The following is a 54,458-nucleotide window of genomic DNA, read 5'->3' as shown; positions in this document are numbered from 1 at the left end:
GGGCCCCAGAAGATCATCGAGCCGAGCGAGCCCGCCTCGATCATGCGCGAGAGCACGCCGTCGGGACCCGTCAGGTGCTCCTGGCCGGACACCTCGCCCAGCGTGCGGGGGCGCAGGCGATCGGCCAGGGGCCGCTTTGCCGCCATCTCCTCCGGTTCACGCGGGGCGAAGAGGTCGCTCATCGGAAGAACTGGCGGATGCGCTGGCCGTCGCGCTCGATCTCGACGCGCCAGATGGACGGGTCCTCGTTTACGAGCGAGGCGAGGCTTTCGGTCGAGGCGACCTCCGTGCCGTTGAGCGCGATGATGATGTCGCGCGGCCGCAGGCCGATGCGCGCGGCCGGCGAGCCGCGATTGACCTCGGTGACGACGACGCCGGCCGTGGTCCGGCTGGCCGGCATGCGCAGTTCCTCCGCCACGCGCGGCGAGAGATTGGCGACGACCGCGCCGGAGAAGGGGTTGCGGCCGTCGATCAGCCGCTCGTCGCGCGGCGTCGTCTCGGGCGCACGGTCGAGGGAGAGCGTCAGGTCCTCCTCCTTGCCGTTGGCGACGACCGTGACACGTGCCGTGCCGCCGATGCCGACCGTCGTGAGGCGATAGCCGAGCGCGTCGGGATGCTCGACCGGAACGCCGTTGACGGCGGTGACCACCTGCCCGGGCTTCATGCCGGCCTTTTCCGCCGGACTGCCGGCCTGCACCTGCGAGATCAGCGCGCCGCGGGCACGGTTCAGGCCGAGCGCCTCGGCGACCTCCGAGGTCACCGCATCGAAGGTGGCGCCGATGAACGGGCGGTCGAAGGTGGCGCTGCCGTTTTCGGCGCTGGCGACGAAGGTCTTCACGAGATTGGCCGGAATGGCGAAGCCGACGCCGTTCGAGCCGCCGCCGCGTGAGAAGATCGCCGTGTTGATGCCGATCAGTTCGCCGTTCATGTTGATGAGGCCGCCGCCGGAATTGCCGGGATTGATCGACGCGTCCGTCTGGATGAAGAAGCCGAAATCGCCGGACCGGACCTGGTTGCGCGCCAGCGCCGAGACGATGCCGCTCGTCACCGTCTGGCCGACGCCGAACGGATTGCCGATGGCAAGGACGAGATCGCCGACCTGCACGGCATCGCTGTCGCCGAGCGGCAATGCAGTGAAATCCGCATCCGCCTTGATCTTCAGGACGGCAAGGTCGACGCGCTCGTCCTTCAGCACCACGGTGCTTTCATATTCGCGGCCATCCGCCAGCGCGACCTTGATGTCGCTCGCACCCTCGATGACGTGGTTGTTCGTCACTACGATGCCTTTTGCGCCGACGATGACGCCCGATCCGAGCGAGGACTGCTTCTCGCTGCGGTTCGGCATGCGCTGGCCGAAGAATTCCTCGAAGAAGGGATCGCCGTCGAAGATCGAGCGGCGCTCGACGACGCGCTCGGCATAGACGTTGACCACGGCGCTCTCGACCTGCTTGACCAGCGGCGCGAAGGAGAGCTGCATGTCCGTGCGCGATTGCGGCACGGTGCGCTCCTCGGCCATTGCGGGCGCCGCAAGGGCGAGAGCAACGGCAAGCGGGGCGGCAAGCAGGATGCGGACGTTCGGCATGGACGAGTCTCCTTCGTTTCTGCGTCACGATCAGATAGGATCTCGCAGGAAAAAAGGCAAACCGCAGAGATCGCGGCGATCTCACGCGGCGCGCACGAAAATGTGGTCGCCACAAATCTTCCGCTGCCGTTGAAACGACAAGGGCCGCGTTTACGTAGGTGTCAGGCAAAGCAACCGAACAGATCGAGCCCGCCATGTCTCTCTACCGCCCGCCCCGCATCCCCGCTTCGCAGATCACGCCGGAACACTGTTTCCTTGGGCGCCGCTCGTTTCTGGCGGCAGCGGCGGGCGGTGCGCTCCTGGCATCGGGGACGCCCGCTTTCGCGGAAGCCCTGAAGGCGGCGAAATCGACCTACGCGGTGGACGAGGCGCTGACGCCTGAAAAGGACGTGACCAGCTACAACAATTTCTATGAATTCGGCATGGGCAAGGGCGACCCGATCGCCAATTCGGAAAAGTTCCGGCCGACACCCTGGACGGTGAAGGTCGACGGGCTCGTCGGCAAGCCGAAGGAATTCGGGCTGGAAGAGCTGATGGCCCTGCCGCTGGAGGAGCGGGTCTACCGCATGCGCTGCGTGGAGGCCTGGTCGATGGTCATCCCCTGGGTCGGCTTTCCGCTCGCCAGCCTGCTCGACAAGGTGGAGCCGTTGGGCGACGCGAAATATGTCGCCTTCGAAACCATCGTCAGGCCGGAGGAAATGCCCGGCCAGTCCGGCTATTTCCAGTCGTTGTCCTGGCCCTATGTCGAGGGCCTCAGGCTCGACGAGGCGCGCCATCCGCTGACGATCCTGTCCGTCGGCGTCTACGGCAAGACGCTGCCGAACCAGAACGGCGCGCCGATCCGCCTCGTCGTGCCATGGAAATACGGCTTCAAGGGCATCAAGTCGATCGTCAGGATCACGCTCACCGACAGGCAGCCGCCCTCCACCTGGAACCTCACCGCGCCCGGCGAATACGGCTTCTACGCCAATGTGAATCCGGAGGTCGACCATCCGCGCTGGAGCCAGGCGAGCGAGAACCGCATCGGCGAAGGCGGCTTCTTCGGCGCCAACCGCCGACCGACTTTGCCCTTCAACGGCTATGCGGAAGACGTCGCCGGCCTCTATAGCGGCATGGACCTCAGGGCGAACTACTGATGCTCACCCTGCCCCGCAAATACCATGCCGCCTCGATCTGGCTGCTCTACGCCGTCGGCCTCGTGCCGGCGGCCTGGGGTTTCTGGCTCGGCGCGACGGGCCGCCTGCCCGGCAATCCGGTCAAGGAATTCGAGCACCTGCTCGGCCTCTGGGCGCTGCGCTTCCTCGTCGCCACGCTCGCCATCACGCCGATCCGCGATCTTTTGGGCATCAACTGGATCCGCTACCGCCGGGCGCTCGGGCTTCTCGCCTTCTGGTACGTGCTGATGCATTTCCTGACCTACATGCTGCTCGACCAGTACCTGAATTTTCCGGCAATCCTCGCCGACATCGCCAAACGGCCCTTCATCACCATCGGCATGGCCGCCTTCGTGTTGCTCATCCCGCTGGCGCTGACCTCCAATGCCTGGTCGATCCGCCGGCTCGGGCCGCGCTGGGTGAAGCTGCACCGGCTCGTCTATGTCATCGCCGCCGCCGGCGCGCTGCATTTCGCGATGTCGGTGAAGGTCGTCGGGCCGGAGCCGTGGACCTATATCGGCCTCGTCATCCTCCTGCTGCTGTGGCGTCCGATACGCCCGCGCTTCAATCGCTGGAAACGCCGCGACGACGGCAGGCCGCAGTTCAATCGGGCATAGCCCCTCACCTGCCTGCCGGCATCCTCTCCCCGTAAACGGGGGCGAGGAACGATGGGCGCGCCGCTCTGCCCCTTCTCCCCGTTTACGGGGAGAAGGTCCCGGCAGGGGGATGAGGGGCACCCGAATGCCCACAACGAAAAGGCCGGGAGATCGCTCTCCCGGCCTTTCTCATTCCGTATCCCGAAAAAGGATCAGGCGGCTTCGGCGGCGTCTGCTTCAGCAGCAACGCGGGCCTTGTCGGCTGCGCCCTTGGCATCGACGTCGCGGTCGACGAACTCGATGACGGCGAGCGGGGCGTTGTCGCCGTGGCGGTAGCCGGCCTTCATGATGCGCAGGTAGCCACCGTTGCGGCTGGCGTAGCGCGTGGCGATCGCGTCGAACAGCTTCGAAACGACGGCAACGTCGCGGATCTGCGAGATCGCCTGGCGGCGAGCGTGCAGGTCGCCGCGCTTGCCGAGGGTGACGAGCTTTTCGACGATCGGGCGAATTTCCTTCGCCTTCGGCAGGGTGGTGACGATCTGCTCATGCTGGATGAGCGAAGCAGCCATGTTGGCGAACATCGCCTTGCGGTGGCTGGCGGTACGGTTGAGTTTGCGACCGGAATTCTGGTGGCGCATCTCGGTTCTCCTTCACATGCAGGCTATTGCCTGCCGTTTGATGGTTAATATTGGTCTTCGTAGCGCTTGGCGAGATCTTCGATGTTCTCGGGCGGCCAGGCCGGCACTTCCATGCCGAGGTGCAGGCCCATGGAAGCGAGAACTTCCTTGATTTCGTTCAGCGACTTGCGACCAAAATTCGGAGTGCGAAGCATTTCGGCTTCGGTCTTCTGAATGAGATCGCCGATATAGACGATGTTGTCGTTCTTCAGGCAGTTCGCCGAACGGACGGAAAGTTCCAGTTCGTCGACCTTCTTGAGGAGCGCCGGGTTGAACGCCAGTTCGGTAACCGAATCTTCCTCGGCTTCCTTCTGCGGCTCGTCGAAATTGACGAAGACCGAGAGCTGGTCCTGGAGGATACGGGCCGCGAACGCGATCGCATCTTCGCCGGTGACGGAACCGTCGGTCTCGATGGTCATCGTCAGCTTGTCGTAGTCGAGAACCTGGCCTTCACGGGTGTTTTCCACCTTGTAGGACACTTTCTTGACCGGCGAGTAGAGGCTGTCGACCGGGATGAGGCCAATCGGCGCGTCTTCGGAACGGTTACGGTCGGCGGGCACATAGCCCTTGCCGTTGTTGACCGTGAACTCCATGCGGATTTCGGCGCCCTCGTCGAGGGTGCAGATCACATGGTTGGGGTTCAGGATCTCGATGTCGCCGACCGTCTGGATGTCACCAGCCGTCACGACGCCCGGCCCCTGCTTGCGCACGACCATACGCTTGGAATCGTCGCCATCCATCTTGATGGCGATTTCCTTGATGTTGAGCACGATGTCGGTCACGTCTTCCCGGACGCCCGGGATGGACGAGAACTCATGCAGCACGCCGTCGATCTGCACGGCGGTCACAGCCGCACCGCGCAGCGACGACAGGAGAACGCGACGCAGCGCGTTGCCGAGGGTCAGGCCGAAGCCACGCTCCAGCGGCTCGGCAACAAGGCTTGCCTTGGTGCGGCCGGAGGAGGTGAACTCGACCTTGTTCGGCTTGATCAGTTCCTGCCAGTTTTTCTGGATCATATGTTTTGCCTTCCGTTCGCCGCCACCATCCAATCGTGACGGCCGAGCCCTGAAGATCCGCGGAAGCCGTCACCCGGCTTCCACGGCAATTCGAATGCGATGATCAGACGCGGCGCTTCTTGCGCGGACGGCAACCGTTGTGCGGGATCGGGGTCACGTCGCGGATGGACGTGATCATGAAGCCGGCAGCCTGGAGGGCGCGCAGAGCCGATTCACGGCCGGAACCCGGACCGCAGACTTCGACTTCCAGCGACTTCATGCCGTGTTCCTGGGCCTTCTTGGCGCAGTCTTCGGCAGCGATCTGGGCAGCGAACGGGGTCGACTTGCGCGAACCCTTGAAGCCCTTCGCACCGGCCGACGACCAGGCAATGGCGTTGCCCTGTGCGTCGGTGATGGTGATCATCGTGTTGTTGAACGAAGAGTTGACGTGAGCAACACCCGAGGTGATGTTCTTGCGTTCGCGACGGCGGACGCGTGCGGCTTCCTTGGCCATGGATAGTCCTTTCGTTGATCTCGACACCGCCGTAATGCCAGCGGCTCCACCGGACCGGGGCGAACCCCTGTCCTGAACAGTAATGTGCACGCATGCCCAGAAAGGCGATGCGTGCGGCGATATCGTCACTGCCGTAGTGCCAGCAGCTCCACCGACCGGGACCCTGGCCAGATGAAAGGCAAGGCCCCGCTCGAAACTCAAAAGAGGCCGGCGCGGCGCGCCAGCCTCCCGTTCCCCGTTTCCGGGAAATTACTTCTTCTTGCCTGCGATGGCCTTTGCCGGGCCCTTGCGGGTGCGGGCATTGGTGTGCGTGCGCTGGCCGCGGACCGGAAGGCCACGGCGGTGACGCAGGCCACGGTAGCAACCGAGGTCCATGAGACGCTTGATGTTCATCGAGGTTTCGCGACGCAGGTCGCCTTCGACCTGGTAGTCGCGGTCGATGGCTTCGCGGATCTGCAGGATTTCTGCGTCCGTGAGCTGGTGAACGCGACGATCGGCCGGGATACCGACCTTCTCGATGATTTCCTGTGCAAACTTCGGGCCGATCCCGTGAATGTAACGCAGCGCGATGACGACGCGTTTTGCAGTCGGGATGTTGACGCCAGCGATACGTGCCACGCCTGTTCTCCTTGCTTCCAGTTGCCATCCGGCAAGTGGTCTTCTTCATTCGATACGACCGAGAAGGCCGCTGTTCAATTGAGGTTCGGGACATGTCGAAAACGACCGCACCCGGACTTCGTTCTTCTGAAATCCGCGCCGATCGCAATGGTGTGTCGCGAGTTGGCGCTGTCATAAGGGGAATCGGCCGAAAAAGTCAACTCCCGGCCGGTCCTTTTTCGCCTGATCTCAGGCGTTCTCCAGGATTCCGGCGATCTCCGCGGTCACCTTGTCGACATTGGCCATGCCGTCGACCGTCTGGAGCTTGCCGGTCGAAGCGTAGTAGTTCGACAGCGGCGCGGTCTTTTCGCGGTATTCCGTCAAGCGACGCTTGAAGGCTTCCGGATTGTCGTCGGAGCGGACGGTGCCGCCCGCGGCGATCGTCTCGGCCACGCGGGTCTCCATGCGCTTGACCAGCGCATCCTCGTCGACCTTCAGTTCGATCACGGCATCGAGCGAGAGGCCCTTGCCGGCGAGGATCCGGTCGAGGGCTTCGGCCTGCGGAACCGTGCGCGGGTAACCGTCGAGGATGAAGCCCCTGGCACAGTCGGCCTCGCCGATTCGGTCGGACACGATCTCGTTCACGATGGCGTCGGAGACGAGCTGGCCGGCATCCATGACGGCCTTGGCGCGCTTGCCGACATCGGTGCCGGCGGCGACGGCCGCCCGCAGCATGTCACCCGTGGAGAGCTGCGGAATACCGTGCTTCTCCGTCAGGAGCTTGGCCTGTGTCCCCTTGCCAGCACCCGGCGGTCCCAGAAAAATCAGTCTCATCGTCCCCTCTTACCTCCACGCAGCTTCGACTTCTTGATCAGCCCCTCATACTGCTGAGCAATCAGGTGGCCCTGTATCTGTGCTACAGTATCCAAGGTCACGCTGACAACAATCAAAAGCGACGTACCACCAAGGTAGAATGGCACCCCGGTCTGCGCGATGAGAATTTCGGGAAGGATACAGACGAAGACAAGATAGAGCGCGCCGATGACCGTGATGCGGGTCAGCACGTAATCGATATATTCGGCGGTGCGCTCGCCCGGACGGATGCCCGGAATGAAACCGCCATGCTTCTTCAGATTGTCGGCCGTGTCCTTCGGATTGAAGACGATGGCCGTGTAGAAGAAGGCGAAGAAGGCGATCATGCCCGCATAGAGCAGCATGTAGAGCGGCTGGCCGTGGCCGAGGGCGGCGATGATCATCGTTGCCCAGGAGGGCAGCTCGGCCGTGTTCGAGAAGCCTGCCAGCGTTGCCGGCAGCAGCAGCAGCGAGGAGGCGAAGATCGCCGGGATGACGCCCGCGGTGTTGAGCTTCAGCGGCAGGTGCGAGGTGTCGCCCTGGAACATGCGGTTGCCGACCTGTCGCTTCGGATACTGGATCAGAAGCCGGCGCTGGGCCCGCTCGACGAAGACGATGAGCGCGATGACGCCAATGGCCATGACCACGACGGCGATGACCACGCCGATCGAAAGGGCGCCCGTGCGGCTGAGTTCCAGCGTGCCGGCGAGTGCGCTCGGCAGGGCGGCGACGATGCCGGCGAAGATGATCAGCGAGATGCCGTTGCCGATGCCGCGCGAGGTGATCTGCTCACCCAGCCACATCAGGAACATGGTGCCGCCGAGCAGCGAGATGACGGTGGAGATGCGGAAGAACCAGCCCGGATCGTTGACCAGCCCTGCCCCGCTCTCAAGGCCGACCGCGATGCCGTAGGCCTGCAGCGTGCCGAGCAGCACCGTGCCGTAGCGGGTGTACTGGTTGATGATCTTGCGGCCCTGCTCGCCTTCCTTCTTCAACTGTTCCAGCGAGGGAACGACCGAGGTCATGAGCTGCACGATGATCGAGGCGGAGATATACGGCATGATGCCGAGCGCGAAGATCGCCATGCGCTCGACGGCGCCGCCGGAGAACATGTTGAAGAGGCCGAGAATGCCGCCCGACTGGCCGCGGAAGGCCTGCGCGAAGGCTTCGGGGTTGAGGCCCGGCAAGGGGATATAGGTGCCGAGGCGATAGACGAGCAGCGCGCCCAGCGTGAACCAGAGACGCTTCTTCAGATCTTCCGCCTTGGCGAAAGTCGAGAAGTTGAGATTAGAGGCAAGTTGTTCCGCTGCCGAAGCCATGCATTTCTCCGCGAAGCCGATCCGGCGGCGGGGAGCCCGGCCAGGTCCGGATTGGCTGATCCGTTGGCACGCCCCCTCGCCCCTCCTCGGACCGATGGACCATGCTGAAATTGGTCTTGCCCCTCTGCCGGTGCAGCAAAGCGGGCGGATGGAGCCTAAACCGGTTGAAACGCGGATTGTCAAGCAATCCCGGCCTCACCCTGGCTTATAATTCCGGACAACAGCGGGAAGAAGAATCCCGGCCGTCGTTGTGAGGCTCACATATGGGAGCAAAATCGCCCGGTGTGAAGCACACCGGGCGATAATTTCGTCGAATTATTCGGCGGCTTCCGCAGCGGCCGAGAGCAGCTTGACCGAGCCGCCAGCCTTTTCGATCTTCTCGATCGCCGGCTTGGAGGCGCCGGCGACTTCGAAGGCCACCTTGGCCTTGAGTTCGCCGTCGGCGAGGATGCGGACACCGTCCTTCTCGCGGCGGATAACGCCAGCGGCCTTGAGGGCGGCTGCATCAACGGTCGCCTTGGCATCGAGCTTGCCGGCATCGATCGCCTTCTGGACGCGGTCCAGGGACACGATGACGAAGTCGGATGCGAAGATGTTGTTGAAGCCGCGCTTCGGCAGGCGACGGTAGATGGGCATCTGACCGCCTTCGAAGCCGTTGATGGCGACGCCGGAACGGGCCTTCTGACCCTTGACACCGCGACCACCGGTCTTGCCCTTGCCAGAACCGATACCGCGGCCGACGCGCTTGCGGTTCTTCGAGGAGCCTTCGTTGTCCTTGATTTCGTTGAGTTTCATGATCTATCCCCTCACTTCTCTTCGACGACGCGAACGAGGTGCTGGACGGCACGGATCATGCCGCGGACAGACGGGGTGTCTTCCAGCGTGCGAACCCGATGCATCTTGTTGAGGCCCAGGCCGACCAGCGTTGCGCGCTGGATGGCCGGACGGCGGATGGGGCTGCCGATCTGCTCGACAGTCACCATCTTGGTTGCGGTTTCTTTCTTAGCCATGGCTCACAGCTCCTTATTCTTCGGAAGCGACGCCGGCGGACGCACGACGGGCCTGCAGCGTGGCGTACTTCATGCCGCGCTGTGCCGCGATGTCCTTCGGGTGCATCTGGCTCTTGAGAGCGTCGAACGTCGCACGGATCATGTTGTACGGGTTCGAGGAGCCGGTCGACTTGGCGACGACGTCATGAACGCCGAGCGTTTCGAAGACGGCGCGCATCGGGCCACCCGCGATGATACCGGTACCGGCCTTGGCCGAGCGAAGCAGAACCTTGCCGGCGCCGTGGCGGCCGTGCACGTCGTGGTGCAGCGTGCGGCCGGAGCGCAGCGGAACGAAGATCAGGTCGCGCTTGGCGGCTTCCGTGGCCTTCCGGATCGCTTCCGGAACTTCACGTGCCTTGCCGTGGCCGAAGCCGACGCGGCCCTTCTGGTCGCCGACGACGACGAGCGCTGCAAAACCGAAACGACGGCCGCCCTTGACGACCTTCGCGACGCGGTTGATCGCGACGAGCTTGTCGACAAACTCGCTGTCGCGCTCTTCGCGGTTCTGGCGGTCATCGCGACCGCGCTTTTCCTGTGCCATTGTCCTTTTCCTTTTTCTTTTCCGGGTGCAATCGGCAGATTGACGAAAGTCGCCCCCATTTCAGCAATGGAAGCGACCGATACCCTGCTGAGGATCGGCGGGGCGCACCAGGCGCCCGGCCGAATGATCAGAAGTTCAGACCACCTTCACGGGCAGCTTCGGCGAGAGCCTTGATGCGGCCGTGATAGATGAAGGCGCCACGGTCGAAAACGACCTCCTTGACGCCTGCCTTGACGGCACGCTCGGCGATGAGCTTGCCGACGGCAGCGGCTGCTGCCGTGTCGGCGCCCGTCTTCAAAGACGAGCGCAGATCGGTGTCGAGCGTGGAGGCGGACGCAAGCGTCTTACCGGCCACGTCATCGATGACCTGTACGTAGATGTTCTTCGACGAGCGATGAACCGACAGGCGCGGACGGCCATTGGCGACCGCCTTGATGGAACGGCGCACGCGGTTGGCGCGGCGCTGGAGAGCTTCTTTCCTGCTAGCCATTTCGCGTGATCCTTACTTCTTCTTGCCTTCTTTGCGGACAATCCGCTCTTCGGCATACTTGACGCCCTTGCCCTTGTAGGGCTCGGGGCCACGGTATTCGCGGATTTCCGCTGCGACCTGGCCGACCTGCTGCTTGTTGATGCCGGAAACGATGATTTCCGTCGGCTTCGGAACAGCGATCGAGATGCCTTCCGGCGTCTGGTAGACCACGTCGTGGCTGAAGCCGAGTGCCAGCTGCAGGTTCTTGCCCTGGAGCGACGCGCGGTAACCGACGCCGTTGATTTCGAGCTTGCGCTCGTAGCCGTCCTTGACGCCCTTGAAGATGTTCTCGACCATCGTGCGGGACATGCCCCACTTGGAACGAGCGTCCTTCGAGTCGTTGACCGGCTGAACGACAACAGAGTTGTCTTCGAGCTTCACCGAAACTTCGTCGTTCGCGACGAAGAACAGTTCGCCCTTCGGGCCCTTCGCGGTGACCTTCTGACCATCGACGGTCGCGGTGACACCAGCGGGAACCGGAACGGGCTTCTTACCGATACGAGACATTGTTTTATCCTGTCTGTTCGTTATGGAAATTCCTGCTCAGCCTTAGAAGACCGAGCAAAGAATCTCGCCACCAACGTTCTGTTCGCGTGCCTGGTGATCGGCCATCACGCCCTTCGGGGTCGAAAGGATGGTGATGCCGAGGCCGTTCGCGACCTGCGGAATGGACTTGACCGAGACATAGACCCGGCGGCCCGGCTTGGAGACGCGGTCGATCTTGCGGATCACCGACGCGCCTTCGTAGTACTTGAGTTCGATGCTCAGCTCGGCCTTGCCGTTGCCGAATTCGACTTCCGAATATCCACGGATGTAGCCTTCAGCCTGAAGGACGTCCAGAACGCGGGCGCGCAGCTTGGAAGCCGGCGTCGAGACGCTGGACTTGCGGCGTGCGGCGCCGTTGCGGATACGGGTGAGCATATCGCCCAAAGGATCAGTCATTGCCATGTGCCCGTCTCCTTACCAGCTCGACTTGACGATGCCCGGCACCTTGCCGAGATTGCCCAGTTCGCGAAGCGCAATACGCGACATCTTGAGTTTGCGATAGAATGCGCGCGGGCGGCCCGTGACTTCGCACCGGTTGCGGATGCGGGTCTTGGAACCATTGCGCGGCAGTTCGGCAAGCTTCAGGGTCGCCTTGAAGCGCTCTTCGATCGGAAGAGCCTGGTTCTGGATGATCGCCTTGAGGGCGGCACGCTTAGCGGCCTGGCTGGCGACCAGTTTGCGGCGGCGCTTGTTCTTTTCAACTGCGCTCGTTTTCGCCATAACAGTTATCCTTCTTTACGCTTGTCGTTACGGATCAGGCGCGGAACGGGAAGTTGAACTCTTTCAGAAGAGCCCGTGCTTCGTCGTCCGTCTTTGCCGTCGTGCAAACGATGATGTCCATGCCCCACATCTGATCAACCTTGTCGTAGTTGATCTCCGGGAACACAATGTGCTCCTTGATACCCATGGCGAAGTTGCCACGGCCATCGAAGGACTTCGGGTTCAGACCACGGAAGTCGCGTACGCGGGGCAGCGCGATGTTCACGAGGCGATCCAGAAATTCATACATGCGGGCGCCGCGCAGGGTGACCTTCGCGCCGATCGGCATGCCTTCACGGACCTTGAAGCCCGCGATGGAGTTGCGAGCGCGCGTGATGACCGGCTTCTGGCCGGCGATCGCTGCGAGGTCGGCTGCGGCAACGGTAGGCTTCTTCGAGTCCGCCGTGGCTTCGCCTACGCCCATGTTGATGACGATCTTTTCGAGACGCGGGATCTGCATCTCGTTGGCGAAGGAGAACTGCTCCTGAAGCGCCTTGCGGATACGCTCGACGTATTCCTTCTTGAGGCGCGGCTCATACTTGGTGTCAGCCATCGATCGACACTCCCGAACGCTTTGCTACACGAACCTTCTTGTCGCCTTCGATCTTGAAACCGACGCGGGTCGGCTTGCCGTCCTTGGGGTCGGCGATCGCGATGTTCGACAGGTGGATCGAAGCTTCCTTGGTGATGATGCCGGCTTCCTGGGTCTGGGTCTGGCGCTGGTGACGCTTCACCAGGTTGATCCCCTTGACGACCGCGCGGTCTTCCTTCGGCATGACCTGAACAACTTCACCGGTACGGCCCTTGTCCTTGCCGGTGAGCACGACGACCTTGTCGCCCTTACGAATCTTTTGCATAGCCATCGCTCCTTACAGTACTTCCGGAGCCAGCGAGATGATCTTCATGTGGTTCTTGGCGCGGAGTTCGCGCGGAACCGGTCCGAAGATACGGGTGCCGATCGGCTCTTTCTTGTTGTCGATCAGGACGGCTGCGTTGTTGTCAAAACGGATGACGCTGCCATCGGGGCGGCGGATGTCCTTGGCGGTGCGCACGACGACCGCCTTCATCACGTCACCCTTCTTCACGCGGCCGCGCGGGATCGCTTCCTTGATCGAGACGACGATAATGTCGCCGACCGAAGCGTACTTGCGCTTGGAGCCGCCCAGCACCTTGATGCACATGACACGACGTGCGCCGGAATTATCCGCGACGTCGAGGTTAGTCTGCATCTGAATCATGTCAGGTCGCCTTCTTGTTTTACCGGACTGGTTGGGCAAAAGCCCCCTGGTCCAGCTTATGGAAATTCATGTTTTCGCGCGGGATGGTCTCTTGCCAGGGTGGTTTCCTCAGATCGGCGAGCCGATGGGACCTTCCGTGCGCTCAAAGCAAAAGACGCTCGTGATTCCGAGCGTCCTTGCGCTGCTTCATACAGATTTCTGCGCCGAACACAAGGGCCCGGCGCAAATTCCGCTGTTATTAAGCGTGGGCCGACACGACGGTCCAGCGCTTGTCCTTGGAAATGGGCGCGCATTCCTGGATGGAAACGACGTCGCCGACCTTGTACTGGTTGGTTTCGTCATGCGCCTTGTACTTCTTGGACCGGCGAACGGTCTTCTGAAGCAGGGGATGGGCAAAGCGGCGTTCGACGCGCACGACAACGGTCTTGTCGTTCTTGTCGCTGACAACAGTGCCCTGCAGAATGCGTTTCGGCATATTATTTGGTCCTTAGGCCTTGGCTTCTGCCGCCTTCTGGCGGGCAATGGTCTTGACGCGCGCGATATCCTTGCGGACTTCGTTGATGCGCGAGGTCTTCTCGAGCTGGCCGGTGGCCTTCTGGAAGCGCAGGTTGAACTGCTCCTTCTTCAGCTTGGCAAGCTCTTCGTTGAGCTGGTCGGCGCTCAGCGCCTTGACGTCTGCGGCTTTCATGGCGCTCGCTCCTTACTCTGCAATGCGCTGTACGAAGCGCGTCTTGACCGAGAGCTTGGCCGAGCCGAGACGAAGCGCCTCACGGGCGATCTCCTCGGAAACACCGTCGATCTCGAACATCATACGGCCGGGCTTGACCTTGGCCGCCCAGTATTCGACCGAACCCTTACCCTTACCCATGCGGACTTCCGTCGGCTTGGCGGTGACCGGAACGTCGGGGAACACGCGGATCCACACACGGCCGGCACGCTTCATGTAACGGGTGATCGCACGGCGGGCCGCTTCGATCTCGCGAGCGTTCACGCGGTTCGGTTCCTGAGCCTTCAGGCCGAACTCGCCGAAGGCGAGCTCGGAGCCGCCCTTGGCGACGCCCTTGATGCGGCCCTTGAACTGCTTGCGGTACTTGGTACGCTTTGGCTGCAACATTTTTTTACTTCTCCGATATTGGCTGCCAAACGCGACTGTTACGCGTTTTCACGACGACGGTCGCCGCGGTCGCCGCGTTCACGGCTTGCGGGACCCTGGCTGTCACTTTCGCTTGCGCGACGCTCCGAGGCCATCGGGTCGTGCTCAAGGATTTCGCCCTTGAAGATCCAGACCTTGATGCCGCAGATGCCGAATGCGGTTTCGGCTTCCGCCGTACCGTAGTCGATGTCCGCACGCAGCGTGTGAAGCGGAACGCGACCTTCGCGGTACCATTCCGTACGGGCGATTTCCGCACCGCCGAGACGGCCGGCGCAGGTGATCTTGATGCCTTCGGCGCCAAGACGCATCGCGGACTGGACAGCGCGCTTCATCGCACGGCGGAAAGCCACGCGGCGTTCGAGCTGCTGGGCGATCGACTGGGCAACGAGGGTCGCGTCGACTTCCGGCTTGCGCACTTCAACGATGTTGAGGTGCGTTTCGGAGTTCGTCATCTCGGAAAGCTTCTTGCGGAGCTTCTCGATGTCCGCACCCTTCTTGCCGATGATCAGACCCGGGCGAGCCGAGTGGATCGTGACGCGGCACTTCTTGTGCGGGCGCTCGATGACGACCTTGGCGATACCGCCCTGCTTCAGCTCGTCCTGAACGAACTTGCGGATCTTCAGGTCTTCGTGGAGCAGCTGGCCGTATTCGGCGTTGTCGGCGAACCAACGGCTGTCCCAGGTACGGTTGATGCCGAGGCGGAAACCGATCGGATTAATCTTCTGGCCCATTATGCGGCCTCCCCTTTGGCTTCGACTTCACGGACGACGATCGTCAGATGCGAGAAAGGCTTCTCGATCCGCGATGCACGGCCGCGGCCACGAGCGGCGAAACGCTTCATGACGATCGACTTGCCGACATACGCCTCAGCGACGATGAGCGAGTCAACGTCGAGGTCGTGGTTGTTTTCTGCGTTGGCGATCGCAGACTCGAGCGTCTTCTTGACGGTCTCGGCGCTACGCTTGCGCGAGAACTCGAGCTCGGCGAGAGCCCGGTCGACCTTCTTGCCGCGGATGAGCGCAGCAAGCAGGTTGAGCTTCTGGGGGCTGACGCGGATCGTGCGCGCGATGGCCTGCGCCTCGTTATCCTTCAGCCGACGTTCGGCTTTAGCCTTACCCATCGTTACTTCCTCTTCGCCTTCTTGTCCGCACCATGACCATAGTAGGTCCGGGTGGGAGCGAATTCACCAAACTTGTGGCCGACCATGTCTTCGTTGACGGCCACCGGGATGTGCTTCGAGCCATTGTAGACGCCGAAGGTGAGACCGACGAACTGCGGCAGGATCGTGGAGCGACGGCTCCAGATCTTGATCACTTCGCTGCGACCGCCTTCACGAACCTTCTCAGCCTTCTTGAGAAGATAGCCGTCAACAAACGGGCCTTTCCATACTGAACGAGCCATTCCTGACTACCTCTCTTACTTCTTCTTCAAGTGGCGCGAGCGCATGATGAACTTGTCGGTCGACTTGTTCGAGCGGGTACGCTTGCCCTTGGTGGGCTTGCCCCACGGGGATACCGGGTGACGACCACCGGAGGTGCGGCCTTCACCACCACCGTGCGGGTGGTCGACGGGGTTCATGACGACACCGCGGTTGTGCGGGGTCTTGCCGCGCCAGCGGGTACGACCGGCCTTGCCGTCGTTGATGTTGCCGTGGTCCGGGTTCGACACGGCGCCGACCGTTGCAAGGCAGGACGAGTGAACCAGGCGCTGTTCGCCGGAGTTCAGGCGAAGGATCGCCATGCCCTGGTCGCGACCGACGAGCTGGACGAAGGTGCCGGCGGAGCGGGCGATCTGGCCGCCCTTGCCCGGCTTCATCTCGACGTTGTGAACGATCGAACCAACCGGGATGTACTGCAGCGGCATGGTGTTGCCGGGCTTGACGTCAACCGCCTTGTTGGAGGCGATGACCTTGTCGCCGGCTGCCAGGCGCTGCGGGGCCAGGATATAGGCCTGCTCGCCGTCGGCATAGTTCACCAGAGCGATGAACGCCGTGCGGTTCGGGTCGTATTCCAGACGCTCGACCGTGCCCTCGACGTCGAACTTGCGACGCTTGAAGTCGACGAGACGGTAGGTGCGCTTGTGACCGCCGCCGATGAAGCGGGCCGTGATGCGACCGAGGTTGTTACGGCCACCGCTCTTGGAGAGACCTTCGGTCAGAGCCTTTACGGGCTTGCCCTTGTAAAGGCCCGACCGGTCGACGATGACCAGCTGGCGCTGGCTCGGAGTGGTCGGGTTGTAGCTTTTCAATGCCATTTTTCTGTTTCCTTTTATCCGACTGCCCGATTAGAGCCCGGTGGAGACGTCGATGGACTGACCGTCAGCGAGCGTGACGATAGCCTTCTTGACATCTCCCTGCCGGCCGGAAAAGCCGCGGAAACGCTTGATCTTGCCCTTGCGGACGAGCGTGTTCACAGCCGTGACCTTGACGCCGAAGAGTGCTTCGACCGCAGCCTTGATTTCAGGCTTGGAAGCGCGCTTGGCAACGTTGAAGACGATCTGGTTGTTTTCGGAGACCAGCGTCGACTTTTCGGTGATCGAGGGGGATACGATCACATCGTAGTGGCGAAGATCCGTCATTTGAACCGCTCCTCGAGGGCTTCTACAGCAGCCTTGGAGAGCACGAGCTTGCCGCGGCGCAGGATGTCGTAAACATTGATGCCCTGGATCGGAAGAACATCCACGTTCGGGATGTTGCGTGCTGCGAGCTTGAAGTTGCCGTCAAGTTCTGCGCCGCCGATGAAGAGGGCATTGGTGAGGCCGAGCGAAGCAAATGCGCCGGCCAGAGCCTTCGTCTTTGCTTCCGCGGCGACGAGGTCGTCAACGATGATGACGTCGTCAGCCTTGATCTTGGCCGAGAGGGCGTGACGCAGGCCGAGCGCGCGAACCTGCTTGGGCAGGTCGTGGGCGTGGCTGCGGGATACCGGGCCGTGAGCCTTGGCACCGCCGCGGAACTGCGGAGCGCGCGCCGAATGGTGACGAGCGCGGCCCGTACCCTTCTGCTTGTACATCTTGGCGCCGGTGCGGGAAACTTCACCGCGTGTCAGCGACTGGTGCGTGCCCTGCTGCTTCTTGGCGAGCTGCCAGCGGATGACGCGGGCGATGATGTCTTCGCGCGGCTCCAGGCCGAAGATCGCGTCGGAGAGGGAGACCTTGCCGGCGTCCTTCCCGTCGAGGGTCGTGACTTTGAGATCCATGATCAGGCTCCCTTACTTGGCTGCGGCGCGCACGGCGGCCGGACGCGGCGCGTCGGACGGGGTGCCGGACTTGACGGCGTCACGAACGACGATCCAGGCGCCCTTGGAGCCCGGGACTGCGCCCTTGACGAGGATGAGACCGCGCTCTTCGTCGGTGGAGACGACTTCGAGGTTCTGGGTGGTGACGCGCGTCTGGCCCATGTGGCCGGCCATGCGCTTGCCCTTCCAGACCTTGCCCGGGTCCTGGTTGTTACCGGTCGAACCGTGCGAGCGGTGCGAGACGGAGACGCCGTGCGTTGCACGAAGACCGCCGAAGTTGTGGCGCTTCATGGCACCGGCGAAACCCTTACCGATCGTGGTGCCGGTGACGTCGACGAGCTGGCCCGCGACGAAATGGCTGGCGGTCAGTTCCGCACCGATCTCGATGAGGTTGTCTTCCGAAACGCGGAACTCGACGAGCTTGGCCTTCGGCTCGACGCTTGCGGCGGCGAACTGGCCGCGCAGTGCCTTTGCCGTGTTCTTCACCTTGGAAGAGCCGGCGCCGAGCTGGACGGCCGTGTAGCCGTTCTTGTCCTGCGTGCGCTGGGCAACGACCTGGACGTTGTCCAGTCGCAATACTGTTACAGGGATGTGCTCACCTGCGTCATTATAGACGCGAGTCATCCCTACTTTCTGTGCAATCACACCTGAACGCATGGTTCAATCCTCTTAGAAGTCCTGGCGGGAGCGTGACGTCCCGTCATGCCTCTTGGTTTAAGGATTCCACTCGGGCTTCTTCGCCGTCGGGTTTCCCGTTTTCAGAAGACGTCGGCTTACGCCACGTACCTTCCTTGTTATTTCGGCTTGCGCCGGACTTAGAGCTTGATCTCTACGTCTACACCGGCCGCAAGGTCGAGCTTCATGAGAGCGTCAACGGTCTGCGGCGTCGGATCTACGATGTCGAGCAGGCGCTTGTGGGTGCGCATCTCGAACTGCTCACGGCTCTTCTTGTCGACGTGGGGCGAGCGGTTGACCGTGAACTTTTCAATACGGGTCGGGAGCGGAACGGGACCGCGGACGCTTGCGCCGGTGCGCTTTGCCGTCGACACGATCTCACGCGTGGAGGCATCAAGGATCCGGTGGTCAAACGCCTTGAGGCGGATGCGGATGTTCTGGCCGTTCATACGACTTTTCCTTAGTTCGTTATCCGCGCGATTCTCTTGGGAAAGCGCGCTTTTTGATTCTGGCGGTTCCCATAAAGGAACGCACACGAAAACACAATTGCCGAAAGGCCAGTCCGCTAAATTTTCAAAGACCGGAGGGGCAGGATCGGAACCCTGCCCTTCCTATTTCAGCGGCCTCAGGCCTTACGTCTTATTCGACGATCGAGGCGACGATGCCGGCGCCGACGGTGCGGCCGCCTTCGCGGATCGCGAAGCGCAGCTTTTCTTCCATCGCGATCGGAACGATCAGCTCGACATCGACCGTCACGTTGTCGCCCGGCATCACCATTTCCGTGCCTTCCGGCAGCGTCACGATGCCCGTCACGTCCGTCGTGCGGAAGTAGAACTGCGGACGGTAGTTCGTGAAGAACGGCGTATGACGGCCGCCTTCTTCCTTCGTCAGGATGTAGGCTTCGGCCTTGAACTTCTTGTGCGGCTTGACCGAACCCGGCTTGCACAGGATCTGGCCACGCTCGACGCCGTCACGGTTCACACCGCGCAGCAGCGCACCGATGTTGTCGCCGGCCTGGCCCTGGTCGAGCAGCTTGCGGAACATTTCCACGCCCGTGCAGGTCGTCTTCGTCGTCGGGCGGATGCCGACGATCTCGATTTCCTCACCGACCTTGACGATACCGCGCTCGACGCGGCCCGTGACAACCGTGCCGCGGCCCGAGATCGAGAACACGTCTTCGATCGGCATCAGGAACGGCTGGTCGATCGGACGCTCCGGCGTCGGGATGTAGCTGTCGACGGCGGCCATCAGCTCGCGGATCGCGTCTTCGCCGATCTTCTTGTCCGAATCTTCGAGCGCGGCCAGAGCCGAGCCCTTGATGATCGGAATGTCGTCGCCCGGGAAGTCGTAGGACGACAGAAGTTCGCGCACTTCCAGCTCGACGAGCTCGAGCAGCTCGGCGTCGTCGACCTGGTCGACCTTGTTGAGGAACACGACGATGGCGGGAACGCCGACCTGGCGGGCGAGCAGGATGTGCTCGCGGGTCTGCGGCATCGGGCCGTCAGCGGCAGAGCAGACCAGGATCGCGCCGTCCATCTGGGCAGCACCGGTGATCATGTTCTTGACGTAGTCGGCGTGGCCGGGGCAGTCGACGTGCGCATAGTGGCGGTTCGGCGTCTCGTACTCGACGTGCGCCGTCGAGATGGTGATGCCGCGGGCCTTTTCTTCCGGGGCGGCGTCGATCTGGTCATACGCCTTGAACTCGCCGAAATACTTCGTGATCGCTGCCGTCAGCGACGTCTTGCCATGGTCAACGTGGCCGATCGTGCCGATGTTTACGTGAGGCTTAGTGCGCTCAAACTTACCTTTTGCCATTTCCGGCTCTCCGTTCCTGATCCCGCAAAGGGAAATTCATACGAATGTTTGGGGGCGCACCCCGGTCACTTCTGACCGGAGTACTTTGCCTGGATTTCCTGCGCGACGTTCGAGGGAACCGGCGCATAGTGGTCGAAGACCATCGAGTACTGGGCGCGGCCCTGCGACATCGAGCGCAGGTTGTCCACGTACTTGAACATGTTGGCCAGCGGCACGTTGGCGGAGATCACCACGGCGACGCCGCGCGATTCCTGGCCCTGGATCTGGCCACGGCGGGAGTTCAGGTCGCCGATGACGTCGCCGACATAGTCTTCCGGCGTCACGACTTCGACCTTCATCATCGGTTCCAGCAACTGGGCGCCGGCTTCACGGGATGCTTCACGGAAGCAGGCACGCGATGCGATTTCGAAGGCGAGGACCGAGGAGTCGACGTCGTGGAAAGCGCCGTCGATGAGCGTCGCCTTGACGCCGAGCATCGGGAAGCCCGCGAGCGGACCCGAGGACAGAACGCTTTCGATACCCTTCTGGACGCCCGGGATGTATTCCTTCGGAACAGCACCGCCGACGATCTTGGATTCGAAGAGGAAATCTTCGCCATCCGGGTTCGGTTCGAACACGAGCTTCACGCGGGCGAACTGGCCGGTACCACCGGTCTGCTTCTTGTGCGTGTAGTCCTTTTCGGTCTTGCGCGTGATCGTCTCGCGGTAGGCGACCTGGGGGGCGCCGACATTGGCTTCGACCTTGAACTCGCGACGCATGCGGTCGACGATGATGTCGAGGTGAAGTTCACCCATGCCCGCGATGATCGTCTGGCCGGATTCCTCGTCGGTCTTGACGCGGAAGGACGGGTCTTCGGCGGCGAGGCGATTGAGCGCGAGGCCCATCTTTTCCTGGTCGTTCTTGGTCTTCGGCTCGATCGCGATCTGGATGACCGGCTCGGGGAATTCCATGCGCTCGAGGATGACCGGCTTCAGGGGATCGCAGAGCGTGTCGCCCGTCGTCGTGTCCTTGAGGCCGGCGAGAGCGACGATGTCGCCCGCGAAGGCTTCTTCAATGTCTTCACGCGAGTTGGAGTGCATCTGCAGCATGCGGCCGACGCGCTCGCGCTTTTCCTTGACCGTGTTCATGACCGACGTGCCCTTTTCGAGCTTGCCGGAATAGATGCGGGCGAAGGTGAGCGAACCGACGAAGGGGTCGTTCATGATCTTGAAGGCGAGCATGGAGAGCGGCTCGGCGTCATCGGCGTGACGCTCGATCTCGGCTTCCGTCTTCACGTCGATACCCTTGATCGCCGGGATGTCCGCCGGGGACGGCAGGTAGTCGACGACGGCGTCGAGCAGCGGCTGAACGCCCTTGTTCTTGAACGCAGTACCGCAGAACATCGGGTGGAACTTCACGTCGATGGTGCCGCGGCGAACGAGTTCGCGGATCTTGTCGTTGTCCGGGTAGTTGCCTTCGAGATAGGCTTCCATCGCGGCCTCGTCGATCTCGACGACGGTCTCGATGAGCTTCTCGCGGTACTCCTCGGCCTTTTCCTTCATGTCTTCCGGGATCTCGACGACGTCCCACTGGGCGCCGAGCGATTCATCGCGCCAGACGAGGGCGTTCATCTCGATCAGGTCGACGACGCCCTTGAAGTCGCTTTCAGCGCCGATCGGCAACTGCATGACGACGGCGGTCGCACCGAGGCGCGACTTGATCATGGACACCGAGCGGTAGAAGTCCGCGCCGGTCTTGTCCATCTTGTTGCAGAAGATCATGCGCGGAACGTTGTACTTCTCGGCCTGGCGCCAGACGGTTTCCGTCTGCGGCTCTACGCCTGCGTTGGCGTCGAGAAGGGCGATCGCACCGTCGAGAACGCGCAGCGAACGCTCGACTTCGATGGTGAAGTCGACGTGGCCGGGGGTGTCGATGATGTTGAAGCGGCGGGTCTTGCCGTCACGGCCCTTCCAGAAGGTCGTCGTGGCGGCCGACGTGATCGTGATGCCGCGTTCCTGCTCCTGCTCCATCCAGTCCATCGTGGCGGCGCCGTCATGGACTTCGCCGATCTTGTGGGACTTGCCGGTGTAGTAGAGGATGCGCTCGGTCGTCGTCGTCTTGCCGGCGTCGATATGCGCCATGATACCGAAATTTCGGTAGTCTTCGATTTTGTATTCGCGAGCCATTAACGGACTCCTTTCGAGACGTCTAGTTTCGGTTACCAGCGGTAGTGCGAGAAGGCACGGTTGGCGTCGGCCATCTTGTGCGTGTCTTCGCGCTTCTTGACCGCGCTGCCGCGATTGTTCGCTGCGTCCATGAGTTCGCCGGAGAGGCGCTCGACCATGGTCGTTTCGTTACGCTTGCGGGCAGCGGCGATCAGCCAGCGGATGGCCAGAGCCTGACGGCGCTCCGGACGAACATCGACCGGAACCTGGTACGTCGCACCACCAACGCGGCGCGAGCGCACTTCGACGTGCGGCGCGACGTTGTCGAGAGCCGAATGGAACACGCCGAGCGGATCGGCCTTTGCCTTGCCCTGAACGACATCGAAGGCGCCGTAAACGATCGTTTCGGCGACGGACTTCTTGCCGTCCAGCATGATGGCGTTCATGAACTTGGTGACGACGAGATCGCCGAACTTCGGGTCCGGATTGATCTCGCGCTTTTCTGCTCTATGGCGACGGGACATACTTTTCGTCTTTCCTTAAAAGGGTCTGACCAGCGAAATGGCGCCGGTTACTGTATTATTTCGGACGCTTCGCGCCGTACTTGGAGCGGCGCTGCTTGCGGTTCTTGACGCCCTGGGTGTCGAGAACGCCGCGGATGATGTGGTAGCGCACACCCGGAAGGTCCTTCACGCGGCCGCCACGGATCATGACGACGGAGTGTTCCTGCAGGTTGTGACCTTCGCCCGGGATGTAGCCGATGACTTCGAAGCCATTGGTCAGGCGGATCTTGGCGACCTTACGCAGAGCCGAGTTCGGCTTCTTCGGGGTCGTCGTATAGACGCGGGTGCATACGCCGCGCTTCTGGGGGTTTTCCTGCAGAGCAGGAACCTTGTTGCGCTTTACCGACGCCTGGCGCGGCTTGCGGATCAACTGGTTTACGGTAGGCATAGAACCATCCCTTGCAATCGTGTCTCGTTACCCTTGCGGGCGGATACATGGCCACACGCGTGTTCATGCGCAATAAAAGGCCACTCCGCTTTTGCGGATGACCTCCATAGGCAGAGGACGCCATATCAGCGTCATGCGTGCAGCATTCATGTTCTCAACGTGCGTCGAGCCCTGTTTGAGGCGAACTTCAGAACGAGTCGTTCCGAACCAGCCAGCCTCACATAGGCTCTGATGGCGTGCGGTCTACTGACTTAAGGGCAAAAGGTCAAGGGGCGGGGCGAAAGAATCCTGGGGCGGAATGGCTGGCCTGCCTGAAAAGCAGGGCTTTCGGCGGCCTCCCCTACCCCTTTCGGGGTGCATACCGGCTGCACCAGCCATCGCCGGAGAACATTAAGGAAGCGTGAAGACGGAATCAACTGCGCGCGATGGTGCGCGGCGAGCGTATCTGGGAATCACCTTTTGGTGCGCCCGCCGATTTTGCATTTGGGCCTTGCCGCCCTAGCCTTTATAGAACCGGCATCATCGACCCGAAAGGAGCCCGCCATGGCGGCCAATGCCGACAACGACAACAATACGCTCGACGACCCGATGGTCTTCATCATCATCGGCAAGGCCTATGAGCGCGAGGGCGACGAGGGCATCGACATCCACGTCATGCTGCGCGCGCCCGACGACGACACCGCCGTGCGCGAGGCGCTGAATGCGCTCTCCGAGGAAGGCTTCCTGGAAGCCGACCTGGACCAGATCGGCACCCTGACGGGCGTGCCGGAAGACGAGCCGCATGCCTCCGCCTACAAGGGCGCGCTCGAAGGAGAAGTGGCGATCATCCGGTTTGCCTGATGACCGCCCGCTTCCTTACTTGATTTCGCCGCTCGGCAGGGGCGTGTCATCCGTCTCTGCCGGCAGCACCGGATAGACCACGTCGGGCATCCGGCCTTCCAGCGTGCCGAGGAAGGCGACGATCCGGTCCACGTCGGCATCCGCCAGGTCCTCGCCGAGCTGCGAGGTGCCCATGATCGCGACGGCCTGCTTCAGGTTCCACACCTTGCCCGAGTGGAAATACGGCGCGGTCAGCGTGACGTTGCGCAGCGGCGCGGCGCGGAAGACATAGGAATCGTCCGCCGTCGCCGTCACGGCAAAGCGGCCCTTGTCGTTCTCCGGCAGCACCTCGGCGCCGGGCTTCTCGATGAGGCCGAACGGGTAATAGCCGTTGCCGCCGAGATTGATGCCGCTGTGACACGACGCGCAGCCCTTGTCGATGAAGAGCGCAAGCCCCTCTTTCTGCTCCACCGTCATCGCACCCTCGTCGCCGTTGAGATAGGCGTCGAAGGCGGCCGGCGTGATCAGGGTCGCCTCGAAGGCCTCGATGGCCTTGGCCATGTTGTCGAAGGTCACCGGGTCGGCTTCGCCCGGGAAGGCCGCGGTGAACCACTCGACATATTTCGGCATCGACTTCAGCGTCGCGACGACCTGGTTGGGCGTATTGGCCATCTCGACGCCCGCCTGGATCGGCCCCTTCGCCTGCGCCTTCAGGTCTTCCGCGCGCCCGTCCCAGAACTGGGCCTCGTTGAAGACGGCATTCAGCGCCGTCGGCGAGTTGCGCGGTCCCTTCTGCCAGCCATGGCCGATCGAGGTTTCCAGGTTGTCGTCGCCGCCCGTCGCCAGGTTGTGACAGGAATTGCACGAGAAGACGCCCGAGGCCGAAAGCCGTGGATCGAAGAACAGCGCCTTGCCGAGATCGATCTTCTCCGGCGTGATCGGATTGTCGCTGACCGCCGGATAGGTCGACGGCAAGGGCTTGAAGATGTCGAGCGCCGTCGCGCGCAGATCGGCCGGAACCGGATCGGCGGCAAGGGCCGCGGTCGCAATGACCGATGCGGTGACCGTCGCCAGCAGGATTTTCATGGCTACCTCCATTCGTTGGGTACGAATGGACTTTAGAACCGCTCCAATCTTGCCACTTGCGCCAGATCAAGCCGCCCTGCCCTGTCCTTGCGCATAAACAAAAAGCCGCCCGAAATATTTCGGGCGGCCTTTTCAATCGTCAAAAGTGGCAGCTTTTTACTCGGCATCAGCGTCCTCGCCGCCGGCCAAGGTTCCATCAGCATCGTGCTGGTCGATGCGGCCGGATCGTCAAAGGATGAAATCACCCTCGACAAGCGTATGTTTGCCATCGAGCTTGACGACGAAATCAGCCTTTTTGTCGCCGTCTATATCGCCTGAAATGAACGTTTCCCCCTTCTTGACGGCATAGTTCAGTTCGTTTCCGGCGCCGGTGAAGCCCTTTTTGCCGATGAAGTCGAAATCGGCGACCTTCGAGACGTCGATCCGATCCCCTTCCTTGCGGTTGAAGTCGCTGATGATATCGTTCTTCAAGGCGGTTGAGTGCTTGGCGGAAAGGAAGACGAACATATCCGCGCCGTCCCCGCCGCGCATCCAGTTCTCTCCCGCCCCCGCAACCAGCCGATCGTCACCGCCACGACCATCGACATAGCCGTCGGCCTTGCCCAACGTGAAGTCGTCGGCGAAATCCGAGCCTTCAAGGTTTTCGATGTTCTTGGCCGTTTCCCTGTTGCCGAAACCGTCGTTCAGGATGTTGTTGGTCGTCTTGCGCAGATCGACGACAGCACCCTTCTGGCCGAGATCATCCCAGAAGTGGAAATTGATCGTATCGGATCCCTTGCCGCCGTCGAAACTGTCCTTGCCGCTGAGGCCTCGGAAGTGATTATCCTTCGCGTCGCCTTTGAACTTGTCGTTGAAGAATGTGCCGAAGACGGCTTCGATATTCTTCACCGTATCCGTGCTGCCAAAACCGTCCTTGATCGTCCCCTTTTCCAGATCGACGACGATGCCTTTCTTCCCTCCGAATTTCTGGTCTCTGTGATAATAGACCTCATCGAAACCCTTGCCGCCGTCGATGTCGTCCTTGCCGGCAAAGCCCATGAACGATTCGTCCTTGCTGGCTCCGATGAACTTGTCGCTATTGTGGGAGCCGCGATATCCCTCGAAATTCTTGATTTTGTCGGTTCCGCCCCAGCTGTTCTGGACGGTCCCCTTGGTCGCATCGAGAACGATGCCTTTTTTGGCATTGCCCTTGTCGTAGTAGGTCTCTTCGTAGCTTAGATCATCCCAGCCCTTGCCGCCGTCCATGTAGTTGTCGCCGGCCGAGCCCTTGATGAAATCGTCGCCACCGCCACCGAGGATGCGGTCATCGCCGGCATTTTTCCCGATGATGATGTCATCACCGCTGCCGCCACCGGTGATGACATCGTCGCCCGCCGTCAGGTCCGAAAGAAGGCCATAAAAATCCTTGTTCTTCACGATTTCGAGGAGAAGCTCCTTGGCCTCGAAGTCTCCCTTGGTGAAGGTCAGGTACTTGTCGCCGGAGCCGGCGATGAAGTCGGCGCCCGTCACCGTCCCCTTCGTCGCAAGGTCGCCCTTGAATGTGAGTCCCTTGCCGGTGAGAACGATCTGATCGCCATCACCATCGCGAAAAACGGCCTTGGTGGCCGTCTTCGAGACCAGTTTCAGCGTTTTCATATCGTAGAAATCTTCCAGCCACCCCCAGTCCGTGAGGGCCTTGCCGAATGTGATGTTTGCCATGCCTTTTCTCCTTCCAGCCGACAGGCTTCGGCGCCGTCGATGCTTCGCCTTGAGGATGGAGAAAGCGCGTGGTCCCGGCCACAGCCGGGCGGGCATGCACCGAATGTCCAACGGTCCTGCGTGCAACGCAACCCGAGGGTTGCCGTGCACCATGGGCCGCAAGGATCGACCACCCCTCGGTCGTTCTCCGTCCTTCAATCCAACATGGAACAAAACGGGTGGGTACCGCGACCCCCATTTGGGAGTTGCGCGCCATCTCAAAATTGACCTTCTGCGTGAATAAGCTACCCTTGATAGAAAGAGCAGCCGGACGAGGGCGGAGAAACCGATTGGGAGAGGCTTTCGACGAACACAGGATTGCGACCGTGGCGACGGAGGTCGGCGAAGCGCTGGAGCTTGCCGCCATTGGCGCGGAACCATGGGAACTGGCGCTCCGCCTTCTCAACGCCGAATTTCCAAACGCCTACTTCGCGCTGGTCAATCAGGATTTCCTGCATGGCCGCGTGAACCACGCCGTCTCCTGGAACATCGATCCATCACTGATTGCTAGCTATTCAGAGTACTATGCCTTTATCAACCCTTACCAGCAGCGCTGGACGGCATTGAAAAGCGGTGAAATCCTCAGCTCCGAAACCATGTTCCCTGTCAAGAACATCCGCAGTACTGAATTTTACAACGACTGGCTGCTCAGGGCCGAGAAATGCACCGCGGGTATCGGCTTAAAACTGGATGCAAGCCCGACCGATACGATCTACCTCCCGATGCAGGCACCGGAAAGCCATATCGCGCACTATGCCGAAGCCTCCACCGAAATCCTGACGCGGCTTCGCGGTCCGCTCGAACGAGCGATCCGCATATCCCGCACCCTGCAACGAACCGGAGGCGACGTGGCCGCACGGGCGGCGCTCGTTGGCCATGGCGAGGGGCCGGCGCTGGTCGTCGACCATTCCATGCGCATCATCGAAGCCAATACCGAGGCGGCGGGCCTGCTGCGGCAGGATGCCCTTGCCGGCTCGCGGCACGGGCGATTGCGCTTTCGCGACAAGGCCCTGTCGGAACGGGTTGCCCATCGGGTCAGAGTACTGACCTCCTCCCCGCTCAGCGAAGCATGTCGCATCGGCTGGGATGACGGCAGCAGCAAGTGGTTGCTGTCGCTGATCCGGCTGCCCGCGGATCCCGTCCAGCGACTCCTGGCCCCGCGCCCACAAATCCTGCTGCGGCTGACCAACCTCTCAGCTCCGCCACCCTCCAGCGATCTCGCGGAGTTTGCCCGCCTCTTCCGCCTGACGCCCGCCGAGACGCGGCTTGCGGCGGCGCTGGGTGGTGGCCTGTCGCTCACCGACGCGGCAACCGGCCTCGGCATCACCTTCGAGACGGCACGGCAGCGGCTGAAGCAGGTTTTCCAGAAGACGGGAACAGCAAAGCAATCGGAACTCTGCGTCCTGCTTGTCCGCTTCCACAGCGGATGACGCTGAAACGAAAACGCCGGGCTCATCGCCCGGCGTTTTACATTTTTCACGTGATCCAGCCTTATTCGGCTGCCGCACCCTCGCCGCCGGCGAGGTCCGCCAGCATCGGGGTGGCGACGCCGGCGCCTGTCGACTTGCGGCGCTCGTCGAGGATCATCTCGTCGCGGGCCGTCGCGATGCGGCGGATCTGGGTCATGGTGCCGCCCGTGCCGGCCGGGATGAGGCGGCCGACGATGACGTTTTCCTTGAGGCCCTGCAGGCCGTCGGTCTTGCCGGCGATCGCCGCTTCCGTGAGGACCTTGGTGGTCTCCTGGAACGAGGCGGCCGAGATGAAGGACGGGGTCTGCAGCGACGCCTTGGTGATACCGAGAAGGACCGGTTCGCCATAGGCCGGCTTCTTGCCTTCCTCGATCAGGGCGTCGTTGACGTCTTCCAGCTCGATCCGGTCGACATTGTCGCCGACGATGTAGGTGCTGTCACCTGCATCCGTGATCTCGACCTTCTGCAGCATCTGGCGAACGATCACCTCGATGTGCTTGTCGTTGATCACGACGCCCTGCAGACGGTAGACTTCCTGGATTTCGTTCACGAGGTAGGAAGCGAGTGCTTCCACGCCCTTGATCGCCAGGATGTCGTGCGGCGCCGGGTTGCCGTCGAGGATGTAGTCACCCTTTTCGATATAGTCGCCGTCCTGAAGGTGGAAGGGCTTGCCCTTCGGGATCAGGTACTCGACCGGCTCGACACCGTCTTCCGCCGGCTCGATCGTCACGCGACGCTTGTTCTTGTAGTCGCGGCCGAAGCGGACGGTACCATCGATCTCGGCGATGATGGCGTGGTCCTTCGGACGACGGGCTTCGAACAGTTCGGCAACGCGCGGCAGACCGCCGGTGATGTCCTTGGTCTTGGCGCTTTCCAGCGGCGAGCGGGCAAGAACGTCACCCTGGGAGACCTTCTGGCCCGGCTCGACCGAGAGGATCGCGTCGACCGAGAGCAGGAAGCGGGCTTCGCCGCCACGGGACAATTTGGCGACGGCGCCGTTCTTGTCCTTGATGACGATGGCCGGCTTCAGGTCCGTCCCGCGCGGCGTCGAGCGCCAGTCGATGACCGAGCGCTTGGTGATGCCGGTGGATTCGTCCGTCGATTCCAGGACCGAGATGCCGTCGACCACGTCTTCGAAGTGAACGGTGCCTTCCACTTCCGTCATCATCGGACGGGTGTAGGGGTCCCATTCGGCAAGGCGCTGGCCGCGCTTCACCTTGTCGCCGTCGTCGACGAAGATCTTCGAACCGTAGGCGACGCGCTGCGCAGAGCGTTCCACGCCGCGCTCGTCGAGGATGGTGATCGCCATGTTGCGGCCCATCGCGACGAGTGCGCCGTCGGAATTGCGCAGCATGTTGCGGTTCTTGATCTGCACCGTGCCCTCATACGAGGCTTCCAGGAACGACTGGTCGACCACGGTCGCCGTGCCGCCCAGGTGGAAGGTACGCATGGTGAGCTGGGTGCCCGGCTCGCCGATCGACTGCGCCGCGATGACGCCGACGGCCTCGCCCATGTTGACGGGCGTGCCACGTGCAAGGTCGCGACCGTAGCAGACGCCGCAGACGCCGGTCTGGATCTCGCAGGTCAGCGCCGAACGGATACGGATCGACTGGATGCCAGCCTTCTCGATCTCGACGACGTCGGCTTCGAGGATCATCTTGCCGGCATCGACGATGCGCGCACCCGTGACCGGATGATCGATATCGTCGAGCGCCGTACGGCCGAGAACGCGGGTGCCGATCGAAGCCACGACCTGGCCGGCATCGACGATCGCCGTCATCGTGAGGCCCTTGTCGGTGCCGCAGTCGACATGCGTGACGATGCAATCCTGCGCGACGTCGACGAGACGGCGGGTCAGGTAACCGGAATTCGCGGTCTTCAAGGCGGTGTCCGCCAGGCCCTTGCGGGCGCCGTGCGTCGAGTTGAAGTACTCGTTCACGGTCAGGCCTTCCTTGAAGTTCGAGATGATCGGCGTCTCGATGATCTCGCCCGAGGGCTTCGCCATGAGGCCGCGCATGCCGCCCAGCTGGCGCATCTGGTTCGGAGAACCGCGGGCGCCGGAGTGCGACATCATGTAGATCGAGTTCATCGGCTTCTGGCGGCCGGTCGCGGGGTCGAATTCGACGGCCTTGATGCGCGCCATCATCTCTTCCGCGACCTTTTCGGTGGCCTTGCCCCAGGCGTCGACGACCTTGTTGTACTTCTCGCCCTGGGTGATCAGGCCGTCATTGTACTGCTGCTCGTATTCCTTGACGAGATTTTCGGTGTCACCGACGATCTTCGCCTTGGTGTCCGGAATGACCATGTCGTCCTTGCCGAACGAGATGCCGGCGCGGCAGGCGTGGGCGAAGCCGAGCTGCATGATGCGGTCGCAGAAGATGACCGTGTCCTTCTGGCCGCAGTGACGGTAGACCGTGTCGATCATCTTGGAGATGTTCTTCTTGGTCATTTCCTGGTTGCAGATGTCGAACGGGATGTTGCCGTTCTTCGGCAGCAGCTCGCCGATGATCATGCGGCCGGGCGTCGTCTCGTAGATCTTGCTGTAGGCCTTGCCTTCACCGTCGACCGACTTGTAGCGGCCGCGGATCTTCGCGTGCAGCGTGACGACCTTGTTTTCCAGCGCGTGGTGCAGTTCGCCCATGTCGGAGAAGGCCATGCCTTCGCCCGGCTCGTTCTGGTTCATGATCGACAAATAGTAGAGGCCGAGAACCATGTCCTGCGAGGGAACGATGATCGGTGCGCCGTTCGCCGGATGCAGGATGTTGTTCGTCGACATCATCAGCACGCGCGCTTCAAGCTGGGCTTCCAGCGAAAGCGGAACGTGGACGGCCATCTGGTCGCCGTCGAAGTCAGCGTTGAAGGCCGTGCAGACGAGCGGGTGCAACTGGATCGCCTTGCCTTCGACCAGGATCGGTTCGAAGGCCTGGATGCCCAGGCGGTGCAGCGTCGGTGCGCGGTTGAGGAGAACCGGATGCTCGCGGATGACCTCGTCGAGGATATCCCAGACTTCCGGCTTTTCTTTCTCTACGAGTTTTTTGGCCTGCTTGACCGTCGAGGAGAAACCTTTTGCGTCGAGGCGGGCATAGATGAACGGCTTGAACAGTTCGAGCGCCATCTTCTTCGGCAGGCCGCACTGGTGCAGCTTCAGTTCCGGGCCGGTCACGATGACCGAACGGCCGGAATAGTCGACGCGCTTGCCGAGCAGGTTCTGGCGGAAGCGGCCCTGCTTGCCCTTGAGCATGTCGGACAGCGACTTCAGCGGGCGCTTGTTGGCACCGGTGATGACGCGGCCGCGGCGGCCGTTGTCGAACAGGGCATCAACCGATTCCTGAAGCATGCGCTTCTCGTTGCGGATGATGATGCCCGGCGCGCGCAGCTCGATGAGGCGCTTCAGACGGTTGTTGCGGTTGATGACGCGGCGGTAGAGATCGTTGAGGTCCGACGTCGCGAAACGGCCGCCATCCAGCGGGACCAGCGGACGCAGGTCCGGCGGGATCACCGGGACGACCTTCATGATCATCCATTCCGGACGGTTGCCGGATTCCATGAAGTTCTCGACGATCTTCAGGCGCTTCATCAGCTTCTTCTGCTTCAGATCCGACGTGGTTTCCGCCAGATCCGAACGCAGGTCGCCAGCGATCCGCTCAAGGTTCATCGAGGCGAGCATCTCGTAGATGGCCTCGGCGCCGATCATCGCCGTGAACTGGTCTTCACCATATTCATCGACGGCGATCATGTATTCTTCTTCGGAAAGAAGCTGGTTTTCCTTGAGCGCGGTCAGGCCCGGCTCAGTCACGATGTAGTTCTCGAAATAGAGAACGCGCTCGACATCCTTCAGCGTCATGTCGAGGAGCGTCGCGATGCGCGAGGGCAGCGACTTCAGGAACCAGATATGGGCGACGGGCGCGGCAAGCTCGATATGGCCCATGCGCTCGCGGCGAACGCGCGACAGCGTGACTTCGACGCCGCACTTTTCGCAGATGATGCCCTTGTACTTCATGCGCTTGTACTTGCCGCACAGGCACTCGTAGTCCTTGATCGGCCCGAAGATGCGCGCGCAGAACAGGCCGTCGCGTTCCGGCTTGAACGTGCGGTAGTTGATGGTTTCCGGCTTCTTGATCTCGCCGTACGACCAGGAAAGAATTTTTTCCGGAGACGCGATCGAGATCCGGATGGAATCGAACGTCTGCGCAGGCACCTGCGGGTTGAAAAGGTTCATGACCTCTTGGTTCATGCCTATCTCCTTCGTGGGCCAATGGCCCTCTGCTTAGCAACCAATTGCGGCGATACCCGGGTGCCGCAAGGCTGCTCGAAACGGATGAGCCGCCCCTCGCCGACCGGCGGGAGCGGAAACGGTGCGCGCCACGTTCTGGCGCGCACCCGATCAGGGCTTATTCCGCGGCGTCGGGAAGCTGGCCGGCTTCCGCGTTCGCGTCGACCTTCGAGTTCTCCAGTTCGACCGACAGGCCGAGCGAGCGCATTTCCTTGACGAGAACGTTGAAGCTCTCCGGAATGCCCGCCTCGAACGTGTCGTCGCCCCGCACGATCGCCTCGTACACCTTGGTGCGGCCCGCGACGTCGTCCGACTTCACGGTCAGCATTTCCTGCAGCGTATAGGCGGCGCCGTAGGCTTCGAGCGCCCAGACTTCCATTTCCCCGAAGCGCTGGCCGCCGAACTGCGCCTTGCCGCCCAGCGGCTGCTGGGTAACGAGCGAGTACGGACCGATCGAACGCGCATGGATCTTGTCGTCGACAAGGTGGTTCAGCTTGATCATGTACATGTAGCCGACCGTGACCTTGCGGTCGAAAGCCTCGCCCGTACGGCCGTCGTAGAGAACCGACTGGCCCGAGGACGCAAGGCCCGCACGCTCCAGCATGCTGGCGACATCAGGTTCATGCGCACCGTCGAAGACCGGCGTTGCGATGGAGACGCCCTTGCGGGACTGCTCGGCCAGCTTGACCAGGGCGGCGTCGTCGAAATGGGCGACTTCGTCCTTGGCTTCGCTCTCGTAGACTTCCGTCAGCTCGCGCTTCAGGTCGGAGATGTCCATGGTCTTGCGATACTCGTCGAGCAGGTCGCCGATCTTCTTGCCCATGCCGGCGCAAGCCCAGGCAAGGTGGGTTTCGAGGATCTGGCCGACGTTCATGCGCGAGGGCACGCCCAGCGGGTTCAGGCAGATGTCGACATGCGTTCCGTCTTCGAGGAACGGCATGTCCTCGATCGGCAGGATGCGCGAGACCACGCCCTTGTTGCCGTGACGGCCGGCCATCTTGTCGCCCGGCTGGATCTTGCGCTTCACGGCGACGAAGACCTTGACCATCTTCATGACGCCCGGAGGCATCTCGTCGCCGCGCTGGACCTTCTCGACCTTGTCCATGAAGCGCTGTTCAAGGCGCGACTTGGATTCGTCGTACTGGCCGCGGAGCGCTTCGATCTCGCCCTGGACCTTCTCGTCCTCGACGGCGAACATCCACCACTGCGAGCGGGGATATTCGGAGATCACGGCGTTCGACAGCTCGGTGCCCTTCTTGAAGGCCTTCGGGCCGGCGACGGCGACGTGGCCACGCAGCATGTCGGTCAGACGGCCGTAGACGTTACGGTCGAGGATCGCCTGCTCGTCGTCACGGTCCTTCGCGAGACGCTCGATCTCCTCGCGCTCGATCGCCATCGCGCGTTCGTCCTTCTCCACGCCATGGCGGTTGAAGACGCGAACTTCGACGACCGTGCCGAAGGTGCCCGGCGGCATGCGCATGGAGGTGTCGCGCACGTCGGAGGCCTTTTCACCGAAGATGGCGCGCAGGAGCTTTTCTTCCGGCGTCATCGGGCTTTCGCCCTTCGGGGTGATCTTGCCGACCAGGATGTCGCCCGGCTGAACCTCTGCGCCGATATAGACGATACCGGCTTCGTCGAGGTTCTTCAGCGCTTCTTCCGAAACGTTCGGAATGTCGCGCGTGATTTCTTCCGGGCCCAGCTTGGTGTCGCGGGCCATGACCTCGAATTCCTCGATGTGGATCGAGGTGAACACGTCGTCGGAGACGATGCGTTCGGACATCAGGATCGAGTCTTCGTAGTTGTAGCCGTTCCACGGCATGAACGCGACGAGCGCGTTGCGGCCGAGCGCGAGGTCGCCGAGGTCGGTCGACGGACCGTCCGCGATGATGTCGCCCTTGTTCAGAACGTCGCCGACGGTGACCAGCGGGCGCTGGTTGACGCAGGTGTTCTGGTTGGAACGCTGGAACTTCTGCAGCCGGTAGATATCGACGCCGGACTTCGACGGATCGAGGTCTTCGGTGGCGCGGATAACGATACGGGTCGCGTCGACCTGGTCGACGACGCCGCCGCGGCGGGCCGCGATGGCAGCGCCCGAATCACGGGCGACGATCGGCTCCATACCGGTGCCGACGAACGGGGCTTCCGCACGCAGAAGCGGCACGGCCTGACGCTGCATGTTCGAACCCATGAGCGCGCGGTTCGCGTCGTCGTTCTCAAGGAACGGGATGAGCGCGGCCGCAACCGAAACGAGCTGCTTCGGCGAAACGTCCATCAGGTTGATCTGGTCGCGCGGGGCGAGCATGACTTCGCCGGCATGACGGCAGACGACGAACTCTTCCGAGAAGGAGTTGTCGTCGTTGAGCGGCGAGTTGGCCTGGGCGACGTGGTACTTGGCCTCTTCCATGGCGGAGAGGTAGACCACGTCGGTCGTCACCTTGCCGTCGACGATCTTGCGGTACGGGCTTTCGATGAAGCCGTACTTGTTGACGCGGGCGAAGGTTGCGAGCGAGTTGATCAGACCGATGTTCGGGCCTTCCGGCGTCTCGATCGGGCAAATACGGCCATAGTGGGTCGGGTGAACGTCGCGGACTTCGAAGCCGGCGCGCTCACGGGTCAGACCACCCGGGCCAAGGGCCGAAAGACGGCGCTTGTGGGTGATTTCCGAGAGCGGGTTCACCTGGTCCATGAACTGCGAGAGCTGCGAGGAACCGAAGAATTCGCGAACGGCGGCAGCCGCCGGCTTCGCATTGATCAGGTCCTGCGGCATGACCGTGTCGATCTCGATCGAGGACATGCGTTCCTTGATCGCGCGCTCCATGCGCAGCAGGCCGAGACGGTACTGGTTCTCCATCAATTCGCCGACCGAACGGACACGGCGGTTGCCGAGGTTGTCGATGTCGTCGATCTCGCCCTTGCCGTCGCGCAGCTCGACCAGCATCTTCACGACGGCGAGGATGTCTTCCTTGCGCAGCGTGCGGACCGTGTCGGCGACGTCGAGGTCGAGGCGCATGTTCATCTTCACGCGGCCGACGGCGGAGAGGTCGTAGCGCTCCGCATCGAAGAACAGCGTGTTGAACATGGCTTCGGCCGAATCCATGGTCGGCGGCTCGCCCGGACGCATGACGCGGTAGATGTCGAACAGAGCGTCCTGGCGGTTCTCGTTCTTGTCCGCGGCAAGCGTGTTGCGGATATAGGCGCCGACATTGATGTGGTCGATGTCGAGGACCGGGATTTCGTCGAAACCGGCCGCGAGAATGACCGGCAGGGTCTTCTCGTCGATTTCGTCGCCGGCTTCGAGATAGATCTCACCCGTCGAGTAGTTGACGATGTCCTCGGCAAGATAGTTGCCGTAAAGCTCGTCGTCCGTCGCCTTGAGGGCCTTGAGGCCCTTTTCGGAGAGCTGCTTCAGGAGGCGCGGCGTCAGCTTCTTGCCGATCTCCACGACGACTTCGCCGGTGTCGGCATCCACCAGATCCGAGACGGCCTTCTGGCCCTTCAGCGCGTCCGGATTGAAGGGAATGCGCCAGCCTTCGCCGTCGCGCTGGTAGAGCGACTTCGTGTAGAAGGTCGACAGGATCTCTTCGCCGTCCATGCCGAGCGCCATGAGCAGCGAGGTGACGGGGATCTTGCGGCGGCGGTCGATGCGGGCATGAACGATGTCCTTGGCGTCGAACTCGATGTCGAGCCAGGAGCCGCGGTACGGGATGACGCGGGCCGCGAAGAGCAGCTTGCCCGACGAGTGGCTCTTGCCCTTGTCGTGGTCGAAGAACACGCCCGGCGAACGGTGCATCTGGGAGACGATGACGCGCTCGGTGCCGTTGACGATGAACGTGCCGTTGTCGGTCATGAGCGGCATGTCGCCCATGTAGACGTTCTGTTCCTTGATGTCCTTGATGGACTTGGCGCCGGTATCCTCGTCGATATCGAACACGATGAGACGCAGCGTCACCTTGAGCGGCGCTGCATAGGTCAGGTCACGCTGGCGGCATTCCTCGACGTCGAACTTCGGCTGTTCGAATTCGTAGGAAACGAATTCGAGCATGGAAGCGCCGGAGAAGTCGGTGATCGGGAAGACCGACTTGAAAACGGTCTGAAGGCCCTCGTCCGGGCGACCGCCGGCAGGCTCTTCAACCATCAGGAATTGGTCGTAGGATGCCTTCTGAACCTCGATGAGGTTCGGCATGACTGCGACTTCAGGGATTTTTCCAAAAAACTTGCGTACGCGCCTACGACCGTTAAACGAAAGGGTCTGAGCCATCGTCGCTCCTTCAAATTTGCATCCGGGCCTGCAACGGACGGGGTTCGCTGGCCAGTCGATCCCGTCGACCAATGGGTTGGTTCAATCTCGTCTCGCCTGCCAGGCCACGGGCCGGATTGCCCAATCGCTCGGCGGAAGACCATCCTCTTGAAGAACCCATTACCCAAAAGCCGGTTTTCGCGGCTTTTGGGTAATCAGTTCGGAGGAATCATCAATGGGAGAGGGTCGAAACCCTCTCCCACCGCATTCCGATATTACTTGACGTCGACCTTGGCGCCGGCGTCCTCAAGCTTCTTCTTGAGGTCAGCGGCTTCAGCCTTGGAGACGGCTTCCTTGACCGGCTTCGGAGCGCCTTCGACGAGGTCCTTGGCTTCCTTGAGGCCGAGACCCGTGATGCCGCGAACTTCCTTGATGACGTTGATCTTGTTGGCGCCAGCGTCAACGAGGATCACGTCGAATTCGGTCTTTTCTTCTTCAGCAGCAGCCGGGGCAGCGCCGCCGCCAACAGCAGCAACAGCAACGGGAGCTGCAGCCGAAACGCCCCACTTCTCTTCGAGAAGCTTGGAAAGCTCAGCAGCTTCCAGGACGGTCAGCGAGGAGAGGTCTTCAACGATCTTTGCGAGATCAGCCATTTTCTTAAGTCCTTTTGTTCGGTTCGAACTGGTGTGTTTGATTTACAGCGAAAAACCGCCTTACGCGGCTTCGTCCTTCTTGGCGTAGGCTGCGAACACGCGGGCAAGCTGGCTTGCCGGTGCTGCAACGACCGTGGCGACGCGCGTTGCCGGGGCATTGAGAAGGCCCAGCAGCTTTGCACGCAGCTCGTCGAGCGAAGGCAGGGTCGCAAGCGACTTGACTGCTTCTGCGTCGAGTGTGGTCGCACCCATGGCGCCGCCGAGCACAACGAGCTTGTCGTTGGTCTTGGCGAAGTCCATGGCTACCTTCGGAGCGATCATCGGATCATTTGCATATGCAATGAGCGTCTGACCCTGGAAGAGATCAGACATCCCTTCCGACTCCGTACCCTGAAGGGCAATTTTGGCCAGGCGGTTCTTCGCGACTTTGACGGTACCGCCAGCTGCACGCATCTTCGTACGAAGATCGTTCATCTGTGCAACGGTGATGCCGGCATAGCGGGCCACGACAACCGAACCGGAAGCCTTGAAGACTTCATTCAGCTCCGTGACGAATTCGCGTTTTTCCGCTCTTTCCACTGCCTATCTCCAGTTGACAGGACCGTGAGTTCTCACGGGACCTGCCGGGTTTGCCTTTGCCGCCAGGGATCCGCTTAAAAAGAAGATCCCGAGCGACGCTCGAGGATCCTGTCCCCCCGCGCTCGACCCGAGGGCCGCGACACAGGCAAGGTAGGTTCGAACCGAATTCCGCGTCATCCGACGCTGAGTGAAATCCAGGTCTCACCCGTCTCATGCAGGCAACGTGATTAAGGGATAACCACCTGCAATCTCGGACAGGAGTTCCGGGTTTCCCCGGAAATTCCCGGCCTGACTAAGGCCGGGAATTCTTTTGCGATCCAGCCGGAGCGGGATCTGAAAAAATCAGGCGCCTAAATCAGGCAACCGTCGCCGGGTCGATCTTCACGCCCGGGCCCATCGTCGAAGAGATGGCAACGCGCTTGACGTAGTTGCCCTTGGCGCCAGCCGGCTTCGCCTTGATGACGGCGTCGGCGAAAGCCTTGATGTTCTCTTCCAGAGCCTTGGCGTCGAAGGAGGCCTTGCCGATGCCGGCATGGATGATACCGGCCTTCTCGACGCGGAACTCGACAGCACCGCCCTTGGACGCCTTGACGGCGCCGGTAACGTCCATGGTCACCGTACCGACCTTCGGGTTCGGCATCATGCCGCGCGGGCCGAGAACCTTGCCGAGACGGCCGACGAGCGGCATCATGTCCGGGGTCGCGATGCAGCGATCGAAATCGATCTTGCCGCCCTGGACGATCTCGAGCAGGTCTTCGGCGCCGACGATGTCCGCGCCGGCGGCCTTGGCTTCGTCGGCCTTGGCGCCGCGTGCGAAGACGGCGACGCGAACGTCACGGCCGGTGCCGTTCGGCAGGTTGACCACGCCGCGGACCATCTGGTCTGCGTGGCGCGGGTCGACGCCGAGGTTCATGGCGATCTCGACGGTTTCGTCGAACTTGGCGACGGCACGCTCCTTGACGAGCGAGATGGCGTCCGAAAGGGCGACGAGCTTGGTCGGGTCGATGCCTTCGCGGATCTTCTGGAGACGCTTTGCTACCTTGGCCATGATCAACCTACCACTTCCAGGCCCATGGCGCGGGCAGAACCCTCGACCATCGCCATTGCGCCTTCGATATCGGCGGCGTTGAGATCCTTCATCTTGGCTTCGGCGATCGACTTGATCTGAGCCTTGGTGAGCTTGCCGACGGAACCGCCCTTGCCCGGGGTCTTCGAGCCGGACTGGATCTTGGCTTCCTTCTTGAGGAAGTAGGTCACCGGCGGCTGCTTCATCACGAAGGTGAAGGACTTGTCCTGGTAGTAGGTGATGACGACCGGGATCGGCATACCCTTTTCCATTTCCTGCGTCGCCGCGTTGAACGACTTGCAGAATTCCATGATGTTAATGCCACGCTGACCAAGCGCCGGGCCGATCGGCGGGGACGGGTTCGCCGATCCTGCCTTGACCTGAAGCTTGAGCTGGCCTGCAACTTTCTTAGCCATTTTCTCTGCCTTTCAGAATGCGACCGGTTGCCCGGCCCGTGATGCCGATCCTGGGACCGGCGGCTGCGGTTGCGTGGTGCGGTCCGGGCGCCCGGCTACAGGCCGCCTTCCCTTCCACGCGAATGGCGGAAACTTCCGCCGCCAACCCTCCGGAGAGGGCCGGATTTCAAACGAGCGGCGCCCTCCCGGGACGCCACTGAAATCAGATTTTTTCGACCTGAGCGTATTCCAGCTCGACCGGGGTGGCGCGGCCGAAGATCGACACTTCCACCTTGAGGCGCGACCGCTCCTCGTCGACATCCTGCACGGTGCCGTTGAACGAGGCGAACGGACCGTCGGAAACGCGGACCTGCTCGCCGATCTCGAACGAGACCGAAGGCTTCGGACGATCGACGCCGTCCTGGACCTGCGACAGGATGCGCTCGGCCTCGCTGTCCGGGATCGGAACCGGCTTGTTGTCCGAACCGAGGAACCCCGTGACCTTCGGCGTATTCTTGATGAGGTGGTACGCTTCGTCCGTCAGGTTCGCCCGCACCAGCACGTAGCCGGGGAAGAACTTGCGCTCCGAATCGACCTTGCGGCCGCGACGCACCTCGACAACCTTTTCGGTCGGCACGAGGATCTTCTCGAACAGGTGATCAAGGCCCTTCTGGCGCGCCTTGTTCTCGATGTCCTCTGCGACCTTCTTCTCGAAATTCGAATAGGCGTGGACGATGTACCAACGGGAAGCCATGTTCATCTCCAACCAATCAGACGCTGGCGCTGAGGACGAGGCCGATCAGCCAGCCAATCAACTGGTCCGCAGCGAAGAAGAACACTGCAGCCAGGAAGACCATGACGAACACCATGACGGTCGAGATCATCGTCTCGCGCCGCGAGGGCCAAGTCACTTTCGCCGTCTCGGAGCGAACCTGCTGCAGAAACGCAATCGGATTTGTTTTCGATGCCATTGAATGTCCACGCCATTACGGCACGTAAAGCTGAATTATCAGCCCCACGCACCGCGTGTCTGTTTTGCCCTACATAAAGCCCGATTCCCTTTTTCACAAGAGGCAACCGGACTTTTAACGAATTATGACGGCCGAACGCCGTCATGCCATCTTTCCCGTCGCTGCAAGTCGTCCGCGCTGTCCGGTGAAAATGGCAGGGGCAGAGGGGCTCGAACCCCCGACCTGCGGTTTTGGAGACCGCCGCTCTACCAACTGAGCTATACCCCTAGCTGCCTGCCGCTCCGTGGTGAAACACCTGTCGCCGGCAAGGCATGGCGTCTTTACGGCGCACGGATCGACTTGGCAAGCCCGAAGACGAGATTTTTTCACAGGTTAGCGCCAAGCGCCCTCCCCGTGCGTCCTCACCAGGCGAAACGAAGCCGCGCCCTGACCGCGCCGACCAGCCTCATGTCCTGCCGGCGCACGGAGGCGCCGAGGTCGAGGCAGTCGAAGACGCGCTGCTCGACGCCGAGTTCCGCGCCGATGTGCTTCTGTCCGCTGGCGGTCGAACCGGTGGCGACGAAGGACGTTCCGGTCGGCAGCGCCTGGATGCGCGCCTGCTGCGTCACGCGCACCGCGCCGCGGTCGCCGCTGCGCATGTTGGCATCGGCGGAGACGGCGGGCGTGAGGACGATATCGATGGAAGGCGTCGCCATCCAGCGGCGGGAGAGGCCCGCGCTCGCCGAAACCCGGCCGGTCAGCGGGTTGTAGCCGGCCGTGACGTTGCGCTCTGCACCGGACTGTCCCGTCCCGCGCATCTCCGCCCAGAGGCGCGCATTGTCGCGCGTGTCGCGGATGCGGCCGCTGGAGGACGCGGTGACGGAGATGTCCACCCCGGCGCTCATCTCGGCCGCCGTGGCGGCCTTGGCGCCCAGGCGCAGGCGATAGGCATAGCTGGACAGTTTTGCCGGGGACCAGATGACGAGGGAATCCTCCGCCCTGGCCGCGCCGGCCGGCGGAATCAGGAGAATCGTCGAGAGAGCGAGCGCTGCGCGCGCCGCGCCTGCAAAAGCGTTCATCGAGGTTCAGGCCCATGTCTGGTTGCCGTGATGCGCGCGGCACGGCCCGTGCCCGCCACACGCAGGGGCGCCGCCGCAATATACGGGATCGAAACGATCCCCGGCGCCGGGCCTGCGGTTCACCGTCCAGGCCATGTCGCTCCAGGCGACGCGGCAAATCTACCCGCTGGCGCCGATCGCCTCTATCCCCAGACCTGGCGAGTTATCGCCAATGGCTAAAAAAGCACACCATTTCAAAGCGCTTGAAAACAAAAAGGCCCCGCGGTCTCCCGCGGGGCCTTCATCCGGTCAAAGACCCGATATTACTCGACGATCGAAGCGACGATGCCGGCGCCGACGGTGCGGCCACCTTCGCGGATCGCGAAGCGCAGCTTTTCTTCCATCGCGATCGGAACGATCAGCTCGACATCAACCGTCACGTTGTCGCCCGGCATCACCATTTCCGTGCCTTCCGGCAGCGTCACGATGCCCGTCACGTCCGTCGTGCGGAAGTAGAACTGCGGACGGTAGTTCGTGAAGAACGGCGTATGACGGCCGCCTTCTTCCTTCGTCAGGATGTAGGCTTCGGCCTTGAACTTCTTGTGCGGCTTGACCGAACCCGGCTTGCACAGGATCTGGCCACGCTCCACGCCGTCACGGTTCACACCGCGCAGCAGCGCACCGATGTTGTCGCCGGCCTGGCCCTGGTCGAGCAGCTTGCGGAACATCTCGACGCCCGTGCAGGTCGTCTTCGTCGTCGGGCGGATGCCGACGATCTCGATTTCCTCACCGACCTTGACGATACCGCGCTCGACGCGGCCCGTGACAACCGTGCCGCGGCCCGAGATCGAGAACACGTCTTCGATCGGCATCAGGAACGGCTGGTCGATCGGACGCTCCGGCGTCGGGATGTAGGCGTCGACGGCGGCCATCAGCTCGCGGATCGCGTCTTCGCCGATCTTCTTGTCCGAATCTTCGAGAGCGGCCAGAGCCGAGCCCTTGATGATCGGAATGTCGTCGCCCGGGAAGTCGTAGGACGACAGAAGTTCGCGCACTTCCAGCTCGACGAGCTCGAGCAGCTCGGCGTCGTCGACCTGGTCGACCTTGTTGAGGAACACGACGATGGCGGGAACGCCGACCTGGCGGGCGAGCAGGATGTGCTCGCGCGTCTGCGGCATCGGGCCGTCAGCGGCAGAGCAGACCAGGATCGCGCCGTCCATCTGGGCAGCACCGGTGATCATGTTCTTGACGTAGTCGGCGTGGCCGGGGCAGTCGACGTGGGCGTAGTGACGGTTCGGCGTCTCGTACTCGACGTGCGCCGTCGAGATGGTGATGCCGCGGGCCTTTTCTTCCGGAGCGGCGTCGATCTGGTCATACGCCTTGAACTCGCCGAAATACTTCGTGATCGCTGCCGTCAGCGACGTCTTGCCATGGTCAACGTGGCCGATCGTGCCGATGTTTACGTGAGGCTTAGTGCGCTCAAACTTACCTTTTGCCATGTTTTTATTCCTACTGAACGAAAGTTGGGCTAACCGGCCCGTCCGGTTTGGCAGGCGTTTAAGGCTTTCGCAACGAATGCGCAAGCCTTAAATGCACAGGGGAAACATGCCGGAAACGGGCTGGGGCAAGCCGGATGGACGATAGATCGGGATGCGGAATCGCTTTTTCAAGGCAGGGCCTTAGAGCGGAACGCTGATTCTTTTTCTGAAGGAAAACTGGAGCGGGTAGCGGGAATCGAACCCGCGTATTCAGCTTGGAAGGCTGCTGCTCTACCATTGAGCTATACCCGCGGGGGCCTTGATCCGTCTGACAGAATGGTGGAGGGAGTTGGATTTGAACCAACGTAGGCTGAGCCAACGGATTTACAGTCCGTCCCCTTTAACCACTCGGGCATCCCTCCATATTCCGTCGGGATCAAGCGACCAGTGTCGACCGGCGGGCAGTGCCTTGTGGGCGGCGCCTTCGATCTGGCGGCGTATATGACGGGCACAAATCGTCCTGTCAACACGAGGCTACGGAAAAAATTGCGAAAAACATCATCGTCCCCAATCGGCGGCCGGCCGGCGCGGCTGACGAGCCGCCGGCGTCCCGCCGGGAGCGTGCCGCGCGCAGGCCCAGGCACCTCCTGCCCCCTGTTTTTCCGTTTTTTGCCCATCCCTTGCGCAAAACCGCTGCACAGTTCGATGCGACTTGGTCTATAAGGCCGCATGAGCAAAGACGACACCGGCGGCAAGTCCGCAAAAGACACCCACTATGCCAAGCTGCGCCGGGCGCATCGCGACCAGCGGCGCGAACGCGGCGAGATTCCGACGCCCAGGGACGACCGCCGCCGCAAGCAGGCGGAAGGCTGGAAGGCACCGGCCCTGACGCCCGACCAGGTCTATCTCTACGGCCTGCACACGGTGCGCGCGGCGCTGGACAATCCGGAGCGCAAGATCATCAAGCTTTCGGTGAGCCAGAACGCCGCGCAGCGGCTGGAGCTGCCCGATTTCGCCACCCTGCCCTATCCTGTCGAGACCGTGCTGCCGTCCGACCTCGACAAGGTGCTCGGCCCGGAAGCGATCCACCAGGGCGTGATGCTGGAGACGCGCCCCCTGCCCGTGCGCCGGCTGGAAGCGCTGAAGGACAGCCCGTTGCTGCTCGTGCTCGACCAGGTGACGGATCCGCACAATGTCGGCGCCATCATGCGCTCGGCGGTGGCCTTCAATGCCGGCGCCGTCATCACGACGCAGCGCCACTCGCCGACCGAATCGGGCGTGCTCGCCAAAACCGCGTCCGGCGCGCTGGAACTCATTCCCTATATCCAGGTCACCAATCTCGCCGACGCGCTGGAGGAGCTGCACAAGCTCGGCTTCCTGACGATCGGCCTTGATTCGGAAGGCCCGGAGCCGCTGGAAGGCACGCTGTCCGGCGACCGTATCGCGCTCGTCATGGGTGCGGAGGGCAAGGGCCTGCGGCAGAAGACGCGCGCCACCTGCAAGGCGCTCGCCCGGCTCGACATGCCCGGCGCGATCAAGTCGCTCAACGTCTCGAACGCCGCGGCGATCGCGCTCTATGCCACGCAGCGGCATCTCTTGAGCTGAACCGGCCACGCGCAAATGCAAAACGCCCGCCGGTTTCCACCGGCGGGCGTTTTGCATGTCGAAGGACGGCGCTTAGCTGGCAAGCTTCAGGGAACCGCGATCATTGATGGTGCGCTCGGCCTCGGAAATCGCCTCGATCTTCGAATCGGGGCTGAGGTTCAGGCCTTCGGCACGCACCACTTCAACATCCGTGATGCCAAGGAAGCCGAGCACGGCCTTCAGATAGCTTTCCTGGTGGTCCATGACGGCCGCCGGACCGGCGGAATAGTGGCCGCCGCGGGTGGAGACGATGATGACCTTCTTGCCCTTGGCGAGGCCCTCGGGGCCTTCGGCGGTGTAGCGGAACGTCTTGCCGGAAACGGCGATGCGGTCGATCCAGGCCTTCAACTGGCTCGGCAGGGAGAAATTGTACATGGGCACGCCGAGGATGATCGTGTCGGCGGCCAGGAACTCGTCGAGCACCACCTTGCCTTCGGCGACGTCGGCGGCGATCTGCGCGTCGACCTCTTCCGGCTTCGCATTGGCGGCCATCAGATGCGCGCCGGACAGGTGCGGCAGCGGATCGGCGGCAAGGTCGCGATAGGTGATGGTGGCGGCCGGCTGTTCGGCCTTGATCTGGGCGACGACGGCGGCCGTCAGGCGGCGGGAGACGGAGTGCTCGCCGAGAATGCCGGAATCGATATGGAGGATGTTCATGGGTCAGCACCTTCGTTTCGGTTTGGGTGCGACACATATGTTCCGAAAACAATCGCGCGATTAGACAGCAAAAATCCAATTGACTGTTTCACCCGGGAAACAATAATTCGCAAAACCGCCTGGAGATAGCCATGCAGGACCTGAACGATCTCGCGCTCTACGCCGCCGTGGTGCGCCACAAGGGCTTTACCGCGGCGGCGAATGCGCTGTCCGTGCCGAAGTCCAAAATCAGCAAGCGCATCGCCGCTCTTGAGGAGCAGCTCGGCGTGCGCCTCATCGAGCGCTCCACCCGCAAGCTTGCCATCACCGATATCGGCCAGTCCTTCTATGAGCGCTGCGAGGCGGTGCTTTCCGGCGTGGAGGCGGCGGAGGCCGTGATCGCGGTCGCCAAGGCGGAACCGGCCGGCACGGTGCGCCTGTCGATGCCGCCGGGCTTTGCGCCCATGGTGGCCGACGTGCTGCCGAGCTTCATGAAGCGCTATCCCGGGGTGCGCCTCTCCATCCTCACCACCGGCCGCGCGGTCGATCTCATCGAGGAGCGCATAGACATCGCGCTGCGCGTGCGCGACGGCTACGACACGGACCAGTCGCTGATCGTGCGCCGCTTTGCCGGCACGCGGCGCTACCTCGCGGCAAGCCCGCGCTTTCTGGAGCAGCATGGCCCGATCGACCTAGAGACGATCGGCCGCGTTCCCACGCTCTCCATGCAGGAAAACAGCCCCAGGGCAATCTGGACGCTCTTCCACAAGAACGGCGACGTCTACGACGTCGCCCACTCCCCGGTGCTCTTGTGCTCGGATTTCAGCGTGCTGGAACGGGCCACGATCGAGGGCATCGGCCTTGCCCTCTTGCCGGACATGATCGTGGAGCGCGGCTTTCGCAGCGGCTTCCTGACGCCGGTGCTGCCGGAATGGTCGAGCGCGGAATCGACCGTGCACGCCGTCTTCACCTCGCGCCACGGCATGCTGCCGGCCGTGCGCGCCCTCATCGACCACCTCGCGGAAAACCTGCCCCGCTCCATGGAGCGCTGCCAGGAAATCGTCCCGATAACCGCGCTGGACAGCAACTGGTCGATCTGAACCCGCCCTTTTCCCTTTACAGCGGCGGAGAATATGCTAACTCCCTCGCTGAGTGCCCTTATAGCTCAGTTGGTAGAGCACCTGATTTGTAATCAGGGGGTCCCGGGTTCGAGTCCTGGTGGGGGCACCATTTTTGTTTGCGCGACGCCGCCCGCCAAGCCATCGCGCCGGTTCGCCTGCGCTCCGCTTCGACGCACCGTTTTGTTTTCGCGCCACTGCCTCCTTCCACATTGCCGTCCATTGCCGACTGGCCTATAGGCGTTTGATCGACGGGCGCCTCGGGGGCCTGCATTTCCGTTTCGCAGCATCGGCCGACACCGGCTATCGTGCGAAACCCATGGCGGAGGAACGAAGGTGGCGGACGACAAGGGACCGGTTTCGAAGGTGGTGGTCGAGAAGCGGATCGACGGGAAATATTTCTATTCGCTGACCTTCCGCGGTGTCACCTATCCCGTGAAGGGGCCGTTCGGCACGCCGATGGAGGCGGCCGCCAACGGGCAGGCCGTGCTGAAAAAGCTGGAGGAGCGGGCCGGGTCGGCCGGGACCTGAGCGCTGTCGCCTCACGACGTGCTGTCATATTTTTCAGATGCGCATGCCGTAAAGGCATGCGACAAAGACGGGCCTCGGGTGCAGGACGCGCCGCAGGCTTGCTCAGAGGATGCGGATCGACGGCATGGCGCGTAACTTCAACTCCCTCTCCTTCGTCGCCTCGCAGGCGGCCGAAGCGCAGGAAGCGCGCACCGAACTGATCTCGATCTACGGCAATGCCGATCCGGAAGAGGCCGATGTCATCGTCGCGCTCGGCGGCGACGGCTTCATGCTGCAGACGCTGCACACGACGATGAATTCCGGCAAGCCCGTCTACGGCATGAACCGCGGCTCCATCGGCTTCCTGATGAACCGCTACGACCCGAAGGATCTGCCCGACCGCATCGAAGGTGCGGTGGAGAACGCCTTCCGCCCGCTGGAGATGATCACCGGCGACGCGAGCGGCCAGGAGCGCCGGGCGCTCGCCATCAACGAGGTCTATCTCTTCCGCCAGTCCTACCAGGCGGCAAAGCTGCGCGTAAGCGTCGACGGGCGGGTGCGGCTGGAGGAACTGATCTGCGACGGGCTGCTGCTGGCGACGCCCGCAGGCTCGACCGCCTACAACCTTTCCGCCCATGGGCCGATCCTGCCACTGGAAGCGCCGCTGCTGGCGCTGACGCCCGTCAGCGCCTTCCGGCCGCGACGCTGGCGCGGCGCGCTGCTGCCCAACAAGGTGACGGTGGAAATCGAGGTGCTGGAGGCGGAGAAGCGGCCGGTCAATGCGGTGGCCGACAACACCGAGGTCAAATCGGTGACGTCGGTGCGCATTGCCGAATCGGCCGGACTTTCGGCGCATATCCTTTCCGATCCCGATCATTCCTGGTCCGACCGGATTCTTGCCGAACAGTTCGACTACTGACACGGTTATCCAGACCAGGGACAGGAGTTTCGTCATGACGCGGCACGCACTTGCCACCGCCCTCACCCTGCTTTTCCTTGCCGGACCGCCCGCCTTCGCGCAGGAATCGCCGGTCGCGGAAACCATCACCTTCGTCGTCTCCACCGGTTTCTGGGAGGAGCCGGTGGAGACGGACGAGGAAGACGCGGGGACTGCGGCCGAGACGAAGGAGCCCGCCGCCCTGCGCCGCGGCTATTACAAGCTGGTCGCGGTGCGCCAGCCGGATGGCACGGCGCAGGTCCACCTCCAGCAGATCGAGGCGACCGCCGAGGGCCCGAAGATCGCCTCCTCCACGGTGCTGGAGGAATTTTCGGCGATGAAACCCTATGTGACGGACATCCGGCCGGAGAATTCGTCCGGCATCACCACGCAGCCGGGGCTTTTCGCAACGGTCTATCTGAAGACGGACCCCAAGGCCGCAGAGCCCGAGGGCTGGACGGTGCTGATCGACGACCTCGGCGAGATCAAGATCGAGCGGGCGACGAACTGAGACCGGGCGCCTGCCCCCCTCTCCTCCGTCATCCTCGGGCGACGGAGGAGAGGTTGCAGGATCATCGAACGAAAAACGGGCGCCGAAGCGCCCGTCACGATGTCGTTTATTGAAGATTTCAGTTCAGGTCGTCCACGACCGCGTCCGCCCCACCGTTGACGCGGTGGGCGAGTGCGGCTTCCATGAACTCGTTGAGCTCGCCGTCGAGCACATCCGAGGGAGCGGTGCTTTCGACGCCGGTCCTGAGGTCCTTGACCAGCTGGTAGGGCTGGAGGACGTAGGAGCGGATCTGGTGGCCCCAGCCGATATCCGTCTTGGAGGCGGCTTCGGCGTTGGCGGCTTCCTCGCGCTTCTTCAGTTCCGCTTCGTAGAGGCGTGCACGCAGCATGTCCCAGGCCTTGGCGCGGTTCTTGTGCTGCGAGCGTTCCTGCTGGCAGGCGACCACGATGCCGGTCGGGATATGCGTGATACGCACGGCCGAATCGGTCGTGTTGACGTGCTGGCCGCCGGCGCCGGACGAGCGGTAGGTGTCGATGCGGCAGTCGCTTTCGTTGACCTCGATGTTGATCGACTCGTCGACGACCGGGTAGACCCAGATCGACGAGAACGAGGTGTGGCGGCGCGCATTGCTGTCATAGGGCGAGATGCGCACGAGACGGTGCACGCCCGATTCGGTCTTCAGCCAGCCATAGGCATTGTGGCCCTTGACGAGCATCGTCGCGGACTTGATGCCGGCCTCTTCGCCGTCATGGACTTCCAGCAGCTCCACCTTGTAGCCCGAGCGCTCCGCCCAGCGGGTGTACATGCGCAGAAGCATGTTCGCCCAGTCCTGGCTTTCCGTGCCGCCGGCGCCGGAATGCACTTCGAGATAGGTGTCGTTGGCATCCGCCTCGCCGGACAGCATGGCCTCGACCTGCTTGCGCGCGGCCTCGACCTTGAGCACCTTCAGGGCGTTCTCGGCTTCCTTGACGATGTCAGCGTCGCCCTCTTCCTCACCGAGCTCGATGAGCTCGATATTGTCCTTGAGCTGCTGCTCGATGGCCTTGACGCCATTGATGCCCTCGTCCAGCTGCTGGCGCTCGCGCATCAGCTTCTGGGCTTCCTGGGCGTCGTTCCAGAGGGTCGGATCCTCTGCCTTGTTGTTCAACCAGTCCAGTCGTCTCAGCGCCTGATCCCAGTCAAAGATGCCTCCTCAGCAGGCTTATGGCCTGCTTGATTTCGTCGACGATGTTCTCGATTTCCGCGCGCATATCCGCCTTCTTCTTCAATGCTATTTCGGTGGCCGTGAAATAGAGAGGGCGGGCGCGGATGTAAAGCCCCGCACCCGCCCTCGAACCGGATCATCGCTTGATCAGAACAGGCCGCCGCTGCCGCCCGTCACCGCCTGGTTGGCCTGCGGCGAGCTCCTCAGGATCTCCTCGGGGCTGGCATAGTCCTCGCCGCCGATGACCGAGAAGACGGAGGCCGGGCCCGTGCCGGGCTTGAAGGCTTCCATGATCGTGTCGGGCTGGCCCTCGGAGGCCTGCATGCCGGTCTTGCGGTTGACGGCGATGAACTGCATGCCTTCCGGCACGATGAACTTCGTCGGGCGCGTGCCTTCGAGGGCGGCCTGCATGAATTCGTTGAAGATCGGCGCGGAGAGCGAGCCGCCCGTCGCGCCGCGGCCGAGTGGGGCCGGGCTGTCGAAGCCGATATAGAGGCCGGCGACGAGATCCGGCGTGTAGCCGACGAACCAGGCGTCCTTCTCGTCGTTGGTCGTGCCGGTCTTGCCGGCGGTCGGACGGTCGAGCTTGATCTTGCCGGCGGCCGTGCCGCGCGTGACGACGCCCTCCATCATCGAGGTGATCTGGTAGGCGGTCATCGGGTCGAGCACCTGCTCGCGGTTGTCGACCAGCACCGGCTCTTCCTGGTTTTCCCAGTCATTGGCGTTGCAGTTCTCGCAGGTGCGCTCCTCGTGGCGGAAGATCGTCTTGCCGTAGCGGTCCTGGATGCGGTCGATCAGCGAGGGCTTGATCTGCTTGCCGCCATTGGCGAGCACCGAATAGGCCGAGACCATGCGCAGCACGGTCGTCTCGCCGGAACCGAGCGACATGGAAAGCACCGGATACATCTTGTCGTAGATGCCGAAGCGCTCGGCATATTCGGCGACAAGGTTCATGCCCATGTCATTGGCAAGGCGCACGGTCATCAGGTTGCGCGAGCGCTCGATGCCGAGGCGCAGCGTCGAGGGGCCGGCAGCCCCGCCACCATAGTTCTGCGGGCGCCAGACCTGGCCGCCGGCGACGATCTCGATCGGCGCGTCCATGATGACGGAGGCCGGCGTATAGCCGTTGTCGAGCGCGGCGGCGTAGACGAAGGGCTTGAAGGAGGAGCCCGGCTGGCGCATCGCCTGCGAGGCGCGGTTGAATTCCGACTGCGCATAGGAGAAGCCACCGACCATGGCGAGCACGCGCCCGGTATGCGGGTCCATGGCGACGAGGCCGCCCTGCACCTTCGGCGGCTGGCGCAGGCGGTACGTGCCGTCTTCCAGCGGCTCGACATAGACGACGTCGCCAACGGTGAAGACACCGGCCGGCGATTTCGCCGTCTTGCGATCGCCCTTGGCCGAACGGTAGGCCCAGGTCATGGCCTTGGCCTCGATGCGGCCGGTCACGCGCTCCTCGACGACCTTGCCGGAGGCTTCCTTGCTCGGCTGGAGGCCGATATCGGCGCCGCCGTCGTCGACGGCGAGAACGACGGCGAGCTTCCACTCCGGCACGTCGGACAGCGAGTCGACCTTGGCGAGTTCCACGCCCCAGTCGCCGCCGATCTCGATCGTCTTGATCGGGCCATGGAAGCCGCGGCGCTCGTCATAGCTCAGCAGGCCCTTCTGCAGCGCCTTGCGGGCGGCGACCTGGATGCGCGGATCGAGCGAGGTGCGCACCGAAAGGCCGCCCTCATAGAGCGCGTTGTCGCCATAGCGCTCGATGATCTGGCGGCGGACTTCTTCAGAGAAGAACTCCGAGGCGAAGAGATAGGAGCCGCGATGACGCGGCGTCACGCCGAGCGGCTGTGCCTTGGCATCCGCGCCGTCGCTCTGGGTGACGTAGCCGTTCTCGACCATGCGGTCGATGACCCAGTTGCGGCGCTCGATGGCAGCCTCTGTGCGGCGGAAGGGATGGTAGTTCGACGGGCCCTTCGGCAGGGCGGCGAGATAGGCGGTCTCGGCGATCGTCAGCTCGGTGACGGACTTGTCGAAATAGGTGAGCGCCGCGCCGGCGATGCCGTAGGAATTCAGGCCGAAGAAGATCTCGTTGAGATAGAGTTCGAGGATGCGGTCCTTGGAATAGGCCTGCTCGATGCGGAAGGAGAGGATCGCTTCCTTGACCTTGCGGTCGATGGTCTGGTCGGAGGAAAGCAGGAAGTTCTTGGCGACCTGCTGGGTGATCGTCGATGCGCCGACCGGGCGGCGGCCGGACCCCATGTTCTGCACGTTGACCACGATGGCGCGGAAGAGGCCGGTCACGTCGACGCCGGGATGCTGGTAGAAATTCTTGTCCTCGGCGGAGAGGAAGGCGGCCTTGACGCGGTCCGGGATCGCCTGGATCGGCAGGTAGAGGCGGCGTTCCCTGGCATATTCGGCCATCAGCGCGCCGTTGCCGGCATGCACGCGTGTCGTCACCGGCGGGGCATAGCTGTTCAAGACCTCATAATCGGGAAGATCCTTGGTGACACTTCCGAGATAGAGCGCGACCGCGCCCGCCACGGCGAGGAAGAAGACGGCGCCAATCCCGAAGAAATATCCAATCAGTCTGATCATGAGCCAGTTACCGATGCCTTATGCTTATAATGTCATCGGGCAGACCTGCTGCCCGGCCTTGTACGCCCCCGGCTCATCCGGCCGTTGCGCGCTCCCGTCGAGGACGAGTCACCCCATTTTCTCGTTCCCGTCTAGCGAGCGGAATGTGAGGAAAATAGGGCTTACAGCATGCATCCGGGCTTCGCCACCGCACAATGGCGGCCGCTGTCACTTTTCCGGCACAGGCAAACCTAGCACGTTCCACGCCCGCGCGCCGAAAAACCTCAGCCACCGTTGGCGACGACCGTCGCGCGGTACTGTTCCACGGCCCTGGCAACGAGACCCGCGACCTTCTTCTGCCAGGCCGGATCGATCAGCAACTGCTCGTCGTCCTTGTTCGACATGAAGCCGAGTTCGAGCAGGATCGAGGGCACGTCCGGCGCGGTCAGCACGCGGAAGCCGGCATGGCGATGCGGATTGTTGATCAGCAGCACCTGGTCCTTGAAATTGCTGACGACGCTCTGGGCGAGGTTGATCGAGAAGGCCTGCGTCTCGCGGCGCGTCAGGTCGAGCAGGATATCGGCCACTTCGGCCGGCTCGTCGACGAAGGAGATGCCGGCGATCTGGTCGGACAGGTTTTCCCGCTCGGCAAGGCTGGCCGCGAGGCTGTCGGAGGCCTTGTCGGAAATGGTGTAGACCGTCGCGCCGCGGATGTCCTTCTGCTTCAGCGTGTCGGCGTGGATGGAGATGAGCAGGTTCGCCCCCTCGTTGCGGGCAAGCTGCACACGCTGCGAGAGCGAGAGGAACTCGTCCTTGTCGCGGGTGAGGATGGCGCGCGTGCCGGGCAGCGCGTTCAGCGCCTCGGTAAGCTGGCGGGCGAAGGCGAGCGTGACGTGCTTTTCCTCCGTCTTGGTGACGGCGCCGCGCGCGCCGTTATCGATGCCGCCATGGCCGGCGTCGACCGCGATGACGAAGGGGCCGTCCGCCCGGCTGCCGGGCAGCATGACGGACGCCTGTTCGGCTCCTGGCGATGCGGCCGCTTCCTGCCAGCTCTGCTTCTCCATCAGCCCCTGGAAGGCCTGGTCGGTGACGATCGCCGTGTCGACGACCAGCCGGTAACTCGCCGCCCCCTCTTCTTCCTGTACCTCGGCCAGCACGACGCCGACCGGGCGCGATGCGGTCAGGACGATGCGCGAGCGGCCGGCGGCCATCGTGCCGTAGCGGATGTCGGAGAAGATGCCGCGCGCCTCCAGCTCTTCCGCCTTCACGCCGAAATCGGTTTCCGGCAGGTCGATCAGCACGCGGTAGGGATTGGCGACGTAGTGGACCTTGAAGTCCGGCTTGCGGTCGAAATCGATGATGAGGCGGGTGCGGGCATCGTCACCGGCAATGCGCGCGGAAAAGGCGAGCAGCGGCGCGGCCGAGGCGGAAACGGCAAGGGCGGGCGTGACGAGCGACAGGCTGAATGCGGCGACGATCGCGCCGGCCGCGACGCGGGCAAGGGTTTCGGTCAGAAGGCGTAGCATCACCACTGGCAGTCCGTTCAAACGCGTGGAAACCGCGCGATGCGGCACAGGACGAGACCCATAGATGCCCCCATATGGTTAACCAAAGCTTGCCAAGGGGAAATGCCGCAGCGCCTCAGCAGCCATAGGGGCAATTCCATCAAGATTATGACGCTTTTGGCTTTTCCCTTGCCATTGTGACATATCCGCCATAAAAGCAAAATCAGGGAAAAAGAATAGACGGGATAGAATCGCTTAGAGCAGGCAGCCACTCCTTCGGGGCTTGGCGCCGAACCGGGCCTTCATCCGCCGTCGCACCGCTTTTTCCCGGCCGATAAGATCGCGTAAACCGGCGGTGGCCGGAACAGTCAAGGTGGATTTCCACCAAACGCCCTTACCCAAGGGCAATTTCATCGGACCGATCAGGTCTATGGCACAGGCATTCTCGTTGGACGTTGATGTTGTCACAGCGGATTTTATCAGAGGGTAACAGGCACCGGGGCGTTCGCGTACCGGCCGCCCTCCGTCCGCCAACCCCGCACCGGGGCCCGACGAGAACTTACATATCCGGCGCATCCCTCTCCTCCCCCGGCACTTCCCTAGATGGGAACGGTTCGCCGCCAGGATCGCGGCTGCGCCGAGGAGCTCAATCTACATGGCAGAGAAAATGCTTATCGATGCGTCTCACGCTGAAGAGACGCGCGTCGTTGTCGTACGCGGAAACCGCATAGAAGAATTCGACTTCGAATCCGAACACAAGAAACAGATCCGCGGCAACATCTACCTTGCCAAGGTCACACGCGTCGAACCGTCGCTCCAGGCGGCCTTCGTCGACTACGGCGGCAACCGCCACGGCTTTCTGGCGTTCGCCGAAATCCATCCGGACTACTACCAGATCCCGCTTGCCGACCGTCAGGCCCTGCTGAGGGCCGAGGCCGAGGAACATCGTCGCGACGACGATATCGAGCCGGTCGAGACGGCCACCGATCTTTCCGAGGATACGGAAACGACGGAGGTCGCCGAAGCTCCGGCGGCTGCCGAAGAGGCGCCGGTCGCCGCGGCCGCAGAGGCAGAGGCCGAGGTTGTCGAGACCGCCGCCG

At 62.6% G+C, this 54,458-nt stretch carries 60 protein-coding genes and 4 tRNA genes (2 of these 64 only partly in view); 11 read left to right on the top strand and 53 right to left on the bottom strand.

The window, feature by feature from the left end; translation table 11 throughout:
* Both EV665_RS05930 and EV665_RS05925 read right to left on the bottom strand, forming a co-directional pair.
* Positions 1–182: the beginning of a replication-associated recombination protein A gene (locus tag EV665_RS05930; RefSeq protein WP_064329872.1), read on the bottom strand. It extends 1,126 nt beyond the left edge of the window; 182 of the gene's 1,308 nt are visible here — the first part of the coding sequence; the start codon lies at positions 180–182; the stop codon falls past the left edge of the window.
* Complete coding sequence (locus tag EV665_RS05925; RefSeq protein WP_133033382.1) at positions 179–1,582, bottom strand: DegQ family serine endoprotease; 1,404 nt, start codon at positions 1,580–1,582, stop codon at positions 179–181. Before EV665_RS05925 ends, EV665_RS05930 begins: the two co-directional genes overlap by 4 nt.
* Before the next feature lie 194 nt (positions 1,583–1,776).
* Between EV665_RS05925 and msrP the strand changes: the two genes are divergently transcribed.
* Both msrP and msrQ read left to right on the top strand, forming a co-directional pair.
* Complete coding sequence (gene msrP, locus EV665_RS05920; protein ID WP_133033381.1) at positions 1,777–2,718, top strand: protein-methionine-sulfoxide reductase catalytic subunit MsrP; 942 nt, start codon at positions 1,777–1,779, stop codon at positions 2,716–2,718.
* On the top strand, positions 2,718–3,353 hold the full coding sequence (msrQ, locus tag EV665_RS05915) for a protein-methionine-sulfoxide reductase heme-binding subunit MsrQ (protein WP_133033380.1): 636 nt from the start codon (positions 2,718–2,720) through the stop codon (positions 3,351–3,353). The genes msrP and msrQ overlap by 1 nt, the downstream gene beginning before the upstream one ends.
* 191 nt (positions 3,354–3,544) lie before the next feature.
* Here the strand turns inward: msrQ and rplQ are convergent, their stop codons facing one another.
* The 31 genes from rplQ to rpsL all read right to left on the bottom strand — a co-directional run bounded on the left by rplQ (position 3,545) and on the right by rpsL (position 22,919).
* Entirely contained in the window at positions 3,545–3,970 is a 426-nt protein-coding gene (gene rplQ / locus EV665_RS05910; protein WP_023517174.1) for a 50S ribosomal protein L17, read from the bottom strand.
* Between the two features lie 44 nt (positions 3,971–4,014).
* Positions 4,015–5,025, bottom strand: a complete 1,011-nt coding sequence (locus EV665_RS05905) for a DNA-directed RNA polymerase subunit alpha (protein ID WP_133033379.1) — start codon at positions 5,023–5,025, stop codon at positions 4,015–4,017.
* Between the two features lie 103 nt (positions 5,026–5,128).
* The gene (rpsK, locus tag EV665_RS05900; protein WP_023513823.1) at positions 5,129–5,518 is read right to left on the bottom strand and encodes a 30S ribosomal protein S11; all 390 of its coding nucleotides are present in this window, start codon (positions 5,516–5,518) and stop codon (positions 5,129–5,131) included.
* Between the two features lie 249 nt (positions 5,519–5,767).
* Positions 5,768–6,136 carry a 30S ribosomal protein S13 gene (gene rpsM / locus EV665_RS05895; protein WP_064329867.1) on the bottom strand — a complete coding sequence of 123 codons (369 nt, stop codon included), beginning with the start codon at positions 6,134–6,136 and terminating at the stop codon, positions 5,768–5,770.
* 228 nt (positions 6,137–6,364) lie between these two features.
* Positions 6,365–6,949 carry an adenylate kinase gene (locus tag EV665_RS05890; protein ID WP_064329866.1) on the bottom strand — a complete coding sequence of 195 codons (585 nt, stop codon included), beginning with the start codon at positions 6,947–6,949 and terminating at the stop codon, positions 6,365–6,367.
* Complete coding sequence (gene secY / locus EV665_RS05885) at positions 6,946–8,286, bottom strand: preprotein translocase subunit SecY (RefSeq protein WP_064329865.1); 1,341 nt, start codon at positions 8,284–8,286, stop codon at positions 6,946–6,948. The genes EV665_RS05890 and secY overlap by 4 nt, the downstream gene beginning before the upstream one ends.
* Before the next feature lie 315 nt (positions 8,287–8,601).
* A complete protein-coding gene (gene rplO / locus EV665_RS05880) occupies positions 8,602–9,081 on the bottom strand; it encodes a 50S ribosomal protein L15 (RefSeq protein ID WP_064329864.1) in 480 nt (159 codons plus the stop codon).
* An 11-nt stretch (positions 9,082–9,092) separates the two neighbouring features.
* Positions 9,093–9,296, bottom strand: coding sequence for a 50S ribosomal protein L30 (rpmD, locus tag EV665_RS05875; RefSeq protein ID WP_133033378.1), 204 nt, complete (start codon positions 9,294–9,296; stop codon positions 9,093–9,095).
* A 13-nt stretch (positions 9,297–9,309) separates the two neighbouring features.
* Entirely contained in the window at positions 9,310–9,876 is a 567-nt protein-coding gene (rpsE, locus tag EV665_RS05870) for a 30S ribosomal protein S5 (RefSeq protein ID WP_023515494.1), read from the bottom strand.
* Positions 9,877–10,003: 127 nt separating this feature from the next.
* Entirely contained in the window at positions 10,004–10,366 is a 363-nt protein-coding gene (gene rplR / locus EV665_RS05865) for a 50S ribosomal protein L18 (RefSeq protein WP_064329862.1), read from the bottom strand.
* Between the two features lie 12 nt (positions 10,367–10,378).
* Positions 10,379–10,912 carry a 50S ribosomal protein L6 gene (gene rplF, locus EV665_RS05860; RefSeq protein ID WP_064329861.1) on the bottom strand — a complete coding sequence of 178 codons (534 nt, stop codon included), beginning with the start codon at positions 10,910–10,912 and terminating at the stop codon, positions 10,379–10,381.
* A 42-nt stretch (positions 10,913–10,954) separates the two neighbouring features.
* On the bottom strand, positions 10,955–11,353 hold the full coding sequence (gene rpsH, locus EV665_RS05855) for a 30S ribosomal protein S8 (RefSeq protein ID WP_133033377.1): 399 nt from the start codon (positions 11,351–11,353) through the stop codon (positions 10,955–10,957).
* A 12-nt stretch (positions 11,354–11,365) separates the two neighbouring features.
* Positions 11,366–11,671 (bottom strand): 30S ribosomal protein S14, encoded by a 306-nt coding sequence (gene rpsN / locus EV665_RS05850; RefSeq protein WP_064329859.1) that lies wholly within the window; start codon positions 11,669–11,671, stop codon positions 11,366–11,368.
* 34 nt (positions 11,672–11,705) lie between these two features.
* Positions 11,706–12,263, bottom strand: a complete 558-nt coding sequence (gene rplE, locus EV665_RS05845; RefSeq protein ID WP_064329858.1) for a 50S ribosomal protein L5 — start codon at positions 12,261–12,263, stop codon at positions 11,706–11,708.
* Positions 12,256–12,567: a 50S ribosomal protein L24 gene (gene rplX / locus EV665_RS05840; protein ID WP_064329857.1), complete on the bottom strand. Its 312-nt coding sequence runs from the start codon at positions 12,565–12,567 to the stop codon at positions 12,256–12,258. Before rplX ends, rplE begins: the two co-directional genes overlap by 8 nt.
* A gap of 12 nt (positions 12,568–12,579) precedes the next feature.
* Entirely contained in the window at positions 12,580–12,948 is a 369-nt protein-coding gene (rplN, locus tag EV665_RS05835; protein ID WP_018328276.1) for a 50S ribosomal protein L14, read from the bottom strand.
* 238 nt (positions 12,949–13,186) lie between these two features.
* Positions 13,187–13,423 carry a 30S ribosomal protein S17 gene (gene rpsQ, locus EV665_RS05830; protein ID WP_024270442.1) on the bottom strand — a complete coding sequence of 79 codons (237 nt, stop codon included), beginning with the start codon at positions 13,421–13,423 and terminating at the stop codon, positions 13,187–13,189.
* 12 nt (positions 13,424–13,435) lie between these two features.
* Complete coding sequence (rpmC, locus tag EV665_RS05825) at positions 13,436–13,636, bottom strand: 50S ribosomal protein L29 (protein ID WP_024270441.1); 201 nt, start codon at positions 13,634–13,636, stop codon at positions 13,436–13,438.
* A 12-nt stretch (positions 13,637–13,648) separates the two neighbouring features.
* Positions 13,649–14,062, bottom strand: coding sequence for a 50S ribosomal protein L16 (rplP, locus tag EV665_RS05820; RefSeq protein ID WP_024270440.1), 414 nt, complete (start codon positions 14,060–14,062; stop codon positions 13,649–13,651).
* A gap of 38 nt (positions 14,063–14,100) precedes the next feature.
* Positions 14,101–14,832 carry a 30S ribosomal protein S3 gene (gene rpsC / locus EV665_RS05815; RefSeq protein WP_133033376.1) on the bottom strand — a complete coding sequence of 244 codons (732 nt, stop codon included), beginning with the start codon at positions 14,830–14,832 and terminating at the stop codon, positions 14,101–14,103.
* Entirely contained in the window at positions 14,832–15,221 is a 390-nt protein-coding gene (gene rplV, locus EV665_RS05810) for a 50S ribosomal protein L22 (protein ID WP_023514179.1), read from the bottom strand. The genes rpsC and rplV overlap by 1 nt, the downstream gene beginning before the upstream one ends.
* 2 nt (positions 15,222–15,223) lie before the next feature.
* Positions 15,224–15,502, bottom strand: coding sequence for a 30S ribosomal protein S19 (gene rpsS, locus EV665_RS05805; RefSeq protein WP_023517272.1), 279 nt, complete (start codon positions 15,500–15,502; stop codon positions 15,224–15,226).
* Positions 15,503–15,517: 15 nt separating this feature from the next.
* Positions 15,518–16,354 (bottom strand): 50S ribosomal protein L2, encoded by an 837-nt coding sequence (gene rplB, locus EV665_RS05800; protein WP_064329855.1) that lies wholly within the window; start codon positions 16,352–16,354, stop codon positions 15,518–15,520.
* 30 nt (positions 16,355–16,384) lie between these two features.
* Positions 16,385–16,678, bottom strand: a complete 294-nt coding sequence (locus EV665_RS05795) for a 50S ribosomal protein L23 (protein WP_064329854.1) — start codon at positions 16,676–16,678, stop codon at positions 16,385–16,387.
* The gene (rplD, locus tag EV665_RS05790; RefSeq protein ID WP_064329853.1) at positions 16,675–17,295 is read right to left on the bottom strand and encodes a 50S ribosomal protein L4; all 621 of its coding nucleotides are present in this window, start codon (positions 17,293–17,295) and stop codon (positions 16,675–16,677) included. Before rplD ends, EV665_RS05795 begins: the two co-directional genes overlap by 4 nt.
* A 12-nt stretch (positions 17,296–17,307) precedes the next feature.
* Positions 17,308–17,991 (bottom strand): 50S ribosomal protein L3, encoded by a 684-nt coding sequence (gene rplC / locus EV665_RS05785; RefSeq protein ID WP_024270438.1) that lies wholly within the window; start codon positions 17,989–17,991, stop codon positions 17,308–17,310.
* Positions 17,992–18,149: 158 nt separating this feature from the next.
* Complete coding sequence (gene rpsJ, locus EV665_RS05780) at positions 18,150–18,458, bottom strand: 30S ribosomal protein S10 (protein ID WP_003507767.1); 309 nt, start codon at positions 18,456–18,458, stop codon at positions 18,150–18,152.
* Positions 18,459–18,648: 190 nt separating this feature from the next.
* Complete coding sequence (gene tuf / locus EV665_RS05775) at positions 18,649–19,824, bottom strand: elongation factor Tu (protein ID WP_064329838.1); 1,176 nt, start codon at positions 19,822–19,824, stop codon at positions 18,649–18,651.
* Positions 19,825–19,889: 65 nt separating this feature from the next.
* Entirely contained in the window at positions 19,890–21,989 is a 2,100-nt protein-coding gene (gene fusA / locus EV665_RS05770; protein WP_133033375.1) for an elongation factor G, read from the bottom strand.
* A gap of 32 nt (positions 21,990–22,021) precedes the next feature.
* On the bottom strand, positions 22,022–22,492 hold the full coding sequence (rpsG, locus tag EV665_RS05765; protein WP_023516514.1) for a 30S ribosomal protein S7: 471 nt from the start codon (positions 22,490–22,492) through the stop codon (positions 22,022–22,024).
* A gap of 55 nt (positions 22,493–22,547) precedes the next feature.
* Positions 22,548–22,919 carry a 30S ribosomal protein S12 gene (gene rpsL / locus EV665_RS05760; RefSeq protein WP_022719193.1) on the bottom strand — a complete coding sequence of 124 codons (372 nt, stop codon included), beginning with the start codon at positions 22,917–22,919 and terminating at the stop codon, positions 22,548–22,550.
* 543 nt (positions 22,920–23,462) lie between these two features.
* Here rpsL and EV665_RS05755 point away from each other — a divergent pair.
* On the top strand, positions 23,463–23,759 hold the full coding sequence (locus tag EV665_RS05755) for a hypothetical protein (protein WP_023514254.1): 297 nt from the start codon (positions 23,463–23,465) through the stop codon (positions 23,757–23,759).
* Positions 23,760–23,774: 15 nt separating this feature from the next.
* Here EV665_RS05755 and EV665_RS05750 read toward each other — a convergent pair whose 3' ends face one another.
* The 3 genes from EV665_RS05750 to EV665_RS33070 are packed head-to-tail and all read right to left on the bottom strand — an operon-like array spanning position 23,775 to position 26,675.
* Positions 23,775–24,824 carry a cytochrome-c peroxidase gene (locus EV665_RS05750; RefSeq protein WP_133033374.1) on the bottom strand — a complete coding sequence of 350 codons (1,050 nt, stop codon included), beginning with the start codon at positions 24,822–24,824 and terminating at the stop codon, positions 23,775–23,777.
* Positions 24,825–24,856: 32 nt separating this feature from the next.
* Entirely contained in the window at positions 24,857–25,078 is a 222-nt protein-coding gene (locus EV665_RS05745) for a hypothetical protein (protein ID WP_133033373.1), read from the bottom strand.
* Positions 25,053–26,675, bottom strand: a complete 1,623-nt coding sequence (locus tag EV665_RS33070; protein WP_133033372.1) for a calcium-binding protein — start codon at positions 26,673–26,675, stop codon at positions 25,053–25,055. Before EV665_RS33070 ends, EV665_RS05745 begins: the two co-directional genes overlap by 26 nt.
* A 212-nt stretch (positions 26,676–26,887) precedes the next feature.
* Here EV665_RS33070 and EV665_RS05735 point away from each other — a divergent pair, with 212 nt between their 5' ends.
* Positions 26,888–27,991, top strand: a complete 1,104-nt coding sequence (locus tag EV665_RS05735; protein WP_133033371.1) for a helix-turn-helix transcriptional regulator — start codon at positions 26,888–26,890, stop codon at positions 27,989–27,991.
* Between the two features lie 61 nt (positions 27,992–28,052).
* On the opposite strand, the gene rpoC is transcribed toward EV665_RS05735, so the two are convergent.
* The 13 genes from rpoC to EV665_RS05670 form a co-directional block, all read right to left on the bottom strand.
* Positions 28,053–32,264 carry a DNA-directed RNA polymerase subunit beta' gene (gene rpoC / locus EV665_RS05730; protein ID WP_064329847.1) on the bottom strand — a complete coding sequence of 1,404 codons (4,212 nt, stop codon included), beginning with the start codon at positions 32,262–32,264 and terminating at the stop codon, positions 28,053–28,055.
* 157 nt (positions 32,265–32,421) lie between these two features.
* On the bottom strand, positions 32,422–36,561 hold the full coding sequence (rpoB, locus tag EV665_RS05725; protein WP_064329846.1) for a DNA-directed RNA polymerase subunit beta: 4,140 nt from the start codon (positions 36,559–36,561) through the stop codon (positions 32,422–32,424).
* Positions 36,562–36,815: 254 nt separating this feature from the next.
* Positions 36,816–37,193 carry a 50S ribosomal protein L7/L12 gene (gene rplL / locus EV665_RS05720; protein ID WP_064329845.1) on the bottom strand — a complete coding sequence of 126 codons (378 nt, stop codon included), beginning with the start codon at positions 37,191–37,193 and terminating at the stop codon, positions 36,816–36,818.
* A 60-nt stretch (positions 37,194–37,253) separates the two neighbouring features.
* On the bottom strand, positions 37,254–37,772 hold the full coding sequence (gene rplJ / locus EV665_RS05715) for a 50S ribosomal protein L10 (RefSeq protein WP_064329844.1): 519 nt from the start codon (positions 37,770–37,772) through the stop codon (positions 37,254–37,256).
* Between the two features lie 355 nt (positions 37,773–38,127).
* Positions 38,128–38,820, bottom strand: coding sequence for a 50S ribosomal protein L1 (gene rplA, locus EV665_RS05710; RefSeq protein WP_064329843.1), 693 nt, complete (start codon positions 38,818–38,820; stop codon positions 38,128–38,130).
* Positions 38,821–38,822: 2 nt separating this feature from the next.
* A complete protein-coding gene (rplK, locus tag EV665_RS05705) occupies positions 38,823–39,254 on the bottom strand; it encodes a 50S ribosomal protein L11 (RefSeq protein WP_064329842.1) in 432 nt (143 codons plus the stop codon).
* Positions 39,255–39,456: 202 nt separating this feature from the next.
* Positions 39,457–39,987, bottom strand: coding sequence for a transcription termination/antitermination protein NusG (nusG, locus tag EV665_RS05700; protein ID WP_064329841.1), 531 nt, complete (start codon positions 39,985–39,987; stop codon positions 39,457–39,459).
* A 16-nt stretch (positions 39,988–40,003) separates the two neighbouring features.
* Positions 40,004–40,204, bottom strand: a complete 201-nt coding sequence (gene secE, locus EV665_RS05695; RefSeq protein WP_064329840.1) for a preprotein translocase subunit SecE — start codon at positions 40,202–40,204, stop codon at positions 40,004–40,006.
* A gap of 191 nt (positions 40,205–40,395) precedes the next feature.
* Positions 40,396–40,471: transfer RNA gene (locus EV665_RS05690), tRNA-Trp, on the bottom strand.
* Between the two features lie 134 nt (positions 40,472–40,605).
* Positions 40,606–41,262, bottom strand: a complete 657-nt coding sequence (locus tag EV665_RS05685; protein ID WP_133033370.1) for a hypothetical protein — start codon at positions 41,260–41,262, stop codon at positions 40,606–40,608.
* A 302-nt stretch (positions 41,263–41,564) separates the two neighbouring features.
* Entirely contained in the window at positions 41,565–42,740 is a 1,176-nt protein-coding gene (tuf, locus tag EV665_RS05680) for an elongation factor Tu (RefSeq protein WP_064329852.1), read from the bottom strand.
* A gap of 217 nt (positions 42,741–42,957) precedes the next feature.
* A tRNA-Gly gene (locus EV665_RS05675) sits at positions 42,958–43,031 on the bottom strand.
* 25 nt (positions 43,032–43,056) lie between these two features.
* Positions 43,057–43,141 (bottom strand) — tRNA-Tyr (locus EV665_RS05670).
* Positions 43,142–43,448: 307 nt separating this feature from the next.
* Between EV665_RS05670 and rlmB the strand changes: the two genes are divergently transcribed.
* Positions 43,449–44,324 (top strand): 23S rRNA (guanosine(2251)-2'-O)-methyltransferase RlmB, encoded by an 876-nt coding sequence (rlmB, locus tag EV665_RS05665; RefSeq protein WP_133033369.1) that lies wholly within the window; start codon positions 43,449–43,451, stop codon positions 44,322–44,324.
* Positions 44,325–44,396: 72 nt separating this feature from the next.
* On the opposite strand, the gene EV665_RS05660 is transcribed toward rlmB, so the two are convergent.
* The gene (locus tag EV665_RS05660; protein ID WP_133033368.1) at positions 44,397–45,020 is read right to left on the bottom strand and encodes an FMN-dependent NADH-azoreductase; all 624 of its coding nucleotides are present in this window, start codon (positions 45,018–45,020) and stop codon (positions 44,397–44,399) included.
* Positions 45,021–45,151: 131 nt separating this feature from the next.
* On the opposite strand from EV665_RS05660, the gene EV665_RS05655 reads away from it, so the two are divergent.
* The 5 genes from EV665_RS05655 (at position 45,152) to EV665_RS05635 (ending at position 48,075) form a co-directional block, all read left to right on the top strand.
* Positions 45,152–46,099: a LysR family transcriptional regulator gene (locus EV665_RS05655; RefSeq protein ID WP_133033367.1), complete on the top strand. Its 948-nt coding sequence runs from the start codon at positions 45,152–45,154 to the stop codon at positions 46,097–46,099.
* Positions 46,100–46,153: 54 nt separating this feature from the next.
* Positions 46,154–46,229: transfer RNA gene (locus tag EV665_RS05650), tRNA-Thr, on the top strand.
* A gap of 224 nt (positions 46,230–46,453) precedes the next feature.
* Positions 46,454–46,648 carry a hypothetical protein gene (locus EV665_RS05645; RefSeq protein WP_133033366.1) on the top strand — a complete coding sequence of 65 codons (195 nt, stop codon included), beginning with the start codon at positions 46,454–46,456 and terminating at the stop codon, positions 46,646–46,648.
* A 124-nt stretch (positions 46,649–46,772) separates the two neighbouring features.
* Positions 46,773–47,546, top strand: a complete 774-nt coding sequence (locus tag EV665_RS05640; RefSeq protein ID WP_064332484.1) for an NAD kinase — start codon at positions 46,773–46,775, stop codon at positions 47,544–47,546.
* Between the two features lie 34 nt (positions 47,547–47,580).
* Positions 47,581–48,075, top strand: a complete 495-nt coding sequence (locus EV665_RS05635) for a hypothetical protein (protein ID WP_133033365.1) — start codon at positions 47,581–47,583, stop codon at positions 48,073–48,075.
* Between the two features lie 118 nt (positions 48,076–48,193).
* Here EV665_RS05635 and prfB read toward each other — a convergent pair.
* The 3 genes from prfB to EV665_RS05620 all read right to left on the bottom strand — a co-directional run bounded on the left by prfB (position 48,194) and on the right by EV665_RS05620 (position 53,379).
* Positions 48,194–49,325, bottom strand: a protein-coding gene (gene prfB, locus EV665_RS05630; protein ID WP_133033364.1) for a peptide chain release factor 2 whose coding sequence is annotated in 2 segments (ribosomal slippage) — positions 48,194–49,255 and positions 49,257–49,325 — 1,131 coding nt in all. Because the reading frame shifts where the segments join, the coding sequence is not laid out codon by codon here.
* 101 nt (positions 49,326–49,426) lie between these two features.
* Positions 49,427–51,874 (bottom strand): penicillin-binding protein 1A, encoded by a 2,448-nt coding sequence (locus tag EV665_RS05625; protein WP_064329830.1) that lies wholly within the window; start codon positions 51,872–51,874, stop codon positions 49,427–49,429.
* Between the two features lie 263 nt (positions 51,875–52,137).
* Positions 52,138–53,379 carry an N-acetylmuramoyl-L-alanine amidase gene (locus EV665_RS05620; protein WP_133033438.1) on the bottom strand — a complete coding sequence of 414 codons (1,242 nt, stop codon included), beginning with the start codon at positions 53,377–53,379 and terminating at the stop codon, positions 52,138–52,140.
* Positions 53,380–54,013: 634 nt separating this feature from the next.
* Between EV665_RS05620 and EV665_RS05615 the strand changes: the two genes are divergently transcribed.
* Positions 54,014–54,458, top strand: the beginning of a protein-coding gene (locus EV665_RS05615; protein WP_162852976.1) for an Rne/Rng family ribonuclease. It continues 2,435 nt past the right edge of the window; only the first 445 of its 2,880 coding nucleotides appear in the window; the start codon lies at positions 54,014–54,016; its stop codon lies beyond the right edge, outside the window.

Source organism: Shinella granuli (assembly GCF_004341885.1).
Lineage (GTDB): Bacteria > Pseudomonadota > Alphaproteobacteria > Rhizobiales > Rhizobiaceae > Shinella > Shinella granuli.
The sequence above is the reverse complement of the archived record's forward strand: the minus strand, read 5'-3'. Positions and strand labels throughout refer to the sequence as shown.

Bases quoted from the DNA above. Each gene is read 5' to 3' on its own strand.
- EV665_RS05925 (WP_133033382.1), bottom strand. From the start codon at position 1,582: ATGCCGAACGTCCGCATCCTGCTTGCCGCCCCGCTTGCCGTTGCTCTC.
- msrP (WP_133033381.1), top strand. From the start codon at position 1,777: ATGTCTCTCTACCGCCCGCCCCGCATCCCCGCTTCGCAGATCACGCCG.
- msrQ (WP_133033380.1), top strand. From the start codon at position 2,718: ATGCTCACCCTGCCCCGCAAATACCATGCCGCCTCGATCTGGCTGCTC.
- rplQ (WP_023517174.1), bottom strand. From the start codon at position 3,970: ATGCGCCACCAGAATTCCGGTCGCAAACTCAACCGTACCGCCAGCCAC.
- EV665_RS05905 (WP_133033379.1), bottom strand. From the start codon at position 5,025: ATGATCCAGAAAAACTGGCAGGAACTGATCAAGCCGAACAAGGTCGAG.
- rpsK (WP_023513823.1), bottom strand. From the start codon at position 5,518: ATGGCCAAGGAAGCCGCACGCGTCCGCCGTCGCGAACGCAAGAACATC.
- EV665_RS05890 (WP_064329866.1), bottom strand. From the start codon at position 6,949: ATGAGACTGATTTTTCTGGGACCGCCGGGTGCTGGCAAGGGGACACAG.
- secY (WP_064329865.1), bottom strand. From the start codon at position 8,286: ATGGCTTCGGCAGCGGAACAACTTGCCTCTAATCTCAACTTCTCGACT.
- rplO (WP_064329864.1), bottom strand. From the start codon at position 9,081: ATGAAACTCAACGAAATCAAGGACAACGAAGGCTCCTCGAAGAACCGC.
- rpmD (WP_133033378.1), bottom strand. From the start codon at position 9,296: ATGGCTAAGAAAGAAACCGCAACCAAGATGGTGACTGTCGAGCAGATC.
- rpsE (WP_023515494.1), bottom strand. From the start codon at position 9,876: ATGGCACAGGAAAAGCGCGGTCGCGATGACCGCCAGAACCGCGAAGAG.
- rplR (WP_064329862.1), bottom strand. From the start codon at position 10,366: ATGGCTAGCAGGAAAGAAGCTCTCCAGCGCCGCGCCAACCGCGTGCGC.
- rplF (WP_064329861.1), bottom strand. From the start codon at position 10,912: ATGTCTCGTATCGGTAAGAAGCCCGTTCCGGTTCCCGCTGGTGTCACC.
- rpsH (WP_133033377.1), bottom strand. From the start codon at position 11,353: ATGGCAATGACTGATCCTTTGGGCGATATGCTCACCCGTATCCGCAAC.
- rpsN (WP_064329859.1), bottom strand. From the start codon at position 11,671: ATGGCGAAAACGAGCGCAGTTGAAAAGAACAAGCGCCGCCGCAAACTG.
- rplE (WP_064329858.1), bottom strand. From the start codon at position 12,263: ATGGCTGACACCAAGTATGAGCCGCGCCTCAAGAAGGAATACGTCGAG.
- rplX (WP_064329857.1), bottom strand. From the start codon at position 12,567: ATGCAAAAGATTCGTAAGGGCGACAAGGTCGTCGTGCTCACCGGCAAG.
- rplN (WP_018328276.1), bottom strand. From the start codon at position 12,948: ATGATTCAGATGCAGACTAACCTCGACGTCGCGGATAATTCCGGCGCA.
- rpsQ (WP_024270442.1), bottom strand. From the start codon at position 13,423: ATGCCGAAACGCATTCTGCAGGGCACTGTTGTCAGCGACAAGAACGAC.
- rpmC (WP_024270441.1), bottom strand. From the start codon at position 13,636: ATGAAAGCCGCAGACGTCAAGGCGCTGAGCGCCGACCAGCTCAACGAA.
- rplP (WP_024270440.1), bottom strand. From the start codon at position 14,062: ATGTTGCAGCCAAAGCGTACCAAGTACCGCAAGCAGTTCAAGGGCCGC.
- rpsC (WP_133033376.1), bottom strand. From the start codon at position 14,832: ATGGGCCAGAAGATTAATCCGATCGGTTTCCGCCTCGGCATCAACCGT.
- rplV (WP_023514179.1), bottom strand. From the start codon at position 15,221: ATGGGTAAGGCTAAAGCCGAACGTCGGCTGAAGGATAACGAGGCGCAG.
- rpsS (WP_023517272.1), bottom strand. From the start codon at position 15,502: ATGGCTCGTTCAGTATGGAAAGGCCCGTTTGTTGACGGCTATCTTCTC.
- rplB (WP_064329855.1), bottom strand. From the start codon at position 16,354: ATGGCATTGAAAAGCTACAACCCGACCACTCCGAGCCAGCGCCAGCTG.
- EV665_RS05795 (WP_064329854.1), bottom strand. From the start codon at position 16,678: ATGACGGATCTTCGCCACTACGATGTGATCGTATCCCCCTCGATCACC.
- rplD (WP_064329853.1), bottom strand. From the start codon at position 17,295: ATGGATCTCAAAGTCACGACCCTCGACGGGAAGGACGCCGGCAAGGTC.
- rplC (WP_024270438.1), bottom strand. From the start codon at position 17,991: ATGCGTTCAGGTGTGATTGCACAGAAAGTAGGGATGACTCGCGTCTAT.
- rpsJ (WP_003507767.1), bottom strand. From the start codon at position 18,458: ATGAACGGCCAGAACATCCGCATCCGCCTCAAGGCGTTTGACCACCGG.
- tuf (WP_064329838.1), bottom strand. From the start codon at position 19,824: ATGGCAAAAGGTAAGTTTGAGCGCACTAAGCCTCACGTAAACATCGGC.
- fusA (WP_133033375.1), bottom strand. From the start codon at position 21,989: ATGGCTCGCGAATACAAAATCGAAGACTACCGAAATTTCGGTATCATG.
- rpsG (WP_023516514.1), bottom strand. From the start codon at position 22,492: ATGTCCCGTCGCCATAGAGCAGAAAAGCGCGAGATCAATCCGGACCCG.
- rpsL (WP_022719193.1), bottom strand. From the start codon at position 22,919: ATGCCTACCGTAAACCAGTTGATCCGCAAGCCGCGCCAGGCGTCGGTA.
- EV665_RS05755 (WP_023514254.1), top strand. From the start codon at position 23,463: ATGGCGGCCAATGCCGACAACGACAACAATACGCTCGACGACCCGATG.
- EV665_RS05750 (WP_133033374.1), bottom strand. From the start codon at position 24,824: ATGAAAATCCTGCTGGCGACGGTCACCGCATCGGTCATTGCGACCGCG.
- EV665_RS33070 (WP_133033372.1), bottom strand. From the start codon at position 26,675: ATGGTGCACGGCAACCCTCGGGTTGCGTTGCACGCAGGACCGTTGGAC.
- rpoC (WP_064329847.1), bottom strand. From the start codon at position 32,264: ATGAACCAAGAGGTCATGAACCTTTTCAACCCGCAGGTGCCTGCGCAG.
- rpoB (WP_064329846.1), bottom strand. From the start codon at position 36,561: ATGGCTCAGACCCTTTCGTTTAACGGTCGTAGGCGCGTACGCAAGTTT.
- rplL (WP_064329845.1), bottom strand. From the start codon at position 37,193: ATGGCTGATCTCGCAAAGATCGTTGAAGACCTCTCCTCGCTGACCGTC.
- rplA (WP_064329843.1), bottom strand. From the start codon at position 38,820: ATGGCCAAGGTAGCAAAGCGTCTCCAGAAGATCCGCGAAGGCATCGAC.
- rplK (WP_064329842.1), bottom strand. From the start codon at position 39,254: ATGGCTAAGAAAGTTGCAGGCCAGCTCAAGCTTCAGGTCAAGGCAGGA.
- nusG (WP_064329841.1), bottom strand. From the start codon at position 39,987: ATGGCTTCCCGTTGGTACATCGTCCACGCCTATTCGAATTTCGAGAAG.
- secE (WP_064329840.1), bottom strand. From the start codon at position 40,204: ATGGCATCGAAAACAAATCCGATTGCGTTTCTGCAGCAGGTTCGCTCC.
- EV665_RS05685 (WP_133033370.1), bottom strand. From the start codon at position 41,262: ATGAACGCTTTTGCAGGCGCGGCGCGCGCAGCGCTCGCTCTCTCGACG.
- tuf (WP_064329852.1), bottom strand. From the start codon at position 42,740: ATGGCAAAAGGTAAGTTTGAGCGCACTAAGCCTCACGTAAACATCGGC.
- rlmB (WP_133033369.1), top strand. From the start codon at position 43,449: ATGAGCAAAGACGACACCGGCGGCAAGTCCGCAAAAGACACCCACTAT.
- EV665_RS05660 (WP_133033368.1), bottom strand. From the start codon at position 45,020: ATGAACATCCTCCATATCGATTCCGGCATTCTCGGCGAGCACTCCGTC.
- EV665_RS05655 (WP_133033367.1), top strand. From the start codon at position 45,152: ATGCAGGACCTGAACGATCTCGCGCTCTACGCCGCCGTGGTGCGCCAC.
- EV665_RS05640 (WP_064332484.1), top strand. From the start codon at position 46,773: ATGGCGCGTAACTTCAACTCCCTCTCCTTCGTCGCCTCGCAGGCGGCC.
- EV665_RS05635 (WP_133033365.1), top strand. From the start codon at position 47,581: ATGACGCGGCACGCACTTGCCACCGCCCTCACCCTGCTTTTCCTTGCC.
- EV665_RS05625 (WP_064329830.1), bottom strand. From the start codon at position 51,874: ATGATCAGACTGATTGGATATTTCTTCGGGATTGGCGCCGTCTTCTTC.
- EV665_RS05620 (WP_133033438.1), bottom strand. From the start codon at position 53,379: ATGCTACGCCTTCTGACCGAAACCCTTGCCCGCGTCGCGGCCGGCGCG.